The sequence below is a fragment of the Cryobacterium sp. TMS1-13-1 genome, assembly GCF_004403125.1.
Taxonomy (GTDB): Bacteria; Actinomycetota; Actinomycetes; order Actinomycetales; family Microbacteriaceae; genus Cryobacterium; species Cryobacterium levicorallinum.
The window spans coordinates 1-56,448 of record NZ_SOGX01000014.1 but is presented as its reverse complement, the minus strand read 5'-3'; the positions used below and the strand labels follow the sequence as shown (position 1 = coordinate 56,448).

At 65.2% G+C, this 56,448-nt stretch carries 51 protein-coding genes (1 of these 51 only partly in view); 23 read left to right on the top strand and 28 right to left on the bottom strand.

The genetic code is table 11. The annotated features are described in order from the left end of the window. The 4 genes in view from moaC to E3T31_RS14375 are tightly spaced (at most 5 nt apart) and all read left to right on the top strand, a layout consistent with a single transcriptional unit that may run on beyond the window. Window positions 1–486 carry the 3' portion of a cyclic pyranopterin monophosphate synthase MoaC gene (moaC, locus tag E3T31_RS14390; RefSeq protein ID WP_134469635.1) on the top strand. The gene continues 30 nt to the left of window position 1, outside the view, so 486 of the gene's 516 nt are visible here — the last part of the coding sequence; the start codon falls outside the window, past its left edge; the stop codon is at window positions 484–486. A 4-nt stretch (window positions 487–490) separates the two neighbouring features. After that, complete coding sequence (locus E3T31_RS14385; RefSeq protein ID WP_134469633.1) at window positions 491–1,375, top strand: molybdenum cofactor guanylyltransferase; 885 nt, start codon at window positions 491–493, stop codon at window positions 1,373–1,375. Window positions 1,376–1,380: 5 nt separating this feature from the next. After that, a complete protein-coding gene (locus E3T31_RS14380; protein WP_134469632.1) occupies window positions 1,381–1,653 on the top strand; it encodes a DUF6457 domain-containing protein in 273 nt (90 codons plus the stop codon). Further along, on the top strand, window positions 1,653–1,892 hold the full coding sequence (locus tag E3T31_RS14375; RefSeq protein ID WP_134469630.1) for a MoaD/ThiS family protein: 240 nt from the start codon (window positions 1,653–1,655) through the stop codon (window positions 1,890–1,892). The genes E3T31_RS14380 and E3T31_RS14375 overlap by 1 nt, the downstream gene beginning before the upstream one ends. A gap of 117 nt (window positions 1,893–2,009) precedes the next feature. On the opposite strand, the gene E3T31_RS14370 is transcribed toward E3T31_RS14375, so the two are convergent. Together E3T31_RS14370 and E3T31_RS14365 are read right to left on the bottom strand one after the other, a co-directional pair. Then, complete coding sequence (locus tag E3T31_RS14370) at window positions 2,010–2,441, bottom strand: molybdenum cofactor biosynthesis protein MoaE (protein WP_134469628.1); 432 nt, start codon at window positions 2,439–2,441, stop codon at window positions 2,010–2,012. A 50-nt stretch (window positions 2,442–2,491) separates the two neighbouring features. Further along, the gene (locus E3T31_RS14365; protein WP_134469626.1) at window positions 2,492–3,007 is read right to left on the bottom strand and encodes a molybdenum cofactor biosynthesis protein B; all 516 of its coding nucleotides are present in this window, start codon (window positions 3,005–3,007) and stop codon (window positions 2,492–2,494) included. Between the two features lie 246 nt (window positions 3,008–3,253). Here E3T31_RS14365 and E3T31_RS14360 point away from each other — a divergent pair, with 246 nt between their 5' ends. The 3 genes from E3T31_RS14360 to E3T31_RS14355 all read left to right on the top strand — a co-directional run bounded on the left by E3T31_RS14360 (window position 3,254) and on the right by E3T31_RS14355 (window position 6,355). Beyond that, the gene (locus E3T31_RS14360; RefSeq protein WP_134469624.1) at window positions 3,254–4,579 is read left to right on the top strand and encodes an MFS transporter; all 1,326 of its coding nucleotides are present in this window, start codon (window positions 3,254–3,256) and stop codon (window positions 4,577–4,579) included. A gap of 80 nt (window positions 4,580–4,659) precedes the next feature. Then, window positions 4,660–4,833 carry a hypothetical protein gene (locus E3T31_RS17910; protein ID WP_166788515.1) on the top strand — a complete coding sequence of 58 codons (174 nt, stop codon included), beginning with the start codon at window positions 4,660–4,662 and terminating at the stop codon, window positions 4,831–4,833. Window positions 4,834–5,125: 292 nt separating this feature from the next. Continuing rightward, complete coding sequence (locus E3T31_RS14355) at window positions 5,126–6,355, top strand: NAD(P)/FAD-dependent oxidoreductase (protein ID WP_134469622.1); 1,230 nt, start codon at window positions 5,126–5,128, stop codon at window positions 6,353–6,355. A gap of 64 nt (window positions 6,356–6,419) precedes the next feature. Here E3T31_RS14355 and E3T31_RS14350 read toward each other — a convergent pair whose 3' ends face one another. The 7 genes from E3T31_RS14350 to E3T31_RS14320 all read right to left on the bottom strand — a co-directional run bounded on the left by E3T31_RS14350 (window position 6,420) and on the right by E3T31_RS14320 (window position 16,104). Beyond that, window positions 6,420–7,805: a dicarboxylate/amino acid:cation symporter gene (locus E3T31_RS14350; protein WP_370304624.1), complete on the bottom strand. Its 1,386-nt coding sequence runs from the start codon at window positions 7,803–7,805 to the stop codon at window positions 6,420–6,422. Window positions 7,806–7,973: 168 nt separating this feature from the next. Beyond that, on the bottom strand, window positions 7,974–8,324 hold the full coding sequence (locus tag E3T31_RS14345) for a DUF488 domain-containing protein (RefSeq protein ID WP_134469619.1): 351 nt from the start codon (window positions 8,322–8,324) through the stop codon (window positions 7,974–7,976). Window positions 8,325–8,333: 9 nt separating this feature from the next. Further along, window positions 8,334–9,107 carry a respiratory nitrate reductase subunit gamma gene (narI, locus tag E3T31_RS14340; RefSeq protein WP_241978005.1) on the bottom strand — a complete coding sequence of 258 codons (774 nt, stop codon included), beginning with the start codon at window positions 9,105–9,107 and terminating at the stop codon, window positions 8,334–8,336. A 2-nt stretch (window positions 9,108–9,109) separates the two neighbouring features. Continuing rightward, entirely contained in the window at window positions 9,110–9,844 is a 735-nt protein-coding gene (gene narJ, locus E3T31_RS14335) for a nitrate reductase molybdenum cofactor assembly chaperone (RefSeq protein ID WP_241978004.1), read from the bottom strand. Beyond that, window positions 9,841–11,541 carry a nitrate reductase subunit beta gene (narH, locus tag E3T31_RS14330; protein WP_134469615.1) on the bottom strand — a complete coding sequence of 567 codons (1,701 nt, stop codon included), beginning with the start codon at window positions 11,539–11,541 and terminating at the stop codon, window positions 9,841–9,843. The genes narJ and narH overlap by 4 nt, the downstream gene beginning before the upstream one ends. Continuing rightward, complete coding sequence (locus tag E3T31_RS14325) at window positions 11,541–15,290, bottom strand: nitrate reductase subunit alpha (protein ID WP_134469613.1); 3,750 nt, start codon at window positions 15,288–15,290, stop codon at window positions 11,541–11,543. The genes narH and E3T31_RS14325 overlap by 1 nt, the downstream gene beginning before the upstream one ends. 106 nt (window positions 15,291–15,396) lie before the next feature. After that, complete coding sequence (locus E3T31_RS14320; protein ID WP_134469611.1) at window positions 15,397–16,104, bottom strand: metalloregulator ArsR/SmtB family transcription factor; 708 nt, start codon at window positions 16,102–16,104, stop codon at window positions 15,397–15,399. A 167-nt stretch (window positions 16,105–16,271) separates the two neighbouring features. Between E3T31_RS14320 and pdhA the strand changes: the two genes are divergently transcribed. From pdhA to E3T31_RS14305, 3 genes are read left to right on the top strand one after another with little or no spacing between them, the layout of a single operon-like run. After that, window positions 16,272–17,348 (top strand): pyruvate dehydrogenase (acetyl-transferring) E1 component subunit alpha, encoded by a 1,077-nt coding sequence (gene pdhA, locus E3T31_RS14315; protein ID WP_134469609.1) that lies wholly within the window; start codon window positions 16,272–16,274, stop codon window positions 17,346–17,348. Next, window positions 17,348–18,367 (top strand): alpha-ketoacid dehydrogenase subunit beta, encoded by a 1,020-nt coding sequence (locus tag E3T31_RS14310; RefSeq protein ID WP_134469792.1) that lies wholly within the window; start codon window positions 17,348–17,350, stop codon window positions 18,365–18,367. Before pdhA ends, E3T31_RS14310 begins: the two co-directional genes overlap by 1 nt. Before the next feature lie 9 nt (window positions 18,368–18,376). Then, window positions 18,377–19,675: a dihydrolipoamide acetyltransferase family protein gene (locus E3T31_RS14305; protein ID WP_134469607.1), complete on the top strand. Its 1,299-nt coding sequence runs from the start codon at window positions 18,377–18,379 to the stop codon at window positions 19,673–19,675. Here E3T31_RS14305 and E3T31_RS14300 read toward each other — a convergent pair. The 3 genes from E3T31_RS14300 to E3T31_RS14290 are packed head-to-tail and all read right to left on the bottom strand — an operon-like array spanning window position 19,672 to window position 22,134. Then, a complete protein-coding gene (locus tag E3T31_RS14300; RefSeq protein WP_134469605.1) occupies window positions 19,672–19,908 on the bottom strand; it encodes a ferrous iron transport protein A in 237 nt (78 codons plus the stop codon). The two genes, E3T31_RS14305 and E3T31_RS14300, sit on opposite strands and share 4 nt — an antisense overlap. Continuing rightward, a complete protein-coding gene (locus E3T31_RS14295) occupies window positions 19,905–20,603 on the bottom strand; it encodes a TrkA family potassium uptake protein (RefSeq protein ID WP_241978003.1) in 699 nt (232 codons plus the stop codon). Before E3T31_RS14295 ends, E3T31_RS14300 begins: the two co-directional genes overlap by 4 nt. After that, window positions 20,596–22,134, bottom strand: a complete 1,539-nt coding sequence (locus E3T31_RS14290) for a TrkH family potassium uptake protein (RefSeq protein ID WP_134469603.1) — start codon at window positions 22,132–22,134, stop codon at window positions 20,596–20,598. Before E3T31_RS14290 ends, E3T31_RS14295 begins: the two co-directional genes overlap by 8 nt. A 144-nt stretch (window positions 22,135–22,278) precedes the next feature. Here E3T31_RS14290 and E3T31_RS14285 point away from each other — a divergent pair, with 144 nt between their 5' ends. Then, window positions 22,279–22,839, top strand: a complete 561-nt coding sequence (locus E3T31_RS14285; protein ID WP_134469601.1) for a hypothetical protein — start codon at window positions 22,279–22,281, stop codon at window positions 22,837–22,839. A 4-nt stretch (window positions 22,840–22,843) separates the two neighbouring features. On the opposite strand, the gene E3T31_RS14280 is transcribed toward E3T31_RS14285, so the two are convergent. The 5 genes from E3T31_RS14280 to E3T31_RS14260 form a co-directional block, all read right to left on the bottom strand. Then, the gene (locus E3T31_RS14280) at window positions 22,844–24,226 is read right to left on the bottom strand and encodes an NAD(P)/FAD-dependent oxidoreductase (RefSeq protein ID WP_370304627.1); all 1,383 of its coding nucleotides are present in this window, start codon (window positions 24,224–24,226) and stop codon (window positions 22,844–22,846) included. Window positions 24,227–24,231: 5 nt separating this feature from the next. Further along, on the bottom strand, window positions 24,232–24,945 hold the full coding sequence (locus tag E3T31_RS14275; protein ID WP_134469599.1) for a phosphatase PAP2 family protein: 714 nt from the start codon (window positions 24,943–24,945) through the stop codon (window positions 24,232–24,234). Window positions 24,946–25,370: 425 nt separating this feature from the next. Further along, the gene (locus E3T31_RS14270) at window positions 25,371–27,065 is read right to left on the bottom strand and encodes an HNH endonuclease signature motif containing protein (RefSeq protein WP_134469597.1); all 1,695 of its coding nucleotides are present in this window, start codon (window positions 27,063–27,065) and stop codon (window positions 25,371–25,373) included. A gap of 99 nt (window positions 27,066–27,164) precedes the next feature. Then, window positions 27,165–28,442, bottom strand: a complete 1,278-nt coding sequence (locus E3T31_RS14265) for a multidrug effflux MFS transporter (protein ID WP_241978001.1) — start codon at window positions 28,440–28,442, stop codon at window positions 27,165–27,167. 22 nt (window positions 28,443–28,464) lie between these two features. Beyond that, window positions 28,465–29,697: an ROK family transcriptional regulator gene (locus E3T31_RS14260; RefSeq protein WP_134469784.1), complete on the bottom strand. Its 1,233-nt coding sequence runs from the start codon at window positions 29,695–29,697 to the stop codon at window positions 28,465–28,467. A 138-nt stretch (window positions 29,698–29,835) separates the two neighbouring features. Here E3T31_RS14260 and E3T31_RS14255 point away from each other — a divergent pair, with 138 nt between their 5' ends. Together E3T31_RS14255 and E3T31_RS14250 are read left to right on the top strand one after the other, a co-directional pair. After that, window positions 29,836–30,840, top strand: coding sequence for an aldo/keto reductase family protein (locus E3T31_RS14255; RefSeq protein WP_134469595.1), 1,005 nt, complete (start codon window positions 29,836–29,838; stop codon window positions 30,838–30,840). Between the two features lie 40 nt (window positions 30,841–30,880). Then, window positions 30,881–31,735 carry an NAD(P)-dependent oxidoreductase gene (locus E3T31_RS14250; protein WP_134469594.1) on the top strand — a complete coding sequence of 285 codons (855 nt, stop codon included), beginning with the start codon at window positions 30,881–30,883 and terminating at the stop codon, window positions 31,733–31,735. 89 nt (window positions 31,736–31,824) lie between these two features. Here E3T31_RS14250 and E3T31_RS14245 read toward each other — a convergent pair whose 3' ends face one another. The 6 genes from E3T31_RS14245 to E3T31_RS14220 form a co-directional block, all read right to left on the bottom strand. Beyond that, window positions 31,825–32,922 carry a Gfo/Idh/MocA family protein gene (locus tag E3T31_RS14245; protein ID WP_134469592.1) on the bottom strand — a complete coding sequence of 366 codons (1,098 nt, stop codon included), beginning with the start codon at window positions 32,920–32,922 and terminating at the stop codon, window positions 31,825–31,827. Beyond that, the gene (locus E3T31_RS14240; RefSeq protein WP_134469591.1) at window positions 32,907–33,626 is read right to left on the bottom strand and encodes a ThuA domain-containing protein; all 720 of its coding nucleotides are present in this window, start codon (window positions 33,624–33,626) and stop codon (window positions 32,907–32,909) included. Before E3T31_RS14240 ends, E3T31_RS14245 begins: the two co-directional genes overlap by 16 nt. A 61-nt stretch (window positions 33,627–33,687) precedes the next feature. Then, window positions 33,688–34,833 carry a Gfo/Idh/MocA family protein gene (locus tag E3T31_RS14235; protein WP_134469782.1) on the bottom strand — a complete coding sequence of 382 codons (1,146 nt, stop codon included), beginning with the start codon at window positions 34,831–34,833 and terminating at the stop codon, window positions 33,688–33,690. Window positions 34,834–34,965: 132 nt separating this feature from the next. Next, entirely contained in the window at window positions 34,966–35,997 is a 1,032-nt protein-coding gene (locus E3T31_RS14230) for a LacI family DNA-binding transcriptional regulator (protein WP_134469589.1), read from the bottom strand. Window positions 35,998–36,085: 88 nt separating this feature from the next. Next, the gene (locus E3T31_RS14225; protein ID WP_134469587.1) at window positions 36,086–36,880 is read right to left on the bottom strand and encodes a hypothetical protein; all 795 of its coding nucleotides are present in this window, start codon (window positions 36,878–36,880) and stop codon (window positions 36,086–36,088) included. After that, window positions 36,877–37,938: a Gfo/Idh/MocA family protein gene (locus E3T31_RS14220; protein ID WP_134469585.1), complete on the bottom strand. Its 1,062-nt coding sequence runs from the start codon at window positions 37,936–37,938 to the stop codon at window positions 36,877–36,879. Before E3T31_RS14220 ends, E3T31_RS14225 begins: the two co-directional genes overlap by 4 nt. A gap of 353 nt (window positions 37,939–38,291) precedes the next feature. Here E3T31_RS14220 and E3T31_RS14215 point away from each other — a divergent pair, with 353 nt between their 5' ends. Genes E3T31_RS14215 through E3T31_RS14205 form a run of 3 tightly spaced genes read left to right on the top strand, consistent with a single transcriptional unit; the run spans window position 38,292 to window position 41,544 of the window. Beyond that, window positions 38,292–39,671 carry an ABC transporter substrate-binding protein gene (locus E3T31_RS14215; protein WP_241978000.1) on the top strand — a complete coding sequence of 460 codons (1,380 nt, stop codon included), beginning with the start codon at window positions 38,292–38,294 and terminating at the stop codon, window positions 39,669–39,671. 35 nt (window positions 39,672–39,706) lie between these two features. Next, window positions 39,707–40,669, top strand: a complete 963-nt coding sequence (locus E3T31_RS14210) for a carbohydrate ABC transporter permease (protein WP_134469583.1) — start codon at window positions 39,707–39,709, stop codon at window positions 40,667–40,669. Beyond that, window positions 40,666–41,544, top strand: coding sequence for a carbohydrate ABC transporter permease (locus E3T31_RS14205; protein ID WP_241977999.1), 879 nt, complete (start codon window positions 40,666–40,668; stop codon window positions 41,542–41,544). The genes E3T31_RS14210 and E3T31_RS14205 overlap by 4 nt, the downstream gene beginning before the upstream one ends. A gap of 296 nt (window positions 41,545–41,840) precedes the next feature. Here E3T31_RS14205 and E3T31_RS14200 read toward each other — a convergent pair whose 3' ends face one another. Genes E3T31_RS14200 through E3T31_RS14190 form a run of 3 tightly spaced genes read right to left on the bottom strand, consistent with a single transcriptional unit; the run spans window position 41,841 to window position 44,490 of the window. Beyond that, window positions 41,841–42,803, bottom strand: a complete 963-nt coding sequence (locus E3T31_RS14200) for a sugar kinase (RefSeq protein ID WP_134469581.1) — start codon at window positions 42,801–42,803, stop codon at window positions 41,841–41,843. Beyond that, window positions 42,800–43,465: a bifunctional 4-hydroxy-2-oxoglutarate aldolase/2-dehydro-3-deoxy-phosphogluconate aldolase gene (locus E3T31_RS14195; RefSeq protein WP_241977998.1), complete on the bottom strand. Its 666-nt coding sequence runs from the start codon at window positions 43,463–43,465 to the stop codon at window positions 42,800–42,802. Before E3T31_RS14195 ends, E3T31_RS14200 begins: the two co-directional genes overlap by 4 nt. Further along, the gene (locus E3T31_RS14190) at window positions 43,462–44,490 is read right to left on the bottom strand and encodes a LacI family DNA-binding transcriptional regulator (protein ID WP_166788514.1); all 1,029 of its coding nucleotides are present in this window, start codon (window positions 44,488–44,490) and stop codon (window positions 43,462–43,464) included. Before E3T31_RS14190 ends, E3T31_RS14195 begins: the two co-directional genes overlap by 4 nt. 82 nt (window positions 44,491–44,572) lie before the next feature. On the opposite strand from E3T31_RS14190, the gene E3T31_RS14185 reads away from it, so the two are divergent. Further along, the gene (locus tag E3T31_RS14185) at window positions 44,573–46,120 is read left to right on the top strand and encodes a UxaA family hydrolase (protein WP_134469577.1); all 1,548 of its coding nucleotides are present in this window, start codon (window positions 44,573–44,575) and stop codon (window positions 46,118–46,120) included. A 145-nt stretch (window positions 46,121–46,265) separates the two neighbouring features. Here E3T31_RS14185 and manD read toward each other — a convergent pair whose 3' ends face one another. Continuing rightward, window positions 46,266–47,498, bottom strand: coding sequence for a D-mannonate dehydratase ManD (gene manD / locus E3T31_RS14180; RefSeq protein ID WP_134469575.1), 1,233 nt, complete (start codon window positions 47,496–47,498; stop codon window positions 46,266–46,268). Further along, a complete protein-coding gene (uxaC, locus tag E3T31_RS14175; protein WP_134469573.1) occupies window positions 47,495–48,973 on the bottom strand; it encodes a glucuronate isomerase in 1,479 nt (492 codons plus the stop codon). Before uxaC ends, manD begins: the two co-directional genes overlap by 4 nt. A 245-nt stretch (window positions 48,974–49,218) precedes the next feature. On the opposite strand from uxaC, the gene E3T31_RS14170 reads away from it, so the two are divergent. The 6 genes from E3T31_RS14170 to E3T31_RS14145 are packed head-to-tail and all read left to right on the top strand — an operon-like array spanning window position 49,219 to window position 56,020. Next, window positions 49,219–50,292 carry a LacI family DNA-binding transcriptional regulator gene (locus E3T31_RS14170; RefSeq protein ID WP_134469571.1) on the top strand — a complete coding sequence of 358 codons (1,074 nt, stop codon included), beginning with the start codon at window positions 49,219–49,221 and terminating at the stop codon, window positions 50,290–50,292. Then, window positions 50,289–51,515 carry an extracellular solute-binding protein gene (locus E3T31_RS14165; RefSeq protein ID WP_134469569.1) on the top strand — a complete coding sequence of 409 codons (1,227 nt, stop codon included), beginning with the start codon at window positions 50,289–50,291 and terminating at the stop codon, window positions 51,513–51,515. Before E3T31_RS14170 ends, E3T31_RS14165 begins: the two co-directional genes overlap by 4 nt. Window positions 51,516–51,518: 3 nt before the next feature. Continuing rightward, the gene (locus E3T31_RS14160) at window positions 51,519–52,643 is read left to right on the top strand and encodes an ABC transporter ATP-binding protein (RefSeq protein WP_134469567.1); all 1,125 of its coding nucleotides are present in this window, start codon (window positions 51,519–51,521) and stop codon (window positions 52,641–52,643) included. Further along, window positions 52,643–53,575, top strand: a complete 933-nt coding sequence (locus E3T31_RS14155) for an ABC transporter permease (protein WP_241977996.1) — start codon at window positions 52,643–52,645, stop codon at window positions 53,573–53,575. The genes E3T31_RS14160 and E3T31_RS14155 overlap by 1 nt, the downstream gene beginning before the upstream one ends. Further along, a complete protein-coding gene (locus tag E3T31_RS14150; RefSeq protein WP_134469563.1) occupies window positions 53,575–54,498 on the top strand; it encodes an ABC transporter permease in 924 nt (307 codons plus the stop codon). The genes E3T31_RS14155 and E3T31_RS14150 overlap by 1 nt, the downstream gene beginning before the upstream one ends. Beyond that, complete coding sequence (locus E3T31_RS14145) at window positions 54,488–56,020, top strand: mannitol dehydrogenase family protein (protein ID WP_241977994.1); 1,533 nt, start codon at window positions 54,488–54,490, stop codon at window positions 56,018–56,020. The genes E3T31_RS14150 and E3T31_RS14145 overlap by 11 nt, the downstream gene beginning before the upstream one ends. The last annotated feature ends 428 nt before the right edge of the window (window positions 56,021–56,448 follow it).

Sequence of the window (56,448 nt, the reverse complement as noted above, 5' to 3'; positions counted from 1 at the left end):
ACAGTGCCCACCCAGCCGTTCACCCACCTCGACTCGGCCGGACAAGCCCGCATGGTCGACGTCACCAACAAAGTTCCGACCGTTCGCAGTGCCACCGCGGCGGGCTTCGTGCGCTGCGGCGCCACGGTGATCGCGGCACTCCGCGACGGCACTGCTCCCAAGGGCGATGTGCTCGCCGTGGCCCGCATCGCCGGAATCCAGGGCGCCAAGAAGACCGCCGACCTGCTCCCCCTCGCCCACGTCATCGGCGTGCACGGCGCCGTCGTCGACCTGATCGTCGAGGATGACCGGGTGAGCATCACCGCGACCGTGCGCACCGCAGACCGCACCGGCGTCGAGATGGAGGCGTTCACCGCCGTCTCGGTCACGGCTCTCGCCATCGTCGATATGGTCAAGGGCCTCGACAAGTCCGTCACGATCGAGAACGTGCGGCTGCTCTCCAAGAGTGGTGGCAAGTCCGGCGACTGGCTGCGCAGCCAAGGCTAAGCGGATGCTCCCTCCCGTGACCGTGCCCAGGGCACGCCTCATGAGCCCACTTCCGGCACTCACCATTGACCTCATCGTGCTCGCGGGCGGGCGTGGCAGCCGCCTCGGCGGCGTGCTCAAACCCGCAGTCGAGGTGGCCGGGCGCACTCTGCTCTCCAGGGTGCTCGACGCCCGACCGGTCGCCCGGCACACCGTCGTTGTCGGCCCGCCCGCAGCGGTTCCCGCCGCCGACAGGCCTCCGCTCGCCGCGTACCCCGCACCCTCGACAGGTGCACCTGCACCCGATCCCGATCCCGCGTCGCCCACGGCCACGGCCACGGCCCTAACCCCCGCAGCCGCAACGCCCGCCGCCGGTACCGCCACGCCGTCCGCACTGATCTGGGCACTCGAAGACCCACCGTTCGGCGGCCCGGTAGCCGGAATCGCGGCCGGCCTCGCCGCGCTCGAGGCGCACGGCGCAGCACACGTCGAAGTACACTGCGAGGCACACGGCGCGACCAAGGTCGAAGCGAACGTTGACGAGCCCGCCACCTGGCTGCTCGTGCTCGCCTGCGATCTTCCGTGGGGAGCGGATGCTGCGCGCCTGCTGGTCACCGCGGCATCCGCTCTGGAGGAGATCGGTGAACAGACCGACGGTGTGCACCTCACCGATTACACCGGCCACGCCCAGTGGCTCGCCGGAATCTACCGGGCGCCCGCCCTACGCGCGGCCGTGGACCGCCTCGGCGATCGCGTCAACGGCGCCAGCATGCGCAACCTACTGTCGGGGCTGAAGCTCATGGGGCTGATGGACGAATCCGAAACCGGGGTCGACGTCGACACGTGGCAGGATGTTGAGAGCAGCACCGCGCGTTTGACCGGTGCACCCGAAGCACGACCCGAGGAGTGACCAGAATGAGTTCAGCACCGCTGCCTCCCGAAGCGCTCGACGACTGGCTGACCGCCCTCGCCGACCGGCTCCAGCTCGATCCGGCCGACGTGCCGGTCGGCGACCTGCTCGACGTGGCCCGCGACGTGGCCCACAATGTAGCCCGGCCGGCTGCACCACTCAGCACCTTTCTGATCGGCCTCGCAGCCGCGAAGAATGGGGGTACCGGTGCCGCAATTGAGGCCGCCTGCGCGGCCGCGAGCGAACTCGCCCTCGACTGGACTCCCGAAAAACTGTGATGGCGACCCTGCGGTTCTTCGCCGGAGCGGCCGAAGCCGCCCAGACCGAAACGGCCACGCTCGATGCCGGCACGATCGGCGAGCTGCGCGCCGAGCTCGGCGAACGCTACGGCAACGAGTTCGTGCGCGTGCTCGGCCTCTGCTCGCTGCTGGTGAACGGCGCCCGCGCCGCCGATGACACCGTTGCGCTCGCGCCGACGGACACCGTTGACGTCCTCCCGCCCTTCGCCGGCGGCTAAGTACCAGGGGCTCCCCGCATAACTGCGGAGAATTTCGCCCAATGGCCCCGATCAGCCGCCGAAACAGCGATCTCCGCTCTTCTGAACGGCACCCGCGAAGTAGCGCTGTCGGCGAGGCTACAAACCGACCCAGGAGTGCGTTCCGTCGACCTCGTATTGCTTCTTCCAGATCGGGACCTCTGCCTTGACGGCCTCGACGAGGGCTTCGCAGGCCGCAAAGGCGTCGCCGCGGTGGGCGCTCGCGACCGCAGCCACGAGGGCGAGGTCGCCGACCTCGAGGTGTCCGATGCGATGACTGACCGCCAATACGACCAGCGGATGCTGCGCCAACACCCGCTCGGCAATCTCACCGATAATGCGCCCCGCGTCGGGATGCGCGCTGTAGTCCAGGCCCGTGACGCGCCCGAGCGCATCGGGATCGTGGTCCCGCACCTGTCCGATGAACGTCACCACGGCACCGTGGGAAACGCCCGAAACGGCCGAAACGTGCTCGGTGACGTCGAGCAGCGACTCGGTGACACGGGCGAAGCCGAGCGATGCGCGGCCCATACCCGAAGAATCCGCGGCCGAGAAATCCGCGTCCGACGCAGGTGCCCCCATCAGTGGTCGCCGCCGTCGAGCTGGTCGATGATGTGCCGCACGAGCGGCGCGAGTATGGCCACACCGTCCCGCACCGCGCCAACTGAACCCGGCAGGTTCACCACCAGGGCTCCGTTGTTGCCGACCGAATCGGCGATGCCGGCTAGGCCGCGGGACAGCACCGCGGTGGGAATCGTCGCGACGCTGATCGCGCGCATCCGCTCGGAAATGCCCGGAAGAATCGTGTGCAGCACCGTCGCCGTGCCCTCGGGCGTCAGGTCGCGCGCCGATACGCCCGTACCACCGGTCGTCACGACCAGGCGGGAGCCGTCAGCGAGCGCCGCCGAAATAGAGCCAGCCACACTTTCAATTCCGTCGGGGACGACCCGTGGCGGCCCGCACGGAATGCCGACCTCGCCGAGCGCATCGACGACGGCCGGGCCGGACCTGTCTTCGCGTTCGCCGCGCGAACAGCGATCAGACACGGTGATCACGACGGCCCCGAGTTCGGCCCCAAGTTTGAGCTGAGTTTTCACCGTTCTACAGTACCGCGGCCCGCCCGGGGATAACCGGATGCCGGCGACCCCCGACTCAATCACCTTGGTCGACGGCAAGCTCGATCAACAAAAGGGGTGCGACCGCGGACGCGATCGCGCCGGGCCGCCGACATCCGCTTCGCTCCGAATCATTTTTCACGGCGTTTGTGCGATGCGTCGGCACCGGCAAGCGAACAAGCTGGCTACTAAGCGGGCCTGCTGCCCGACCAACCAGCCGAGGAAACCATGTCAACCGTCTCACCACCACGCGTCACGTCCACGCTGAAGCCGGACCTCTCGAACTGGGATCCGGAAAACGAAGAGACCTGGGATTCACACCTCGCCTGGCGTACCCTGTGGATCACCACGTTCAGCATGACCCTCGGCTTCGCGGCCTGGTATCTGGTCAGCGCGATCGCTCCGCGGCTGAACGACATCGGCTTCGACCTGAGCACCAGCCAGCTGTACTGGCTCGTCGCGCTGCCCGGCCTGGCCGGTGGCCTGCTGCGCCTCGTCTTCATGTTCCTGCCGCCGATTCTCGGCACCCGCATTCTCGTCGCCCTCTCCAGTGCGCTCCTTCTGCTGCCCATGATCGGCTGGACCATGGTCGCCCGCGACGTGTCGACGCCGTACTGGGTGCTGCTCGCGCTCTCCTTCGCGGCCGGTATCGGCGGCGGCAGCTTCTCCGGTTTCATGGCTTCGACCAGCTATTTCTTTCCCAAGCGCCTCGCCGGAACGGCCCTCGGCCTGCAGGCGGGGCTCGGCAACTTCGGCATCGGACTGATCCAGCTACTCACCCCCTGGGTCGTCGGCTTCGGCCTGCTCGGCACCGCGGTGCTGACCCCGGAGAGTGACTCGAACGGCGAACTGGTCTGGCTGCACAACGGCGGCCTCGTGCTCATCCCCTGGGTGCTGCTCGCGGTCGTCCTCGCTCTCATTTTTCTACGTAAAGTGCCGATCAAAGCAAACTTTCGGCAGCAGATGGACATCTTCAAGGTCAAGCACACCTGGATCATGACACTCATCTACCTCATGAGTTTCGGCGCGTTCAGCGGCCTGGCGGCCCAAATGGGCCTCATCATCCTCAACGTCTACGGCGACTTCCCCGATGCACCCAACCCCCTCGCCTTCGCCTTCATCGGCCCGGTCGTCGGCGCCCTGGTGCGTGCGGCCTCCGGCCCGCTCTGCGACCGGTTCGGCGGTGCCATCTTCACCTTCATCGGCGGCGCCGGCATGGCCGTCGGCACCCTGGTCACGGTATTCTTCCTCACCCCGACCAGCGTCGACGAGTTCAAGGGCTTTCTCACCGGCATGATCACCATCTTCTTCTTCTCCGGCCTGGCCAACGCCGGAACGTTCAAGCAGATGCCGATGATCTTCCCCAAGCGCCAGGCCGGCGGCGCGATCGGCTGGACCGCCGCGATCGCCGCCTTCGGCCCATTCATCGTGGGAATGGCCCTCACGGCCATGAGCCCGACCACTTTTTTCATCGGCTGCACGGTATTCTGCGTGCTCTGCACGGGCCTGGCCTGGTTCTACTACGCCCGCCCGGGGGCACCCAACCCGAGCTGACGCTCGACTCCCGCCCGGAGCCCCCTCCTCCTCCAGCGGGGGGCTTCGGGTCTTTCCCGGCCCAGGGCCATACTGAAACGATGAGCACACACGACGACGCTGACTCGATCGACGATGCAGCAATCGGCGGCAGCCCGATCGGTGGCGACCCAGCCTGCTGGCTCGAACAGGTCTGCCCCGAGTGTGGCGCCTTCGTTCCGGGCGAGCTGCCCGCCACCTGCTGGCGCTGCGACACCGTGGTCGCGCCGAGCTGAAACCTGGCATCCTCTTTTAAACGGATGCCGTCCCGCCGCCCCGCGGGCAGCCACCGTTGGGCGATGGCGGTCTCGAGCGATCGCGCGGGTGATGCGCCGCTGCGCGGGAGGCGCAACACCCGCGCACTGGCGCAACTCCAGCGCGACGCGTGGCGCTGGAGTTTTGGCCAGTCCCGAACTCCCGCGCACTGGCGCAAGTCCCGCGTAGCGCGCGCAGCCGGCACAGCCGCACCTCGCCCAAACCGCCAAACCCTCGTACAGTCAGAGCACACCCCCGAGGAAGGACCACGACATGGCCGACCAGCAGAATTTTGTGATTGTGGGGGCGTCCCTCGCGGGGGCCAGCGCTGCCCGAGCCCTGCGCGAGGAGGGCTTCGACGGAGAGATTCACCTGATCGGAGCCGAAGAGCACCGTCCTTACATCCGTCCACCGTTGTCGAAGGACTACCTGGCCGGCACGGCCGAACGCGACTCCGTCTTCGTGCAGAGTGCGAGCTGGTACCCCGACCATGAGGTGCAGCTGCATTCCGGCACCCGGGCGGTGAGCCTCGACCTCAGCGCGCACCTCCTCGATACCGACGACGGCGCGCAACTGAGCTACGACCGGCTGCTCCTGACCACGGGCTCCCGGCCGCGACGCCTGACGGTGCCGGGTGCAAACCTCGGCGGAGTGCACTACCTGCGCACCCTCGACCACTCCGACCTGCTGCACTCCGTTCTGGCGGACGGCGGCAAGCGACTCGTAGTCGTGGGATCCGGTTGGATCGGCATGGAGGTCGCCGCAACCGCCCGCACCCTCGGCAACGAAGTCACTATCCTGGAACGCGGCCCGGTGCCGCTTGCTGCGGCGCTTGGCGACGAGCTCGGCGATCTGTTCGCGAGCCTGCACGAGCGCAACGGCGTGGTCATCCGCCGCTCCGTGACCGTCGAAAGCTTGGTCGGAACGGATGGCCGGGTCACCGGAGTGCTCCTGGCCGGCGGCGAAACCGTGCCAGCCGACCTCGTTCTGGTGGGCATCGGTGCGGCTCCGAACGTCGAACTCGCCGAAAAGGCCGGGCTCGCAGTCGACAATGGAATCCTGGTCAGCGCGAGCCTGGAAACCAGCGATCCCCACGTGTTCGCGGCGGGCGATGTGGCCAACGCGGAGCATCCGCTCATCAAAGCGCGACTGCGCAGCGAGCACTGGGCGAATGCCCTGAACGGCGGTACGGCCGCGGCCCGAGCGATGCTCGGTCAGAGCGTTTCGTTCGATGCCATTCCCTACTTCTATACCGACCAGTTCGACCTCGGCATGGAATATTCCGGATTCGGCATATTGACCGACGGCGCCGAGCTGGTCTACCGCGGCAACCGGGATTCCCGCGAGTTCATCGTGTTCTGGCAGCAGACCGGCCGCGTCGTCGCGGGCATGAATGTCAACGTCTGGGACGTCAATGACACCGTTCAGGCTCTGATTCGTCGGGGCGAGCCGGTCGATCCCGCTCGCCTCGCCGACGAATCCATTCCCCTCGAGTCGGTCTAGGCAGCCCCGGCTCACGCCCGCGGCAAGAGGATGCTGCCTCGCCGGTCGAGCCGCGCCAGCGGGGCTAGGCCCGCGTGTCTGCCAGCTCGCTCGGCGCAGACTCCGCGGCGTCGTCGTCCGTGAACGGCTGCTCGGTGCGCGGTGCGTTGTAGAGCGTTTCGTCCAGGATTCCCTGGCGCTTGGCCACAATCGTCGGTACGAGCGCCTGGCCAGCGACGTTGACGGCGGTGCGGCCCATGTCGATGATCGGGTCGATGGCCAGCAGCAGGCCCACCCCGGCCAACGGCAGTCCCAGCGTGGACAGGGTCAGCGTCAGCATGACGACGGCGCCCGTGGTACCGGCGGTCGCTGCGCTCCCCAGCACGGAGACGAGCACGATCAGCAGATACTGGGTGAGGTCCAGCTGAATGCCGAAGAACTGGGCCACGAAAATGGCGGCGACGGCCGGATAGATCGCCGCGCAGCCATCCATTTTGGTCGTGGCTCCGAGCGGAACGGCGAAGGATGCGTAGGCGCGGGGTACACCGAGGCTGCGCTCGGTCACGCGCTGGGTCAACGGCAGGGTGCCGATGGAGGAGCGCGACACGAACCCGAGCTGCACCGCCGGCCACACTCCGGAGAAGTACTGCCTCACGGACAGCCCGTGCGATTTGATCAGCACCGGGTAGACGACGAACAATACGAGTATCAGGCCGATGTAGATGGTGCCCGCGAACTTGCCGAGCGACCCCATGGTGTCCCAGCCGTAGACCGCAACCGCGTTGCCGATCAGGCCGATCGTGCCGAGCGGCGCGATTCGAATGATCCACCACAGCACCTTCTGAATAACCGCCAGAGCGGATGCGTTCAGGTTGAGGAAGGGTTCGGCCGCCTTGCCCACCTTCAACGCCGCGATTCCCACCACGATGGCGATGACCAAAATCTGCAACACGTTGAAGCTGATATTGGTCGTCGCGGTGCCGTCAACGACGCTGGTGCTCGCGCCCAGACCGAGGAAGTTCTTCGGGAACAACCCGGTCAAAAAAGCCCACCAATCGCCGGTTCGACCGGAGTACTGGCCGGCCTCGGCAATGCCGGTTCCGGCACCCGGTTTGATCAGAACGCCCAGGCCGATACCGATCAGAACGGCGATCAGCGCGGTAATGGCGAACCAGAGCAGGGTATTCCAGGCCAGCTTCGCCGCGTTGGATACCTGGCGCAGATTGGCGATGGAGCTGACCACGGCCGTGAAGATGAGTGGCACGACGGCCGCCTGCAGCAGCGAGACGTAGCTCGATCCGATGATCTTCAGCGTGGCGCCGAGACCGGTCGGGCTTTCTTCGATGCTACCGGTGTATTTGGCGAGCAGCCCCAGGCCCAGGCCGATAATGAGTGCGGCGATGATCTGAACGCCGAAGGAGCGTACCCATTTGGGGATTCTGCTGGTGCTGACGCGATCTGCTGAAGTCACTAGTACGACACTTTCTGTTGCCATTCGTGGTACCGCGCACGCTCGACTGCCCCGTTCCCCGGGCCGGCCAGTACTCGTCGAGGCGAGTGTTCGCGTGTGGGCGGCTCTAGCTGCAAGCCCAAATGGCGGCGCACTATTCCGCTTCGGCACATTGTGGCGATACGCCGGTTACTCCGAGAGGTACTCCGCGAGCACTCGAGCATGGTTCACGTGCGGGTCCTTGGCTCCGTAGATCAGGGTTGTGACGCCCTTGGCGATGAGCGCGCGCAACGCCGCTACCGCCACCTGGGTAGCCGCCACAGAGTCGAGTTCGGCGCGATAACGCAGCGCGAACTCGTCCAAGCGCTCCGGGTCGTGCTTCCACCAGGTGCGCAGCTTCGGCGACGGCGCGACATCTTTGAGCCACTCGTCGAGCTCGGCGCGCTCCTTCGAGACACCGCGCGGCCAGAGTCGATCAACCAGCACCCGGTATCCGTCATCAGCGGATGCCGCGTCATAGGCCCTCTTAATGCGCACCATGAAAACAGCCTACTTCCGTGAGCGTTCGAGCGGGCGCTCGCTCTTCTCCCAGCCGCGCCGCGGCGGGCGCGCCCCGGCACCGCGGGGGTCATCGCGCGAGCGGTAAACCACGTAAGGGCGAACGAGGTAGCCGAGCGGCGCCGAGAACACGTGCACCAGCCGGGTGAACGGCCAGAGCAGAAACAGCGTCGTCGCGGTGAGCACGTGCAGTTGAAAGAAGAACGGCACGTCGCTCATGAGCGAGGGATCGGGCTGAAAGCCATACAGCGAGCGGATCCACGGCGAAATCGACCCACGATAGTCGTAGCCGCCGCCGAAGATTTGGTACAGCACCGTCGCCGTGGTGCCACACAAGATCGTGCTGGCCAGGAACACGTACATGACCTTGTCCATGACCGTGGTGACGAGCAGCACCCGTTTGGTCAGGCGTCGCCGGTAGATCAAAATGGCGAGGCCGGCCACCGTCAGTACGGCCGCGAAGGTTCCCAGCCAGGTCGCGCCGAGGTGATAGATATGCTCGGTCACCCCGAAGAACTCGAGCCACGGCTTCGGGATGAACAGGCCGACGACGTGCCCGCCGATCACCATGAGAATGCCGTAGTGGAACATCGGCGAGCCCCAGCGCAGCAGTCGGTTCTCGTAGGTCTGGCTCGATCGCGACGTCCAGCCGAACTGGTCGTAGCGGTAGCGCAGCAGGTGCCCGACCACGAACACGCCGGAGGCGGCGTAGGGAAAGGCGACCCAGAGCAGGTAATCCCAGGCGGTCATACTCTCGGTACCCATTTCTATCTGGCCTCATTCGCGTGCGCGGAAAACGGCTTCAAATTGCCGAGGTAGGTCATGCCGACCGTCTCGGTCGGCGGCCCCTCGTTGACGAGGTCCAGGTAGCGTTCGCGGGTTTCATCATCGATCTCGGGCAACGACAGCGACACGGCGCGCGCCAGGTGGGCGTAGGGGCTGTCGAATTTCTCCAGCGCCGTACGCAGAACCTCGATGCCGTCGCGGTGCGCGGCGAGTAGTTCCTGAGCGATCGGCGAGTCCGACAGCGCCGAGAACTCCAACACCATCGGCAGGTAATCCGGCAGTTCGTCGGCGTCGACCTGCCAGCCGGCCGCCCGATACGCCTCGACAAAACGCACCAGCGCCATGCCGCGGCGACGAGTATCGCCGGCCGCGTAGTAGGTGAGGTACGGGCAGCACTTGCGCTTCAGATCGAAGATCGCGGTGAAATGGGTGGCGAGCTCCTGCTCGCTCCAGCCGTCGATCGCCGTGAAGAACGCGTCGAACGCCTCCCGCAGCGGGTCGGGCAGTTGAATAACGCCTGAACGCACCAGCGAAAACTGCCGCTGCCGCTGGGGCGTGGGGTAATCCAGCAGAATCGACGCCGCCATGTGCGCGATAACGCCGTGCGCGGGCGTGAGCGGCACGGCGGCCATGAACCGCGGGGCCACCTTCGGCGCCCGAAAGCCGAAATTCACCCGCGCAGCGAGTGCCGCAGGAAGGCGGGTGGCGGCGCTCATGCCGCGCTCCCGGCATCCGCTTTGGGCGGGAACATGCCCTTCGGCACCCCGCCACCATTCCAGTTGAGCAGGTTGACCCGGCCAGGGGTCACCGGGCGGGTCTTGATGAGCGGCGAGTCGCCGACCATCTGGTTGTAGTTGTCAACGGTCGCATTCAGCGGCATGCCGGGGGTGTTACCGTACGGGCCCGCGGGGCCGGCGTCGCCGCCGTTGTGGGGGCCGGCGTGCTCGCGCGGGCCGCCCATTCCGGGGCCGCCGTCATTGGAGAGTGAGCAGCCGAGCTCGTCGAGCTCCCGCGCGGTCTCAACGTGCGCCTTCGGAATGACGTAACGGTCCTCGTACTTGGCGATCGCGAGCAGCCGGTACATGCCCGTGATGGTCTCACCGGTCATGCCGACCGCGTTCGGAATGCGCTCGTCGGCCTCGTTGCCGAGATTGATGTCACGCATGTAGGCGCGCATCGCGGCGAGCTTGCGCAGTGACAGCTCGACCGGAACGACGTCGCCGGCCGAGAACAGCCCGGCGAGGTATTCCACCGGGATGCGCAGCTTGTCGATCGCGGCGAACAGGGTGCGCGCGTCTTCGCCGTCGCTGCCGGAGTTGCTCACGACGTCGACCACCGGGGACAGCGGCGGGATGTACCAGACCATGGGCATGGTGCGGTATTCCGGGTGCAGCGGCAGCGCCACCTCGAACTCGGAGATCAGCTTGTAGATGGGGCTGTTCTGGGCGGCTTCGATCCAGTCGTCGGCCATGCCCTCGGCCTTGGCGGCGGCGATGACCTCGGGATCGAACGGGTCGAGAAAACAGGCACGCTGGGCGCCCTGCAGGTCGTGATCGTTTTCGATCGAGGCCGCTTCGAGCACCGCATCAGCGTCGTACAGCATGAGGCCAAGATAACGCAGACGTCCGACACAGGTTTCGGAGCAGATGGTGGGCTTGCCCTGCTCGATCAACGGATAGCAGAGCGTGCACTTTTCGGCCTTGCCCGTTTTGTGGTTGAAGTACACCTTCTTATAGGGGCAGGCGGAGACGCACATGCGCCAGCCACGACAGGCGTCCTCATCGACGAGCACGATGCCGTCTTCTTCGCGCTTGTACATGGCGCCGGAGGGGCAGGCGGCAACACAGGCGGGGTTCAGGCAGTGCTCGCAGATGCGCGGTAGATAGAACATGAAGGTCTCTTCAAACTCCATCTTCACCTTCTCGCTCATCGTGGCGAGGATCGGGTCCGAGCTCGCGGTCTCCTGCGAGCCGCCGAGGTCGTCGTCCCAGTTGCCCGACCACTTGATGTCGATGTCCTGGCCGGTCAGCAGCGATTTCGGCCGGGCGACCGGGCTCTGCGTGCCGGCCGGAGCGGTGGTGAGCATGTCGTAGTCGTAGGTCCACGGCTCGTAGTAGTCGTCGATCTGCGGCAGGTTGGGGTTGTTGAAGATCTGCGAGAGCTTCTTCAGCCGTCCGCCGGCCTTGAGCCGCAGCCGGCCGCGCCTATTGCGCACCCAGCCGCCCTTCCACTTGTCCTGGTTTTCGTACTCACGCGGGTAGCCGATGCCGGGCCGGGTCTCCACGTTGTTGAACCAGGCGTACTCGACGCCGGTGCGGTTGGTCCACACCTGCTTGCAGGTGACCGAGCAGGTGTGACACCCGATGCACTTGTCGAGGTTCATGATCATCGACATCTGGGCCATGACACGCATTAGTAGTCCACTTTCTGGCTGCGACGACGAATCACGGTGACCTCGTCGCGTTGGTTCCCGGTCGGGCCGAGGTAGTTGAAGGCGAAGGACAGCTGGGCGTAGCCGCCGATCAGATGGCTGGGCTTTAAGAGGATGCGGGTGAGCGAGTTGTTGGTACCGCCGCGCATACCGCTGGTTTCGGCGACCGGCACGTTGATGGTGCGATCCTTCGCGTGGTACATGTACACCGTGCCCTCCGGCATGCGGTGCGACACGATCGCCCGCGCCACGACGACGCCGTTGCGGTTGTACGACTCGATCCACTCGTTGTCACGCACGCCGATTTTGTCGGCGTCCTGCGGGCTCATCCAGATGGTCGGGCCGCCGCGGGAGAGCGAGAGCATGAGCAGGTTGTCCTGGTATTCGGAGTGGATCGACCACTTCGAGTGCGGGGTCAGGTAGCGCACGGCGACCTCGGCGTGTCCGGTCGGGGCTTTACTGGTCGCGCCGACGATCGAGTCGTCGAACAGGCGGTGCATGTCGAGCGGCGGCCGAAAGATCGGCAGTTGCTCACCCAGTTCGATCATCCAGTCGTGATCGAGGTAGAAATGCTGGCGACCGGTGAGGGTGTGCCAGGGCTTCAGATGTTCGACGTTGATGGTGAAGGCGCTGTAGCGGCGACCACCGTGCTCTGAGCCGGACCATTCCGGGGAGGTGAGCACCGGGACCGGCGCGCCCTGGACATCCGGATAGGAAAACCGTCGGCCCTCGTTGTCGCTGGCGAGCTGGGCCAGCTTCACGCCGGTGCGTTCCTCCAGCTGCCGAAAACCCTGCGTGCCGAGACGGCCGTTGGTGGTCCCCGACAGCGCGAGCACCATTTCACAGGCGTGGATCGCGGTCGACAGTCGCGGACGGCCGGCGGCCGGGCCATCAACCACGAGGCCGTTCTTCTTGCCGAGGTAGGCGACCTCGACATCGGGGTTGAATTTCACACCCTTGGTGACCATGCCGAGCTTTTCGGTGAGCGGCCCGAGCGCGCCGAGCTGCGCGGCGAACGCCGGGTAGTCACGTTCCACCACGACGAGCCCCGGCATGGTGACCCCGGGAATGAGCGGCTGGTCGTTCAACACGGTGCCGTGCGGGGTGGCCATGCCATCGGGGGTGTCGTGTTGCAGGGGCGCCGCGACCAGGTCTTTGCGCACGCCGAGGTGCTTCACGGACATTTCCGAAATCTTCGCGGCGAGCACGTGAAAGATGTCGAAGTCGGTCTTGGCCTGCCACGGCGGCGCGATCGCGGGGTTGAACGAGTGAATAAACGGATGCATGTCCGTCGTCGAGAGATCGTTTTTCTCATACCAGGTGGCTGGCGGCAAGACCACGTCACTGTAAATGGTCGTCGAGGTCATGCGAAAGTCGCTCGTGACCAGCAGGTCGAGCTTGCCTTCCGGCGCACTCTCGTGCCATTTCATGGTCTTCGGGCGGCGCGCCGGCATCGATTCCACGGCGCGCACGGCGGACGGCGCCCCGAGCAGGTGCTTGAGGAAATACTCGTTGCCCTTGCCGGAGGAGCCGAGCACGTTGGCCCGCCAGACCACGAGCACCCGCGGAAAGTTCTCGGGTGCGTCCGGGTCTTCGCAGGAGAACTCGAGCGAGCCGTCCCCCAGCGAATCGACCACGTACTCGGCCGGTTCCTGCCCAGCGGCGACCGCGTCGTCGACCAGGTCGAGCGAGTTGCGGTTGAAGGTGGGGTAGCTGGGCATCCAGCCGCGCTTGGCCGATTCGACCATGGTGTCCGCGGTGGTGCGTCCCTTGAATATCCCGGCGCCGAGCGGGCTCGCGAGAGTGTCTGCGCTCAGGCCGTCGTAGCGCCACTGGTCGGTGGCGAGGTAGAAGAAGCCGGTGCCGATCATCTGGCGCGGCGGGCGCACCCAGTCCAGTCCGAAGGCGTACTGGCCGTACCCGGTGAGCGGACGCACCTTTTCCTGGCCGACATAGTGGGCCCAGCCGCCGCCATTCACGCCCTGGCAGCCGGTCATGGTGGTGAGCGCGAGAAAGGCACGGTAGATGGTGTCGGAGTGGAACCAGTGGTTGGTGCCTGCGCCCATCAGAATCATCGAGCGACCCTGCGAGTCTTCGGCGTTTTGCGCGAATTCCCGGCCGATGCGCGCGGCGGCCTGCCACGGCACCGAGGTGATCTCCTCCTGCCAGGCTGGAGTGCCGGGGGTGGAGGCGTCGTCGTAGCCGGTGGGCCAAACGCCTGGCAGGCCGTCGCGGCCGACGCCGTACTGAGCGAGCAGCAGGTCGAACACGGTCGTCACGAGCACACCGGCGACCTCGCGCACGGGTACGCCGCGGCGCACGATGCCAGCGGCGCCGGCGTGCTGTTCGCCGACGCTGTCAACATCGGGCGTTCCGTCGAAGCGGGGCAGGTCGATCGCGACAGAGCGACCGTCGTAATCGGGGGCATCCGCTACAGAAAGGAGTGGGTCTCGACCCTCGAGGTCAAGGTTCCATTTACCCTTGTCGGCCTCGCTGAACCGGTGCCCGATCGACCCGTTCGGCACGAAGGCCTCACCGTTCTCGTCGAGCATGACCGTCTTGAAAGCTGCACTTGAAACGGATGCGTCGGTTCCAGGCAGCGCGTCGGCCGTCAGGAACTTGCCGGGAACCCAGGCGTCCTGGCGCGGAACGAGCGCGATCAGGTAGGACGAGTCGCTGAACTTCTTCATATAGTCGACGAAGCGCGGGGTGCGGCGGTCGACCAGGAATTCCTTGAGCACGACGTGGCCCATGGCGAGGGCGAGGGCGCCGTCGGTTCCGGGGTGCACGGCGAGCCACTCGTCGGCGAACTTGGAGTTGTCGGCGTAGTCGGGCGAGACGGTGATGACCTTCTGGCCGCGGTAGCGTGCCTCGACCATGAAGTGCGCGTCGGGGGTGCGGGTGACGGGAACGTTGGAGCCCCACATGATGAGGTAGCTGGAGTTCCACCAGTCGGCCGATTCGGGTACGTCGGTCTGGTCGCCGAACACCTGCGGGCTGGCGACGGGGAGGTCGGCGTACCAGTCGTAGAACGAGAGCATGGTGCCGCCGAGCAGCGAGATGAAGCGGTTGCCGACGCCCTGTGACACGATCGACATGGCCGGAATCGGACTGAAGCCGACGACCCGGTCTGGGCCATAGGTTTTGATGGTGTGCACGTGGGCGGCGGCGACGATCTCGGCGGCTTCGTCCCAGCTAGCGCGAACCAAGCCGCCCTGGCCGCGGGCGCTCTTGTACTGGCGGGCAGTTTCGGGGTTGCCGGTGATCTCAGCCCAGGCCAGCACGGGGTCACCAAGGCGAGCCTTCGCTTCGCGGAAGAGGTTCAGCAGCACATCGCGCACGTAGGGGTACCGCACCCGGGTGGGCGAGTAGGTGTACCAGCTGAACGCGGCGCCGCGGGGGCAGCCGCGGGGCTCGTATTCGGGTGAATCGGGGCCGACACTCGGATAGTCGGTCTGCTGGGTTTCCCAGGTGATAATGCCGTCCTTGACGTACACCTTCCAGGAACAGCTGCCGGTGCAGTTCACGCCGTGGGTACTGCGCACCTCTTTGTCGTGGGTCCAGCGGTCACGGTAGAACGCGTCGGCGGCGCGGCCGCCGGTCTTGAACACGCTGCGCAGGTCCTCGCTGGTTTCGCCGCGGCGCAGAAAGCGGCCGAGCTTGAGCAGCGAATCGGCGACCGGACCGTCGGTACCGGGCTTGCTGGTGGTGCTGGTTGTGCGTGTTTTCACGGCTGCCCCTTGCCTGCCGGGGAATGCCGAAGCGCTATTCCCCCTCAGAACGAGCTAAGCCGCTGCCCCCCGCGGCCGACAACCGCAAAGTGCCGGTAATAATGTTTCACCCCGGTTCGCGAGAGCGCAAAAAGTGCCCGTTTGGGGTGTCCAATCGGGCACTTTTTGCGCTCTCGCGTTCAGCGGGAAGGGGAGCCACGTCGATCACGCAGAGGTGCGGGGCGTCGATGAGGTTCAGGCCGACCGCGCGAAGGGGGCCGTCGGCCTGCTCCAGCACTCCTTGAATCAACCGGTAGTGCACGCCGCAGACCTCGGGGTGATCCTTGACCATCTCCGAGTACGGGCAGTCGTGCAGGTTGACCTGTTCACCGTTGGCGGCGACGCTCGCGTCGAAGCCGGCCTGATCCAGGTGGTCGTCGAGGGCATCGAGCTGACGCCGGGCTGCGGGGCCGGTGCAGCCGGCCAAGGCGGGCTGGCCTGCAGGAAGAAGCAGCAGCATCCGTCTCAACTGCTCGGCACGCTCCTGCGCGGCCTCGATCTTGCGGGCGCGAATCGAACCGAGTTCGGTACTGACCCCGCCGGCGGCGCTGTAGAGCATCTTCGGGCGACCCTTGCTGTCGCGCGGCTCGGGCGCACAGGTGACGAAACCGTCGTTGATCAGGCGATCGAGGTGTTCGCGGGCGGTGTTGGGGTGCAGGCCAGCGGCTTCGGCGAGGTCGTTGACCGTCATCGTTCCGCGACTTTGCAGCTGAAAAAGCAGGTTCATGCGGCTCAGACTGGCGAGCGTTTTATAACTCGGAGGTTGGGCGGCCATGACTCTATTATGACCTCCCAGGCGTGAATCAACTGCAGCGGGTAGCAGCAGAAACTATCACTTTCTCCCCCTCCCGCCGCAGATTCTCCGGCTGAGCGGCTGGGAAGCAAATCATTCAACGCAAAGTAATAGTCTTAACAAACGAAATACGCAGGAAGTGGGACCACATGGCGGCAAAAGCCCGCACGCGACCAAAGGCAGTAGTCGAGTCCACTGGTGGTGAACCCGCAGACACCCTGCGTGACTATTACGAACGGATGTCGCTGGTGCGGGCCTTCGAGCTGCGCTCCAGCGAGATGTATGCTCGCGCCCAAATCGGCGGCTACTGCCACCTGAACCTTGGCGAAGAGGCCACCGTGGTTGGCCTGATGGCCGCCATCGAGACCCGCGACTACCTGTTCACCGGCTACCGCGACCACGGCTACGCGCTGATGCGCGGCCTCTCCCCCGAGCGCGTGATGGCCGAGCTGTTCGGCAAGGTCACCGGCGTCTCCGGCGGACGCGGCGGCTCGATGCACCTGTTCGACTCCGAGGCGCGCCTGCTCGGCGGCTACGGCATCGTCGGCGGGCAGATTCCCCCGGCCACCGGCGCCGCGCTCGCCCTGAAATATCAGGAAACGGCCAGCCCCGACGCTGCGGCCGTGATGTGCCTGCTCGGCGACGGCACCACCAACATCGGTGCGTTCCACGAATCGCTCAATCTGGCCGGCCTGTGGAAGCTTCCGATCGTCTACGTGATCGTCAACAACGGCCTCGGCATGGGAACGACGGTGGAGAAGGCATCCGCTGAACCCGATCTGTACAAGCGTGCCGCGTCCTATCGCATGCCCGGTATCCGGGTCGACGGCGACGACGTTCTCGCCGTGCGCGACGCCGCCCGCGACGCCCTGAAGCAGGCTCGCGAATCCCGCCAGCCGGTGCTGCTCGAGGTCATGTGCTATCGGTTGCGCGGCCACTCCGTGGTCGACCCGGCCCGCTACCGCTCGCCCGAAGACACCACGATCGCCCAGCAGTCCGACCCGGTGCCGAGCTTTCGTGCCGAGCTGATCGCCTCCGGCGTGCTCAGTGAAGCGGATGCCGCCGCCATCGACGAGGCCGCCGACGTGCGCGTTTCCGAGGCGGTCGTGTTCGCCGACGAGAGCCCCGAGCCCGAGGTCGCCGACCTGTTCAAGTATGTATACGCAACCCCGGTGGCGAATGCGCCATCCGCTTTGCCCGGAGAACCCGTTATGGACGCACTGTGATGACTACCGAAGTAGCAACAACCCGCACGATCACCTACCGCCAAGCACTCAATGAGACCCTGCGCGCCGAGCTCGAACGCGACGAGAAGGTCTTTCTGGTCGGCGAAGAGATTGGGGTGTTCGCGGGGTCATACAAGATCACCGCCGGACTGCTCGAAGACTTCGGCCCCGACCGGGTGCTCGACGCCCCGATCGCCGAGGAGGGTTTCGTGGGCGCAGCCCTCGGCGCCGCGATGCTCGGCATGCGGCCCGTGGTCGAGATCATGACCATCAACTTCAGCCTCATCGCGATCGACCAGATCGTGAACCACGCCGCCAAAATGCGCTCGATGTTCGCCGGCCAGGTCTCCATTCCGCTGGTCATTCGCATGCCCGGCGGCGGCGGCCAGCAGCTCGCCGCGACCCATTCGCAGAACCTCGAGGTCTGGTACGCGCACATTCCCGGGCTCAAGGTTGTCGCCCCGTCGACCCCGGCCGACGCGAAAGCGCTGCTGACCGCGGCGATTCGCGATGACGACCCGGTGATTTTTCTGGAAAACCTCTCGCTGTACAGCGCCAAGGGCGAGGTTCCCGACGGCGAACAGGTCGCCGAAATCGGCAAGGCTGCGGTCGTTAAGACCGGCACGGACCTCACCATCGTGAGCTATTCGCGCGGCACCACGACCGCCCTCGAGGTGGCCCATCAGCTCGAAGCCGAGGGCCTGTCAATCGAGGTCGTCGACCTGCGCAGCCTGCGTCCGCTGGACCGCGACACCATCTGCGCCTCGGTGAAGAAGACCGGCCATGCAGTCGTCTTCGAAGACGACTGGCTCAGCTACGGCATCGGCGCTGAGATCTCGGCGACCATCGGCGAGGGCGTATTCGACTTTCTCGACGCCCCTGTGCGCCGCGTCGCCGCCGCCGAGGTTCCGTTGCCCTACGCCAAGGCCCTCGAGAAGGCCGCGCTGCCCAGCGCCGCCGACCTCGCCAAGGTCGTGCGCGAAGTACTCAACATCTCAACTACCGCGAACGACAAGTAGGAGCCGGCCATGCCCGACGTCATCATGCCCCGCCTCTCCGACACAATGGAGGAGGGCGAACTCAGCCGCTGGATGAAGCAGGTCGGCGACGAGATCCACAAGGGCGACGTGCTCGCCGAGATCGAAACCGACAAGGCCACGATGGACCTTGAGGCCTTCGACAACGGTGTCCTCGAGCAGCTGCTCGTGGTCGCCGGTAGCCTCGTGCCGATCGGCGAGGCAGTCGCCCGCATCGGCGACGGCAGCAACATCGTCAAGGATGGCGCGACACCCGCTGCGCCGGTTGCGACGGCTGCGACGGCTGCGACGGCTGCTCCAGTTGCGACCACTGCCCCGGTTGCGACCGCTGCTTCGGTAGCGGATACCGCGGCTCCGGCCGCGCCCGCCGCCGTGGCACCCGTTGTCGTGGCACCCGCCCCGGTGTCCACCGGCGAGCTCCGTACCTCGCCGCTGGCCCGCAAGATCGGACGCGAGCATGGAATCGACCTGCACACGATCGCGGGCACCGGGCCGCAGGGCCGTATCACCCGCACCGACGTTGACACGGCGATCCTGGCTCAGGCATCCGCCGCATCCGCTCCGGTGCCGGTAGCCGCTGCGGCAGCCCCGACCGCCGTTTCGACCGACTCGGTCTCCGTGCCGGTCAGCCGCATTCGCGCCGTCACGGCACGCCGGCTCACCGAGAGCCAGGCCGTGCCGCACTTCTTCCTCACCAGCGTCGTCAACGTGGAGCGGCTCGTCGCGTTCCGCGCCGACGTGAACGCTTCGCTCGAGACGGTCGGCAGCAAGGTCAGCCTGAACGACCTGTTCGTGCGCGCCTGCGCGGTCGTGCTGCGCGCGCACCCCGAGGTGAACGCCTCCTGGGGTGACGGCGTCATTCTGCGCCACAACCACGTGAACGTTGGCGTCGCCGTGGCGACCGACGACGGGCTGCTCGTTCCGGTGGTGGCCGACGCCGACCAGAAGTCGCTCGCCACCATCGCCACCGAGACGCGCGCTCTGGCCGGGCTCGCCCGTACGGGCAGCCTGTCCCTGGCGCAGATGTCTGGTGGAACCTTCACCATCAGCAACCTCGGCATGTTCGGCATCGACTCGTTCACCGCCGTACTCAACCCGCCGGAGGCCGGAATTCTGGCGATCGGCGCGGCCACCGAGGTCCCCCAGGTGCAGGGCGGCCAACTCGTCAGCGTGCCCATGGTCAAGATCACCCTGACCGTCGACCACCGAGTGCTCGACGGGGCCGTCGCGGCCGCGTTCCTGCGCGACCTGACCCAGCTGCTCGAGGAGCCGTTGCGCATCGTCCTCTAAGCCGGGATCCCCCGCCGCCGGCGCTGCTCGGGCGCCGGCGGTACCTCTTTCGCGGCGACGACGTCGGCCATCGCGAGAGTCACCAGTCCGCGCTTGGTTTCCACCGAAACGGATGCCGCGCTGCGGCTGCGCAAAAACCCCAGCGCGTCCGTATACCCACCGGGGATTCGCGTGCGCACGACGACCCGGGTGCCGAGCGGCGCATCCGCTAGAAAAGCGAACGGATCGCTCATCGCATCAGGCTGTACTCTTCGACCCGCGCCGACTCCCCGGCGATCAGAATGATGTCGCCGTCTTCGATCACCGTGTCGAGCGACGTGTAGCTCCAGCCGGCGCCGGGGCGGTGAAAGGCCGTGACGGTGATGCCGTAGCGGGCGCGCACTTTGGCCTGGCCGAGCGGTACGCCGATGAGCGCGCGCGGCGGGGCCGTCTTGACCAGCGCGAAGTTCTCGCCGATCTCGATGTAGTCCTGCATGGCGCCACGCACGAGGTGGGCGACGCGCTGCCCCATGTCTTTCTCGGGGTAGATAACGTGGTTGACGCCGAGTTGGGTGAGAATTTCCCCGTGCGGGTCGCTGACGGCCTTGGCCCAGATATTCGGAATGCCGAGCTTGAGCAGCAGGGACGCGGTCAGAATGTTCGCCTGAATGTCACCGCCGATAGCCACCACCACGCTCGAGAAGTCGGGCACCGAGAGCTCGCGCAGCGTCGCCTCCTTGGTCGAGTCGGCGCGCACCACGTGCGTGAGCAGCCGGTTGTGCGCCTGCACGATCTCTTCGTCACCGTCGATGCCGAGTACCTCGGTGCCGCTCTTCATGAGTTCGAGGGCCAGGGAGCTGCCGAACCGGCCGAGGCCGATGACGACGACCGATTCGGCTTCGGCCAGGCGGGCCGGGTCACGATGCCCGAACAGCGAATATTTAGCCAATGATCGGCCTTTCCTTGGGGAGTTCATAGGTGGTGTGCCGTTCCCGCAGGGCGATAGCAGAGCCGATGGTGATCGGACCGAGACGGCCGACGAACATGAGCAGGATAAGAATGATCTGCCCCTCCCAAGGCAGCCCAGCGGTGATTCCGGTGGACAATCCCACGGTCGCGAAGGCGCTGATCGCCTCGAACAACAACGCGTCCATTGAGATTTCCGTCATGAGCATGAGGGCCGCGGTCGCGGCGATGATCACGCCGACCGCGAGCAGGGCGATCGTGATCGCCTCCCGGTGCACCGCCCGGGAGAGCCGCTTACCAAAAACGTTGACGGCAACCTCGCCGCGCAGCTCCGTCCAGAGGATGAAGAACAAGACGGCGAAGGTCGTGATCTTGATGCCACCGGCGGTTCCGGCCGGGCCACCACCGATCAGCATGAGCGCGTCCATTCCGAGCAGGCTCGCCGAATCCATCTGGCCGATGTCGATGCTGTTGAAACCCGCGGTGCGGGTCTGCACGGACTGAAAGAATCCGGTCAGCAACTTGCCGGGCCAGTCCAGCGGCCCGAGCGTATTCGGATTCGACCATTCAACGGCGGTGATATATACCGTTCCGAGACTGAGCAATGCGATCGTGCCGGCCACGACGATGCGGGTGTTCATGGTCCAGGTGCGAATCGACCAGGCACTCTTTGACCGAGGATGACGCAGTTGCCGCCGCAACTGCACGATCACCGGGAAGCCCAACCCACCGAGGATGACGGCGGCGCTGATTGGCAGGCAGATCCAGGCATCCGTTGAAAAACCCATCAGGTTGTCGCTGAACAGGGCAAAGCCGGCGTTATTGAAGCTCGACACGGAGTGGAACACCCCGAGCCAGACGGCCCGGCCGACCGGTTCGCCGTAGCCGATCATGAAACGTACGGCCAGCATGATCGCGACGGTCAGCTCGATGGCGAGGGAGATGCGCACGACACCGAGCACGAGTCCCTTAACGTCTTCGAGACCGACACTCTTGGTTTCGGCGGCGGCCGTGATGCGCGAGCGCAGCGAGAGTTTGCGGGCGATCGCCAAACCGACCACCGAGGCGAACGACATAATACCGAAGCCGCCGATCTGGATCAGCCCCAGAATCACGATCTGGCCGAACGGCGTCCAGTAGACCGCCGTGTCGACGACGGTCAGACCGGTCACGCAGACGGCGCTCGTGGCGGTGAACAGCGCCTCCATGAAGGACGCCCCGCCCGGCCCGACCCGCGCGTTCGGCAGCATGAGCAGCGCGGTGCCAACCAGGATGGTCAGGGCAAAACCGGTGACGACGACTTGCGCCGGGTGCAGGCGATACCGCTTCGATGTGTTGCCGCGTTCGCGGACGGCCCGTGAGTGCACAGAGCCAACTCTACGCTGGGAGTGCGCGCTGGCTCGGACGTGCAGGAATGTGGGGGCTTCAGGCTCCCCGGGCCTGAAGCGTGGGCGGACCCGGCTCCGCGGGCCCACCTTGTGGACCCGGGCCCAGTTTCTAAACTGGGCCCGCATTCCGGGCCCGGGCCCGTGCAGAAACGTGCCGGCCGCGATTGTGCGGCTGATATTTGTAGTCGGTTGGACGGGCTTCGTCTAGCCCCCAACTTCGGTCGGCGACTCCGACAACAAGTGCGCAATACTCAATCTGGGGGATCGACGATGACGATAAGTGATGAGGTGGAACCGGCGCAAATACGTGTGCTGCGACCGCGGGAGCGCATCGTTTCGCACGCGGTCATCGCGGCGCTCGCCCTGTTCATCCCGCTCTTTCTCGTGTTGTACTGGCTGTCCATTCCGCGCCAGACCTGGCCGTTTGTGCTCGAAATCCAATGCGGGTTGACCGCCCTTGGCATGATCTTCGGGCTCGGAGTCAGCAAAATGGCCCTGCGCGTCACCCCCGACCGACTATCGGTTCGGAGTCTGCTCGGTCACGAAACGCCCGTCGCCACCGCCGATATCGGCAGCGTGGTGCTGGTCGAGCTCTATCAGAGCGGGACGGTCGATTGCCTGCCGCACCTGTATTTGCTTGATGCTGCCGGCGATGTGCTCGTGCACCTGAGTGGCCAAATCTGGTCGCGGTCCACGATTGAGAGTGTGATCGACCAGCTCGGTGTCGCTGTGCTGCGCCCACCCGACCCGCTGACCGTGGCCGAACTCGGCCAGCTGCGGCCTCAGCTGGTGCGCCGCCTGGCGCGACACGCAGCCCGGCTGAACGGCTGAACGGCTAGTGCCCGCGCCCCGACACCACATCGGCCACCCGCGCGAGCGGTGACGTCGTGCGGCGGCCGGTCAGCTCGGTGCGGTCGGCGAGCGAGTAGGCCCGATAGAGCGCCGTGACCGCGAGCCAGCGCAGCGGTTCCGGCTCCCACGGGCGCACCCGATGGTTCACCCAGGGCAGTTCGGTGAGCGAACTGCTCCGGCCGAGAATGAGGTCGGTCAGGGTACGGCCGGCCAGGTTCGTGGTCGCCACCCCGGTGCCCACATAGCCGCCGGCCCAGGCCAGTCCGGTCTGCGGGTCGAGACCGACGGTCGCGGCCCAATCCCTGGGTACACCGAGCACGCCCGACCACGCATGATCGATGCTCGCATCCTTCGTCGCCGGGAAGAAGCGCACCAGAATCGCGCGGAGGGCGTCGATGGTGGCTTGCGGGGTCTGGCCGTCGGCATCCGTTTTCGAACCGAATCGGTAGGGAACCCCGCGCCCGCCGATGGCGATGCGGTCGTCGCTCGTGCGCTGCGCATACATGTAGGCGTGCGCCATATCACCCAGGGTTTCCCGGCCCGACCAGCCAATCTTTTCCCAAACGGATGCGTCGAGCGGCTCGGTCGCGATTAGCGACGAATTCAGGGGAAGCCAGGTGCGATGCAGCCCCTTGAGCGTGGCCGTGAAGCCCTCGGTCGCACGCACAACGAACGCGGCGTCGACGGTACCGTGTTCGGTCACCGCCTGGTTGGCCGCGATCTCGCTCACCGGGGTGTTTTCGTAGAGCTCAACGCCGAGCGAAACGACCGTGCGGGCCAGCCCGGCCACGAGCTCCGCCGGATTGATGCGGGCGCAGTGCGGATGCCACATACCCCCGGTCATTCCCGCCACGTTGATGCGGTTTTGCGCCTGGGCCCGCGAGAGCACCTCGACGTCGGTGTGCGCCCAGGTCTGCTCGGCCCGGACGGCAGCTTCGAGGCGGTGCTGCTGCGGGGCATCGTAGGCGACGGTGAATTCGCCGCCCTTGACGATGCCGGCGTCGATGCTCTCCGCTGCGGCCACGCGGATGACCTCGTCGACCGTGTCGTTCATCGCGGCCTGAAAGTTTTCAACCGCCGGGCGGCCGTGGTGCTTCAGGTACTGGTCGCGGCCACCGGTGATCGAGTTGGTGAGCCAGCCGCCGTTTCGTCCGGAGGCGCCGAACCCGGCGAAGCGGGCTTCGAGCACCACAATGCGTAGCTGCGGCGCCGCCTTCTTAAGGTAGTACGCGGTCCACAGTCCGGTATAGCCGGCGCCGACAATGACGACGTCGGCGCCGGTCGACCCGGGCAGGGTCGGCCGGGGCGCTGGCTGGCCGAGCTGGTTCCACCAGAACGAGACGTCGCCATTGCGCACCGGGGTCACTCGAGTCACGATTGCGCTGCCTTCTTTCGGTCTCGTTCAAGCCGCAGCCGGGCGGCGAGTGCGCGCTCGCCATCGAGCTTCGCGGCGACCGGAGCCCACAGCACAATTGCAACTCCGGCACCGATCAGTAGCCCGCCGATGGTGTCGGTCAGCCAGTGCACACCGAGGTAGGTACGGCTGAGCAGCATGACGATCGTGTACGCGGCACCGGCCAGGGCCACCCACAACCGCGGAAAGATGATGGCGAGGCACACCGCCATGGTCGCCGCATTGGCGACGTGGCCAGACGGAAAGGAGCCAAAATCGGACGTGACCAGCATGTCCTCCGGTCGGGCACGGCCAAAGACCTGCTTCAGGACTTGCACAGCGCCGGCACTGACCACGGTCGCCACGAGATAGTAGCCGGCCGCCCACGGACGTTTGATGAACACGATGACCAAGGTGATGACGATCGGCACGATCAGCACGCCGAACAGACCGCCACCGAGGGCGTTCATGAACAGCGACGGAACCTCCCAGATCGGAGAGCGGTGTTCGATCACCTCGCCCATCCACTCGGTGTCGACCTCGAGGGCGAGTCCGTTGGCACGCACGACGACGACCAGGCCAAGCAGTGCGGCCAATGCGACGGCAGCTATCCCGCTGATCACGGGCCAGCGGCGGGAGATGCGGCGCGCTGCGGGGTCGGCGGCACGCTCCGGAGACTTCGGGTTCGTCATCCCGCCATCGTAGAACAGCCGCTCCGGATTGGGCCGTCGGCGGGCCGGACCCGCGCCATCCGCTCCCCTGAATGTGTACCCGGATGTGCACCCCCGCACCTGCACCGGGCCCGGGCCCGGGCCCGGAACGTGGGCCCAGGTTAGATCATGGGCCCGCGACCGTAAGGTGGGCCCCGCCCGCGTGCTCCCGCAAATCTTGGGCGCGTTCCCCGACGGGCCGAACCCGCACCATCCGCTCTCCCCGAATGTGTACCCCCGATGCATGCCCCCGCACTTGCACCGGGCCCGGAACGTGGGCCCAGGTTAGATCATGGACCCACGACCGTAAGGTGCGCCCGCAGAGCCTGGTCACGTCAACCTGGTCCGCACCCGCTCAGACTCAACAATTCGCACCGCGGCGCGGTCCCTGATCCGCGTTGCTGGGTTCAGTTGGCTTCGGCGTCCTGCTGCCGCTTGAGTGCGAGCATGAGCGGGCTCTTACTGGGCAGCGGAATCAGCGTCTGCGTCGGGTCGATGCTCGCGGGTGGTTGCAGCCAGAACTCCCCCGGCTCGCCAATCACCCGCCAGCCTTCCTGATGAAGTCGGCGGTGGCAGGGGCCGCAGAGCAACAGCCCCAGGTCGATGTCGGTCGCGCCGGTGTCGCGCACCCACTGGTCGGCGTGGTGCGCCTCCGTTCGGGAGGGTGGCATGTCGCAGCCCGGAAACATGCAGCCGCCGTCACGTACGCCCATGGCCACGCGCTGCGCCTCACTGAAAGTTCGCATGGTGCGGCCCAATTTCAGCGGATGCCCCGCCTCGTCTACCAACAGCCGCAGCTGGCCGGTGTTGCAGAGAAACCGTTGCACCGTTTCGAGGGAGATCGGGGCGGGGTTGCCCTCAAGGAATCCATGCCCCACCCGCCCGCGCTGCCCGGTCTGCTCGCTCAGGCCGCTCCGCCCGGCCTGCTCACTCTGCCCGCTCTGCCCGGCCCGCTCGCTCTGCCCGCTTTGCCCGCTTTGCCCGGCCTGCCCGGTCTGCCCGGTCTGCCCGGTCTGCTCGGTCTGCTCGGTCTGCTCGCTCAGGCCGCTCTTCTCGCTCTGACCGGATTGCCCGGTGATCTCGTTCCGGGCTTCAGCGACGTCGGCCGGCACGAATCCGGCTCGCTGAAGGTCGGCCTGGGTGACGATGATCCGCACCGCCGGCTGGCGTCCGCCATACATTTTGGTGGGGTCTGCGTCGGTGCCGGTCTTGAGCAGCGTGGTGAAGGAGTCCGCGGCGATCTGGTCCACGGTACGCGGGTCGTTCCGTACCCGGTCCGCCCAGGCCTCCTGCTCCGGATCTACGAAGCGCACGCCTCCGCGCTGGCGCGGGCTGGTGACACAGTCGTAGGCGCTGAGCCAGTACTCGCCCTGTTCGGGGGCGAACAGCCCGCTGAGCACGACCATGCCGTCCTGGCGGCGGAACAGCTTGAACTTGGTATCGTCGCGGGCCTGCTTCTCCCGAGCCCGAATGCCAGCCTCGTCGAGCTGGTCCCGCAACCGGCGAGCCCGGCGGAATACCAGCTCAACGTTGAGCCCGATCACCTCCGGCACCAGCGCCGTGAGCGCGGCGCGCAAAATATCAGCGGACACGGCCAGGTCGATCTCGCCCAGACCTCGGCGCAGCGCGTCGGCCTGGTCCACCGTGAGGGTGCCGGCGGCAACGGCATGCACGATCGGCGCCTGCCACGGCACTACCGGCCGGCCCGCCAGTCCACCGGCATCGATGCCACCCGCACCGTCGTCATCGCCTTCCGCCGCCAACTTTTCGGCAGCATCCGTTTCACCCATCAAAATGCCCGAGGCGACCAGCTTCTCTGCCTCCCCACGGCTGGAGCCGTTGACGTGTTGCACCATTGCCACCGGCGTCGCGAACCCCTGCCGCGCAGCCAAACCCTCAAGGCCCAGCTCGGGCCGGGACCGGCGCGCGACCGTACCGGCCATCCACGCCGCAAACACGTCGAGCAATCGCCGGGCCTCAGCCAGTGACCGCTGCCCGGCCAGCACATCGGCCTCACCCAAAGCATCAAACGCCGCGCTGCAATCGCCGAGAGCGGCGACCCGATCGGCCGCCCGGCGAAGCTCATCAGCGAGGTTGTGCATACCCCAATTCTCCCACCGATCCCCAGAAACCCCGAGAAAAGCTCATTATCAGTGGATGACGGATCGAAACTATCTCCTGTGGAGAAGCTCCGGAGAAAATCAGCGCTCGAGCGCCGGAACGCTGCGCGGGCGCACGATTAGCCAGAGGGCGAGCAGCGACACCACCGCGGCGACTCCCATAACGGATGCCATCGGTATCGACGTTCCCACTCCCAGCAGTCCCACAATCGGCGAGATCAGGCCGGCCACACCGAAGTTCGCCGCGCCAAGCAGCGACGCCGCGGTTCCGGCCTCATGCCCGTGCGCGTTGAGGGCAATGACCTGAACGCTCGGCAAAGTGAATCCGCAGGCGGCGATGAAGAACCACAGCGGAACCAGAGTGCCCCACAGTCCCATGCCAGCAAAGTCCAGGAGCACGATCGCCCCGGCGGTGAGCAGCAGCACAACGGTAGAGACCGACAAAATCCACTGCGGCCCAATGTTGAATCGGTGCATCAGCCGCGAGCTCAACTGCACACCGGTGACGACACCGAGCGAGTTCACGGCAAAGAGCAGGCCGTATTCCTGCGGACTGAACCGGTAGACATCCTGAAAGAGAAACGGCGAGGCCGAGAGATAGGAGAACAGCCCGGTGAAGGTCATCGCCCCGATGATCGCGACGCCGACGAAGGTGCGGTCGCTCAGCACCGCTTTGTAGCGCTGCGCCAGGGTGTTGTGCCCCTTCACGTTGCGCTCGCTCTCGGGCAGCGTCTCCACGATCCAGAACGCGACGGCCAGAATCACAATGACGCCGTAGGCGGCGAGCACCCAAAAGATGCCGCGCCAGTTCATCACGAGCAGAAGCTGCGAACCGATGACCGGCGCAAGCACCGGCGCGAGGCCGCTGACCAGGGCCAGCCGGGAGAGCATACGCACGAGCGGCTTGCCGCCGAACAGGTCGCGCACCATGGCCATCGCCACGACCGCACCGGCCGCAGCGCCAAAGCCCTGCAGCACGCGGAACCCCGCGAGCACAATAATGTCGTTCGACATCGCAGCACCGACACAGGCGAGGATGTGCACGCCGGTCGCCAGCATGAGCGGCAGCCGGCGGCCCACCTTGTCGCTCCACGGACCCACGACGAGCTGCCCGAACCCGAAACCGATCATGGTTCCGGTCAGGGTGAGCTGAATGACCGACGGCAAGACACCGAATTCGCTCTCGAGTGTCGGGAAGGCCGGCAGGTAGAGGTCGATCGTGAACGGGCCCAGGGCAGTGAGGGCTCCCAGAATGAGAATGTAGACGATGCGCTGTCGCCGGCTCAGCTTGTCCCCGGGGTGCACGGCAGTCGAGGAAAGTTGCGCGGCACTGATGACGGGGATGCTGGCGGTAATCACGTAGCGGATGTCCTTGGTTGGTTTAGTGAGGATGGCTGGCGGGCGACACGGCCACCCTTGCGCTAAGCGCGGGGAGTGCGAAAGTATTCCCTCGATCCAGCTGCGGGTCGAGCAGCAGCGCCTCGAAGGCCAGCTCGGCCGCCCCGATCAACAGCAGATTCGAGCCGAGCAGCGCGGGCGCGATCTGCACCCCGTCGAACGCTGTCCCGAGTGACAGAGCGGCGACCGCGCGGCTGAGCCGGTCGGGGTCGGCGGCGTGCAGCGCGGCGAGAAAGCCGCCGAGCACGATCACCTGCGGGTTGAGCACGTTCACCGCGCCAGCCAGGGCTACGGCCAGAAAGTCGAGCTGCCGGGCGACCTCGGCGTGCACCGCCGCGGAATCGGAGGCGAGCAGCGCGCGTTCGAGGGTGTCGGCATCCGTTTCGCTCGCGCGCAGGCCCAGCACCTCGAGCAGGGCGTCGCGGGTCACCTCCGCTTCGAGGGTGCCTTCGATGCCCGCCGAGTCTTTCTGCCCGCTCGCACTGACCCGGATGTGCCCGAATTCTCCGGCGTAGCCCGCTCGACCGCCGGCCGCGACGCCCCCGACGACGAGGCCGCCACCGATTCCGCTCGATCCGCCGTTGAGGTAGATCAAGTCGGTCATACCCTGCCCGGCACCAAAGTAGCGTTCGGCGGTGACGCCGAGGCTCGCGTCGTTGGCCGCGACGACGGGCAGGCCCGTTGCCGCCGCGAGGAGGTCGCCGAGCGGCTCGTCGACCCAGCCGAGGTGTGGGGCGTGGCGCACCAGCCCGTCGGACGCACGCACCAGGCCGGGCACAGCAACGCCTATTCCGATTATGGAATATTCGCTCAGGTCGTTTCGCAGATCGTCGATGATGCCGGCGGTGATCGCGACGGCTTCGGCGGCCGTCGGCGACGACGACGTTGCGAAGCGGATGCGGCGGTGCACGACGCCGCTCAGAGCGACCACTCCCACGGTAATCGCGTCGATCTCGGGGTTCACCGCGAGGGCCACCACGCGGTCGCTCGCCGCGACGATCGGACTCGGCCGACCGGCCAGTTTGGTCGGGTCGGGCGCGCGTTCCTCAACCAACCCGCGCTCGACGAGTTCGGCAACCAGGGCGCCGATGGTCGACCGGTTCAGGCCGGTCAGTCGGGTGAGCTGGGCGCGCGATGCTGCCCCGCTCCGGTGCACCAGGCGCAGAATAATCGACAGGTTACGGCGACGCAGATCGTCATGGTTGGTGCCCTGCATGGCGTCCACTGCTCTCGACTCTCATTTTTCGGTCAGAATTCAGGTTACCGCTCCGGATGGACATCGTGGGGTGATACGTTGCCAGAGTCAACAAATCATCGACGGCGCTGACGGACACGGGTGCCAGACAGGGACGTCATGGACTTTCGTTATCTCGGCAACAGCGGATTCAAAGTTTCAGAAATCACCTACGGCAATTGGCTGACCCACGGTTCGCAGATCGAAAACGACACCGCGACGGCCTGTGTGCGCGCGGCCCTCGACGCGGGAATCAGCTCCTTCGACACCGCAGACGTGTACGCCAACACCGTGGCAGAGCAGGTACTCGGGGACGCGCTCAAGGGCGAACGTCGCCAGTCCCTCGAGATTTTCACCAAGGTTTTCGGCCCGACCGGCCCCAAGGGTCACAACGACGTCGGCCTCTCCCGTAAGCACATCCTCGAATCGATCGACGGCTCACTAACCCGGCTGCAGACCGACTACGTCGACCTCTACCAGGCGCATCGCTACGACGTGGAGACCCCGCTCGAAGAGACCATGCAGGCCTTCGCCGACGTCGTGCGCCAGGGCAAGGCCCTCTATATCGGGGTGAGCGAGTGGAACGCCGAGCAGCTACGCGCCGGCCACAAGCTTGCTACCGACCTGAATATTCAGCTCATCTCCAACCAGCCGCAGTATTCGATGCTCTGGCGCGTGATCGAGTCCGAGGTGGTTCCGGCCGCCGAGGAACTCGGCGTCTCCCAGATCGTCTGGTCCCCGGTTGCGCAGGGCGTGCTTACCGGCAAGTATCTGCCGGGGCAGGCGCTCCTCGAAGGCAGCCGGGCAACGGATGCCAAGGGTGGCGCCAATATGATCCAGCGCTGGATGAGCACCGAGGTTCTCACGGCCGTGCAGAAGCTGCGCCCGATCGCCGACGACCTCGGGCTCACCATGGCTCAGCTCGCGCTCGCCTGGGTGCTCGCGAATAAGAACGTCGCCTCCGCCATCATGGGCGCTTCCCGCCCCGAGCAGGTCGCCGACAATGTGAAGGCCGCCGGAGTGCAGCTCGGCTCTGAGGTGCTCACACAAATTGACGCCGCCGTACGCGACCTGGCCGAGTTCGACCCGCGCAAGACCGTCTCGCCGGAGCAGCGCGAAGCGTAAGCCAGCGGCATCCGTTATTAAAAGAAAGAAGGAGTATTTAATGAGAATCGCCGTTACCGGTGGCAGTGGCAAGCTCGGGCGCAGCGTCGTCGCGCGCCTGACCAGCGAGGGCCACGAGGTCACCAACCTCGACCAGTCGGGAGTGCGCGGCGCCGGATTCACCCAGATCGACCTGACCGACTACGGCCAGGTGAGTGACGTGATGTTCGGCATCAACGACCGCACCGACGGTTTCGACGCCGTCGTGCACCTCGGCGCCATACCGGCCCCGGGCATTTTGCCCGACGTGGCCACCTTTCACAACAATATGCTCGCGACCTACAACGTGTTCCAGGCCGCGCGGCGGGCGGGCATCAAGCGCATCGTGTACGCCTCGAGCGAGACCACCCTGGGTCTACCGTTCGATATCGACCCGCCGTACATTCCCGTTGACGAGGAGTACCCGGCCCGCCCGGAGAGCACGTATTCACTGGTCAAGCACCTCGAAGAGCAGATGGCCATTCAGCTGGTGCGTTGGGATCCGCTGCTCAGCATCACGGCGCTGCGCTTCTCCAATGTGATGGACCCGGAAGACTACGCGGCCTTCCCCGGCTACGACGCCGACGCGACCCTGCGCAAGTGGAACCTCTGGGGCTACATCGACGGGCGCGACGGCGCCCAGGCCGTGCTGCGGGCGCTCGAGCAGGCCCAGCCGGGCTTCGAGACGTTCATCATCGCGGCCGCCGACACCGTGATGAGCCGTTCGAGCGCGAGCCTGGCGGCCGAGGTCTTTCCAAACGTTTCCGTCACGAAAGAGGTGGGCGAACACGAGACCTTGCTGTCGATCGACAAGGCGAAGCGGATGCTCGACTTCGCCCCCGAGCGCAGCTGGCGCGATCACGTGGCGGGTCAGTAGCACCGTCCCAGGACAATCCGTGTAACGAACGCCGACAGATCCACTCTGTCGGCGTTCGATTGCTGCGCGTCGAACGACAGCAACGCGACCTACCAGTTGCTTGGCACTGCCCCTTCGGGAACAAGATCCGGGCGCTCCACCGTGCTGGTCAACTCGACGACAGAATGGTCGTGGGCGGCCCGCAAGATGGCGTCCATGATCTCCAGCACGTGAAAAGCCAGCTCGGCCGACGCTCGGTGTGGTCGATCGGTCGCGATCGCCCTGGCCATGTCGGCGAGGCCATATCCGCGCCCGGCGTCCGCATACCCGGCCTCCGGCGACACCTCGCGCCACTCGCGATCGTCGCTCGTGAACAGCTCGGTCACGTCGCTGAAACGGTTCGGGTCTGGCACCGCGATCGTGCCAAGGGTGCCGTAGATCTCGATGCGCGGCAGCCGGGCCGCCCAGACGTCGAAGCTCATCATGATGGTGGCGGTGACGCCGGAGGCGTGCTCCAGCAGCGCCGACACGTGCGTGTCGACATCCACTGTGATGCTCGTGCCCTCGAGCGGGCCGGTCGCGACGGTGCGCTCGCGGCCGGAGCGACCAACGCTTCCCGACACACGAACGACCGGTCCGAGCAACGAAACAAGGGCGCTCAGATAGTACGGACCCATGTCGAAGAGCGGCCCGCCGCCTTCCGAATAATAGAACTGCGGGGCCGGATGCCACAGCTCGTGCCCCGGCGCTGTCCAGAAAGCGGATGCCGCCACCGCAGTGCCGATGCGGCCAGCGTCGAGCAGTGCACGGGCGGTCTGCACGCCAGTGCCCAGAACGGTGTCCGGAGCCGATCCAACTCTGAGCCCCCGTTCGCTGGCCAACTTGAGAACGGGCGCCGCCTCGGCGGGATTCAACGCGAGGGGCTTCTCCCCGTACACGTGCTTCCCCGCTGCCAGCGCGCGCAGGGCCACCTCGGCGTGCGCCGCCGGAATGGTGAGATTCAGCACCGCGTCTACGCCGGGCGAGGCAATGAGCTCGTCAACGGTCAGTGCCAGCACGCCCTGCTCTGCGGCCACGGTCGCTGCGCGAGAAGCATCCAGATCTGCAACCGCCACAAGCTTAAGTCCGGGGAGCTTGGGAAACTCGGCGAAGTACTGCTCGCTGATCTTTCCGACGCCGATTATTCCTATTTTCAACGGGCCGCCCATAGCAGTCCCCTCTCGATCATGGTGCGCACGCTGTCGTGCTGCAGAATATCGACCCGGTGCCCTGGCGTGGAGACGAAGATCCGCCCCTGACCCCACTGTCTCGTCCAGATCGCGGGGGACGTCACCGGTCGACGCCACGGATCCCACGGGCGCACGGCCTGCGTCGTCGTGGCCAACACGTCGTTATAGTCGTCGTGCAGCACCCAGTACTGCTCGCTGACGAGGTCGAAATCCTCGATGCCTGCGGTGATCGGGTGATCGGCAGCGGCGGGCAGCATGTTGACGCGGTAGGGCACGTAGTTGTCGGACTGTTCCCCCGTTCGCTCGGCGGGTGCCTTGCCGGGGTGGGCCGCGAATTGACCGCCGATGAGCTGAAGGTAGTCAACATTGTTGCGGTACGAATCGGCGATGCCGCCGTGCCAGCCCCCGAGCCCCGTTCCGTTTTCGATCGCCGCCCGGAGTCCGGCAAATTCGTTCTTTTCAATCGTGGTCATGGTGTTCGTCTGCACGATCAGGTCGACCGTAGCCATGTACTCGGCATCAGCGTACGTCGCGGGTGATTCCTCGACCCGCACAGTGAAATTGTTCGTCTCGAGAAACGGAATGAAGAGGTCCGTCGTTTCGATGGGTTGGTGGCCGTCCCATCCGCCGCGCACGACGAGCGCATGACGGGGAGCGGATGCTGTGGGGATTGCGGGGGTCATAAAGTCCTTCGTTGAGTGCGATAGAGCGCCATTGCTTTTCCTCATGCTGTGGGTTGGATGACTATTGAAAGGTAGGGATCCAGACGCTGCCCTCGGTGGCGCTGCGCTCGGCCGCGTCGAGCACACGCTGCACCTGAAGACCGTCGGCGAACGACGGTTCGGGGGCGCGATGCTCCGCAATGTCGAACACGAGATCGCGAACCTGGTGCGAGAATGGGTGCTCGTAGCCGATGGTGTGGCCGGTCGGCCACCACGCTGACACGTACGGATGCTCCGGCTCCGTCACCAGGATCCGGCGGAAACCGCGCAGACCGGCCGGGTCGGTTTCGTCGTAGAAATCGAGCTCGTTCATGCGCTCGAGATCGAAGGCCAGCGCACCCTGAGATCCGCTGATTTCGATGCGGAAGGCGTTCTTGCGGCCGGTGGCGAAGCGGGTGGCCTCGAAGGTGCCGATCCCACCGCCGCTCAGGCGCGCTGTGAACAGGGCAACGTCGTCGACCGTGACCGCGCCGCGCTCTGTCGACGCGACGCCGCCGAGGCCCACCGCTTCGCCGAGCAGCGGCCGTTCGGTGACGAAGGTGTGCAGGGCGCCGCTGACGGCATCGAGGGTTTGGCCGGTGATGAATTGCACAGCGTCGATAGCGTGCGCACCAATATCGCCGAGCGAGCCGGAGCCGGCCAGCGTTTTATCCAGGCGCCACGTCATCGGCCCCTCGGCATCGACCAGCCAGTCCTGCAGGTACTGGGCGCGCACCTGGCGAATCTCACCGAGCCGGCCCTCCGCCACGATTTGGCGGGCAAAGGTGATCGCCGGAACGCGGCGGTAGCTGAAACCCACCATTGAGCGGATGCTACGCGCGTTCGCCGCGTGGGCGGCATCCGCCATGCGCGCAGCGTCAGCGATGTTGTTGGCCAATGGTTTCTCGCACAAGACGTGCTTGCCGGCCGCCAGCGCCGCGATCGCGATTTCCGTGTGGGTGTCGCCCGGTGAGCAGATGTCCACCAGGTCGATGCCGGGGTCGTCAACAACGCTCCGCCAGTCCGTCTCCGCGTGTGCCCAACCAAATTTCTGCGCGGCGGCAGCTGTACGGGCGGCGTCCCTGCCCACGATGGTGTGCATTATCGGTTCGAGGGGAAGGTCAAAGAAGTGTGGAGCTACTCGCCACGCCTGCGAGTGGGCGGCCCCCATGAAGCCGTAGCCGATCATCGCAACGTTGAGCTGTGGCATCCGCGTGACTCCTTCGTCCGGTGGCAGCAGCCAGATGACCGCCAAGACCAAGATATACATGTCGCAAAGCATTACGCAACATGTAGTCCATGGATAGGAAACCTTTCGTTCTTAGCCATTAAGCTGCGCCGTGCTTCCGCGGTGCACGAGGTTGACCGCGAGATCGAGCCTGATATTCTCGGCGTGACCGTTGGTTCGCAGCTTGAGCACGAGCCTGGTGGCTTCCTCGGCCATCTCCACAAGCGGCTGACGCACGGTGGTCAGGGCAGGGTCAACCCACGAGGCCACGGGCAGGTCGTCGTACCCGACGATCGATAGGTCGCGCGGGACCTGCAGCCCGAGCGCTCGAGTCGCGGCATAGAGCCCGATCGCCTGCAGGTCACTACTGGCGAAGATGGCGGTCGGTCGGTCGGCCTGCGCGAGAAGCTCGTGCCCCCTGGCCACGCCGGACTCTCGGCCAAAGTCACCGATTGCCACGAGGGCGGGGTCGAACTGGATCCCGGCCGCCTCCAGGGCAGACCGGTAGCCGGAGAGGCGAGCAAGTGAACACAGCATGTCCTCCGGACCGGTGATGATGCCAATTCGTCGATGCCCGAGTTCGATCAGGTGACGCGTGGCCAACAGCCCACCCGACCAGTTAGCCGACCCGATCGACGGGACGTCCGGGGCGGGGTCTCCGGCCGGGTCGACCACGACAAACGGTATGTTGCGAGTGTTCAGCTGACGCTTGTGGTCGTCGGAGAGGTCAGAGAAGACCAAAATCACCCCGAGTGGTTGGCGCTGCAACACACCCTTGATCCAGTCCGGCGACGGAGAGTGGCGGTCCCCACTCTCAGTGAGAATGACACTCAGGCCGTTCTGCCGAGCCACCCGTTCGACACCGCGAATGAGTTCGAGCGACCAGATGCTGTCAATGTTGTTAAAAACCAGCTCGATCAGGGTGCTGTTTGACTGCTCGGATCCACGCCGGTTGTAACCGTGCGATACCAACAGATCTTCTACCCGCACTCGAGTCGCTGTCGACACCCCGGTTCGGGCATTCAATACCTTGGAGACCGTGGACATCGACACGGATGCATCGTGGGCAATTTGAGCCAGTGTCGCGCGGCCATCTCCTTGGTTGAGAAATGTTTCCTGAGTCATAGAGCTAACTCTAATCAGTGTGATGAGCGCGCTGGTCAGTTCAATCTCGGTCAGATCCAAGCTTGCGTTCTCCCGGACGCGGATGCCGTTACTTCGCCGTTCGGATTGCCGCGACATCCCGGGCAAACCCGGCCAGGTCGCGTGAAAGCTCGCCGGCATCGACCAGGCCGTGAAGGCGGCGCCATGCAGCCCTGTGCGCAGTCTCCCACTGCGTCGGGAGCAAGGTTGCGCCCTCGGGTCCGGAAACAATGACAGAACCGGGCGCCGCCGATACCGGGCTCGGAAGCTCTACCTCGACCGAGGTCTCCGACTGGAGAATGCGGAGCGTGGCCGATACCGGACCCGAACTCGAGAGGATGGCCGAGAGGCTAGCGGATGCACCGCCGACCAGATCCGCGAGCGCGTCGTATCCGCGTGAATTCTTTCGCGCGAACCGGAGCCGACTGATCGGACTGACAACCGTTCGAACAAGGGACAGTTGATTAAGCAGCACGCGCTCGATGTCGGACCCGAGGGGCACGTTTACCCGTGCTTCGATAAAGCCGTCAGCATCACAATGCTCGACGAACGCATCCGCACTAGCGGCCACAGCCGGGTTGTGTGTCCAGGTCGCGTCGATAACCACGGGTACACCGGCGGCATCCGCTTGTTTGATCAACGCCACGACGTCGAAGGCCACAGGGTCGACTATGAGCACTCCACGAGCGCCCGATTCGATGGCGTGCTTCGCAGCATCCACCCACCCGTCCCCACCGGCGATGCCGACCAAGTCTGCTGCAGCGAATGCTTGGTGCAGCGACACCGGAAGGGACGCTATCACCTGGGCGATATCTCCCGCCTTGTCTGCGGCGGATGAAGCAGTCACAGCGAACTGGGTTGTCATGCTGCTGCACCTACTGCAGTCATCGCGTTTCGCACGAATTCCGATGCCCGGTCAGCGACTTCGACGGCAAAAGTCAGGTCGTCGATGAGTATCGTGACATCGAGTGGATCAGCCGTACCGCGAGCCACGGCGGCCAGATATCGCCATTCTCCCTCGTACCCGTTGTAGGAGTAAGGACCGTACACCTCGGACCGGTTGCCACGACGAAGGACCGCCGTCGCCGACCCCGCCTGCACATACGACGGGGAGAAGTCGATCCGCAGGGATACCTGGTCACCGATGGCTTCGAAGATCCACTCCGGCCGCCAGGAGTTGGTGTTCACGCCGCGCACCTGCACATTTTGGTCGCCGATGCGGAGATTGACGAGATAGCCAGACGGGGAAAGTACTTGCGCAGACAAGACCTCCATGTCGGTGAAATCCGGACAAAATGAGCGAACGAGCGGAAGGTCATGGATGGCCAGTCCCATGATGCCCCCGCGCATCATTCCCGCTGCGACTTCCGGGTCGGTACGGTCGCGCTGCTGCGCCACCGGTCGCGTAATGATCTCGGTCGCGAAATCTTCGAAGCGGGAATTCGGAGGCAGCACGATCGAGTATCGGATGGTATGTGCAATGTCTACGAGATCGCCCCAATTGTCTTTGGCGGCGAGCCATCCCGGGTCGAAGGTATGCATGGCCCCGACAATGATCGGAACACCCGTCTCGATGGAAACTTTCGCGATCTCCTCCGCCTCACTTTGATTCATCGCGAAGGGCTTCTCGCACAGCACTGCCTTCTTGCCCGCACGGCAGGCAGCGATAACCTGCGCGGCATGAAACTGATGCGGACTGCACACGACGACGATCTGCACACGGTCATCGGCAAGTAGCTCGTCGACATCTGTTGTCCAGTCGGCCCCAACTCGGCCCGCGACGGACTGCGCTATGTTCGCGTCGACATCCATGATGTGAGCGATATGAAGAACGTCTCGAAGCCGCGCCAAGGTCGGTATATGGATGGCCTGCGTAACCGGGCCAGCGCCCAGAATACCTACGCCGAGGGTGGATTCGGTCATGTTTACTCCGTTGTGGTGTGGTGGTGCCATCAACCGATCGGGATTGGCAAAGCGCCAAGCGCACAACAAAGCCGCAGGGCTGGGACAGGCGATCCTCTGTCGATGAGTGACCCGCTAAAAGTATTCCGTCATTCACCTTTTGCGCAATGAACCTCAGAGAGATAAAGATATTTTCGTATTTTTTTTGGCAATATTCCCCTAGGCTCTGGTCAACCCCGGAGATTGCTGCCGGTGCTTTCAATCAGGTCGATGATTGTTTTCGCCCGTGCCGGAAGGACCTCGTAGTTAAGTACGCTCCGAACCAGTTGCGTTTTTTCGACGTGACGCCTTCAAAAGTTTTTGTTCAATGACGAATGAACGATGTGCAGGCTCTGCCTCGGCCATCGGAAGGGAAACAACTCATGGCATCACAATTTAGCGGCGTCGCATTCACCAGGCGCGGATTCATCGGCGTCGCCGGCGGCCTTGCCGCTGCGGGGCTTCTCGCTGCGTGCACTTCCAGCGAGGGTGGTTCAGGCGGGGTTGCGTCAGGCGACGGCGAGATCAAGTTTTGGAATATGCCCTGGGGTAACACCGAATTCAACAAACTCGACGAACAAATTACCGGCGACTACGTTCCAACGGCCGGAATGGGCGCGGCGAGCTACCAGATCATCCAATGGGCGAACTTCACCCAGACTTTCTCGGCGGCAGTCGCGTCCAACACCGGCCCGGCAGTGAGCTCGGGCGGCGGTACCCAGGCGTTCCAGTTCGAGTCGCAGGACAAGATCGCCTATGCGGACAATCTGATTGAGAGCTGGAAGGCGAACGGGCTCTACGACGATTTCCTCCCAGGCCTCATCGACACCATGAAGGTGGAGAAGGGCTACGCCGCCGTTCCGTACAACCTGGACATGCGTGTCATGTGGTACAACAAATCGTTGATGGAGAAGGCTGGAGCTAAGCCACCAACCGATTGGCAAGGCTATATCGATGCCGCTGCAGCGTTGAAGAAAATTGACGTCTACGGGTATGGCACGGCCGCCGGGGCGGGCTCCTTCACCGGCAGTCACGTCCTCACCGGCTGGATGGTTAACAACGGTGGCGGCCTGTTCGATGAAGAGCAGCAGCCGAATTGCGTAACACCGGCGAACATTGAGGCCATGGAATTCGTGCTCGAGATGGTAAAGAAGGGCTACGTTGACCCGGCCAGCGTCACCTACACAAGCGCGAACGCGGACAGCCAGTGGGCGGCAGGTGCATTCGGCCTCGGCTTCGACGGCGGCGGTCTTGCCGCGAATGTCGGTGGCGACGTTGGTCCTCAACTCGTCGTTGGCAGTCCATTGACCAGCCCAGCGGGCACGAAGGGGTCACTGTATTTTCCGAACAACATCATGATGTACAAGAACAGCCCGAGCCAGGAGGCTTCCGAGGCCTTCCTCACGTACTACTACCAGAACATGAAATCGCTCTGGACCGAAGGAACCGGCATCGGCCTGCCCCCGCTCAAGTCGATCACCGAGACACCCGAGTTCAAGACCAACGCGAACAACGTGACAATCATCAATGAGTGGCAGCCCATCGCCCGCACCTGGGCGGCGCCCGGGGGTGACGCGTTGTTCCTCGGCGTCACCGCGGTCGATGGAACTCCCGCGATGGAGACGTTCACACAATCAATCCTTGGTGGCAGGACGGACGCCAAATCGGCTCTCACCGCCCTGCAGACCGCTATCGAGGCCAGCCTGGCTTCTTGACACGATTCGCTCGGCAGCAATAGAGAGGAACGCAAATGTCGACGAACACGCTAACGGATCGGCTTCAACGCGCTCGTAGCGGCGTCGGTGTATCTGGTCCGGGGATGGTCCCCTCCCGTCTGGGCAAGAAACGCATCAACGCCAGAAACTGGACCCTCTTGGCTTTTGCCGCGCCGGCGCTATTCCTGCTCGTGCTGCTCAACCTGTATCCAGTCATCTACGCCGGCATCCAGTCCGTGCGCAACGGCGATCTGATTGATGCAGGCAATTTCGTGGGGATCACGAACTACCTGAATGTGCTCACGGATCCAAGTTTCTGGACTGCGACACGGTTCACCGTGATTTTCACCCTGACCGGCGTCTTCGGGAGCTGGCTGATCGGGCTCGGGCTCGCGCTGCTACTACGCACCAAGGTCCCAGCAGGAGGAATATTCAAAGTACTGCTCCTGCTGCCCTGGGTCGTCCCCGTCGTCGTGTCGGCGACATCCTGGAATTGGCTCGTTGCCACCCCGCAAAGTCCTCTGCCGATGCTGGCGGACGCACTCGGGCTCGGCAACGTGCTGTTTCTTGCCAATCCCGTACTCGCGCAGGTTACCGTCTGCGTCTTCAAGGTGTGGGTAAGTTTTCCGTTCATGATGATGATGATGTCCTCGGCGCTCGCTTCCGTGGATGTAAATGTGTACGAGGCAGCCAAGGTCGACGGTGCGACCAGCTGGCAGGCATTCAGACACATCACCATGCCGTTGATCTCCCGATCGACCTACATCAGCTGGATCCTGATGACGATCTTCTGCGTCAACGACTTCCCCACCATCTTCCTCCTGACCGGTGGCGGTCCAGTCAACGCAACAACCTCGCTCGTCGTGATGGCCTACAAGACCGTATTCCTCAACTTCCAAACCGGCCCCGGTGTTGCAATCGCCTTCGTGATGACTCTGGTACTGGTCGTAATCTCCGTTCTGTTATACCGCCAGATTCGAAAGGTGGACGTCGAGTGAGTACCGAAACAGTGAGCCATCGGCTGGTGACAGTCACCGCCACAACGACGGCAAAGAGACCGGACCAGAGCCTGCGCGGGCAGTGGTGGCGTTTCCTTCTGGTGCTGACCATCACGTTGGTCGTGCTGGTGCCCATAGCGGCGGTGGTCATGCTTTCCCTGCAGCCAGCGCTGGGAAGTACATCCACAGCGTCGTTCACCCTCGAGAACTTCGCCACCGTATTCGCGGAGACGAACGTTAGCGCTTGGATGATGAACAGCCTGTCGGTAACGCTCGTTACCGTGCTGATCTCGGTGCTCGTGGCGGCGCCGGCTGGCTATGTACTCTCCCGCGGGCGCAATCGGTTGGTATCCGGATTTTCGCTCGTGCTCTTCGTCGTGCAGTCACTCCCCGTCGTGACCGCGGTCATCCCATTGTTCATCCTCTTCGCCAAGATCCAACTCGTCGATAGCCTGGCCGGGATCACGATCATCTATGTCGGCTCAACGATGTCGGTGGCGATCTGGATGATGGCTGCCTACTTCGACTCCATCCCGATCACTCTCGAAGAAGCCGCCTGGATGGATGGCTGTTCGGTGTTCGGAAGCTTCACCCGCATTGTCCTGCGCAACTCGCTGCCCGGCGTTTTGTCAACAGCGATCTTCTCCTTCTTGCTCGCCTGGAATGACTACCTGATCGCTGTCGTGTTTCTGCGCTCGAACGAAAGCTTCACCCTGCAAATTGGCCTGCAAACGTTCTTTCAGCAGAACGCGACGAACTGGGGTCTGGTCATGGCCGTTGCCGTCATCATGATGCTGCCCCCCGTTCTCCTGTTCGCCTTCCTGAACAAGTACTTCAGTGTTGGAGGTATCGGAGGCTCGCTCGCCGGTCGGTGAGCCATCCGCCCGCGGCCATAACGGATGCTGCAGTGTCGTGAAAAGCGGGTGGTGACTTGCGCCCACGACCGTGTTTACCGACGCGGCGGGTCGGGTGTCAACGGATTCGCCGGTGACTACCAGCTCAGTGTTGGGGCCGACTTCGACGCAAAAGACACAGCCCCCCCCCCCCGATTGGTGATCAGTCCTCCGGAAAACAAAATTCGCGTCACCCACCCTGCGAGAAGCTGTCCTCGCCGTAGCGAGTCAGCAGGGCACGACACTCAAGATCAGTGCGTTATTTGACAACCGCGCGCCTAACGACTAACTGGCTCGCTCGCCCCGAGGGCGGCGAGCTCGCTGCGGCGCGGCATGCCCTCCCAGTCGCCGGGAACCAGGCAGGCGTAGGCGCCCACGGTCACTGCGGTGGTCAGCCGGGTGGGCACGTCGCGGCCGAGCAGGTAGTCGGCGAGGTAACCGGCAACGAAACCGTCCCCGGCACCCACCGTGTCGACCACCGTCGTGGGAATGGCCGCCCGCTCATATTCTCGGCCCTGCACCACCGCGACGGCGCCGCGCTCGCCCAGTTTCACTACGGCTTCCCCCGCCCCGGCCTCGATCAGCCGATGCGCGAGAAGCAGCGGTGTCGCCGCCTCGCCCACCGCGATGGCCGCCTCGTCGTCGCCCGCGAAAACCAGGTCAACCAGCGGCAGGATGAGCCGGTAGACGGCGCCCGCCTGCTCGGGCGACCACAGTTTGCCCCGAAAATTGAGGTCGAATGACACGGTGACTCCGGCGTCCCCGGCCACCCGGATTGCCTCGAATACGGCGTCAGCAGCGGTGTCAGAGAGCGCGGGCGTGATGCCGGTCAGGTGCAGCAGGGACGCCGAGCGAATGAGTTCCGGGTCGATGTCGTCTGGCCCAAGCCGCGACCCGGCATTGCCGCGACGGTAGTACCAGACGCGGGTATCCCGGCTCGTGCGGCGCTCCTTGACCATGAGCCCCGTCGGTGCCTCCGAATCGCGGATTCCCACCACCCGCACGCCCTCTGCGCTGATTTCGCGCAGCACGAGGTCACCGAGGGAGTCCTCGCCCACCCGACCGATCCAGGTGACCGGCGTGCCAAGGCGTCGCAGCGCGATGGCTACGTTGCTCTCTGAACCGCCAATGCCCACGGTCATGGCCCGGGTATGCTGCAGCGGCCCAAAGGTGTCTGCGCTCATCAGGGCCATCGTTTCGCCCAGGGTCACAACCGAGGGAGCGACGGATGCGGCGCTCATCGCTGCGCCAGGGCATCCGCTGCGAGGCTGGTCACTCGCTGCGCCCGTTCGGCGAGCGCCACGAGCGACCCACCTTTCAGCGCGTCGCCCACGAGCGGGCCGCCGAGACTCACGGCGAGGGCACCGGCGTTCAGCCAGCGCGGAATGTCTTCGAGGCCGATCCCGCCGGAGGGAACGAACTCCAGGTCGGGAAACGGCCCGCGCAGGTGCGAACCGTACTGCGGCCCCACGGTTTCGGCCGGGAAAATCTTCACGGCGGTGGCACCGGCGGCCCAGGCGCCGTAGAGCTCGGTGGGCGTCAGCCCGCCCGGGAACACGGGAATGCCCTCGCGCACGGCGAGCGCGATCACGTCGAGGTTTACGATCGGGGTCACGAGATAGTGCGCCCCGGCCGCGATGGCGAATTCGGCCTGCCGCACGGTCACGATGGTTCCAATCCCCACTTCGACGTCGTCGCCCACCCGCGTGAGCAGGGCGGGCAAATGCTCGAAGGTGCCGGGTGTGCTGAGTGTGAGTTCGATCGAGCGCACGCCATTCACGGCGAGCGTGTCGACCACGGGGTCGTAGTCGGTCGCGGCGCTCGCGCGCAACACGGCGATGATCGGATGCTGGCGCAGTCGGGCGGATGCCGGCACGCGGGCCGGCGACGGGGCGAGGGTCACGATGACTCCTGGGTTTGTTCTTCACGGGGGTTGAAACTTGGGACGGCACTGGCCGTCGACCGACGAACGATGAGTCGGGTGGGGACGCTGCCGGTCTGGTGCGTTTCGGGGTTGAGCACAGCGGCCGCAGCAAGGGCGCCAAGGGCTCGGCTGGAGCTGTCGACGGTGGTCAGCGCCGGCCAGGCGAGCCCGTCTGGGAGGGAATCGTCACAGCCGATCACGCTGATTCGGCCCGGAACATCGATGCCGCAAGCGCGGAGCGCCGCGAGCACTCCGAGCGCGACCTGGTCGTTGAAGGCGAGCACGGCAGTGGCCCGGTCGGTGTCGAGGCCGGTGCCCGCCGCGAGCCCGGCCGCGAAGTCGGGCCGCTCGATCCCCACGATGGTTAGGTTCAACCCGAGTTCGCCGCAGACCCGGATAAGTGCGGCTCGTTTCTGGCGCGCCGACCAGGAACGGACGGGTCCGTCGAGATAGGTGAGCCTGCGGTGGCCGAGCGCGTGCAGATGGGTGACGGCCGACGTGAAGCCGGCGTCCACGTCAATGACCACCTGGCTCAGCCGAGGCGGCACGACCACGCCGACATCGAGCCGTCGGTTGGCGAGCACGACCGGCAGCCGGCCGGCCGCGGCCACGATCTGTTCGTCGGTCAGCCGGCTGGAGGTGAGCACGAGGCGATCCACCTGGGTGGACATCTGGCGCACCAGGGCGTACTCGCGGTCGGGATTCTCATGGGAATCGCCGATCACAATGCCCATATCGTACGCGCCAACGAGCGATTCGAGTTCGGCCAAGAAAGAGGTATAGAAGGGGTTGGTGATGTCGGGAAAGATCACACCGATGTTGCCGGTCGTACCGGTCACAAGGCCGCGCGCCAGTCGGCTCGGGGTGTAGTCCAGTGCAGCGGCTACTCGCACGACGCGGTCTTTGGTCGCGGCTACAACGGCATCGGATCCGCTCAGCGCTCGAGACGCGGTGGCGATCGACACCCCGGCGGCCTCTGCTACCTGTCGAATCGTCGTAGCCACTTGACCCGTCCGTCGGAAAGAATGAGAATAGGGAATGAAATCGTTTACATTCACCCTATAGCAACCACAAGGATCCCGCCAGATGCCCACCAGAGTCCTGCTCCGCGACGTTGCCCTGCACCTGAACGACCGGGACGAGGTGGCTGTCGCACTTCGAACACTTGCCGCTGGCACGCTCATCGACCTCGGTCCCGGAAGAGCGGAACTTACGATTCCCGCCGAAATTCCGCGCAGCCACAAGTTCGCTCTGGCCGCCATCGCCGCTGGCGCACAGGTCCATAAGTACGGGCAATCCATTGGCCGTGCGACCGCGGCGATCGCGGCTGGCGAGCACGTGCACAGCCAGAACCTCGGCATGGACAACACCGGGCGCACCCACGAGTTCGGCACCAGCCGCACCGCCCTGGCTGTGCCGAACGAGCCGATGCCCACGTTCCTCGGCTACCCGCGCGCCGACGGCCGGGTGGGCACTCGCAACTACGTGGGCATTCTCACCTCGGTGAACTGCTCCGCCACCGCGGCAAACCTCATCGCGGAGGCCTTTCGTGGTTTCGCGCTCGACGAGTTCGAGAACGTCGACGGCGTGATGGCCCTCACACACCAAAGCGGATGCGGCCTGGTCCCGACCAGCGAGGGCGCCCAGGTTTTACTGCGCACCCTGCACGGCTATGCCGCCCACCCCAATTTCGGTGGCCTGCTGGTGGTGGGACTCGGCTGCGAAATGGTTCCGGTGGAGTCACTCGTGACGGGCTACGACCTGCCGAGCGACACTCTCGTGTCCACCATGAATATCCAGGGCGAGGGCGGCGTGCGGGCCACGGTCAAGGAGGGCATTGCCCGCATCCGCGCCATGCTTCCCGAGCTCAATAAGCGAGGCCGGGTTCCGGTTCCGGTCTCCGAACTTGTACTGGGTCTGAACTGCGGCGGTTCAGACGGCTTCTCGGGCATCACCGCGAACCCGGCCCTCGGAGTGGCGTCTGACCTTCTCGTGGCCTATGGGGCAACATCCGTTCTGGCCGAGACTCCAGAGGTGTTCGGCGCGGAGCACCTGCTCACGAGCCGCGCGGTCTCGCCCGTGGTGGGGCAGCGGCTGCTCGACCGCATCGAGTGGTGGCAGGGCTACGCAAAGCAGGGTGGGGGCAGCCTCGACAACAACCCCTCCCCCGGAAACAAGACTGGCGGGCTGACCACCATTTTGGAGAAGTCCCTCGGCGCCGTCGCCAAGGCCGGGCAGGCCGACCTGTCCGCCGTGTATGAGTACGCCGAGCGCATCACCGAACGCGGCCTCGTCTTCATGGACACCCCCGGATACGATCCAGTTTCGGTGACCGGCATCATCGCCGGTGGCGCCACGGTCGTGTGCTTCACAACCGGCCGCGGCTCAGTGTTCGGCTCCAAGCCCACACCCTCGATCAAGCTCGCCACCAACTCGGAGACGTTCAACCGGATGCCCGATGACATGGACCTCAACGCGGGCCGCATCGTCGACGGCACGGCCACCCTCGCCGAAGTCGGGGCCGAGATCTTCGACCTGATCATCCGAGTTGCGTCGGGCGAACAGACCGTGAGCGAAGAACTCGGCGTTGGCCAGGAGGAGTTCATCCCCTGGCAGTTCGGCACCGTCACCTGAGGCGCGGACCACGGTTCCCTGCATCCCCCGCGAGGTGCCACCTTTTGCCCCATCACCAGCTCTCATGGGGCCAAAGATGGCACCTCACCTGAGGGGCGACGCCCCCAAGGGGCCGAAGGTAGCACCTCGCGAACGACGCCTCTCGCTACCAGTCGTGCATGGTCCCATCGCGCTGCAGGCGGTTCACCGGCAGGTACGCGGGCGTGTAGTCGAAGGTCGCGGCGAGCGCCTCGTCATACTCGACCCCGAGGCCGGGGTTGTTGCCCGGGTGCAGCAGCCCGTTCTCGAAGGTGTAGCTGGTCTGGAACACCGAGAGGGTGTCCTCTGAGTGCTTCATGTACTCCTGGATGCCGAAGTTGTGAATTGCCAGGTCGAGGTGCAGGGCAGCGGCCTGGCCGACCGGCGAGATGTCGGTGGGTCCGTGGAATCCAGACTTGATCTGGTAGATCGCCGCGAAGTCGATGATCTTTTTGAGTGCGCTGATGCCGCCGGTGTGGGTGACGGCGCTGCGCACGTAGTCGATGAGCTGCTCGGTGATCAGGGTCTGATAGTCGAAGACTGTGTTGAAGATCTCGCCGATGGCGAGCGGCGTTGTGGTCTGGGCGCGCACCCGGCGTAACGCTTCCTGGTTCTCCCCCGGGGTGCAGTCCTCGAGCCAGAACAAGTCGTAGGGCTCGAGTGATTTACCGAGGATGGCCGCCTCGTTCGGCGTGAGCCGGTGATGGCCATCGTGGAGCAGCGGCAGGTCGTAGCCGAACTCCTCTCGCACGGCCGCGAAAATCGTCGGGATGTGGTGGAGGTAGGCGCGACTGTCCCACTCCTCCTCGGTGGGAACCGAGCTGCGCTTGGCGGGTTCGTAGTCGTAGCGCTCGCCGGGCTTCTGGTTCGTGGCCACACCGTAGACCTGGCCGAGACCGGGCACGCCCGTTTGCACGCGGATGGCCTTGAACCCCTGGTCGAGGTGGTTCTGAATGGAGTTGAACAGCGACGGCAGATCCGAGCCGGACGCGTGCCCGTAGGCGAGGGCGCCCGTGCGGGAGGCCCCACCGAGCAGTTGATACACCGGCTGGCCGGTCACCTTGCCCTTGATATCCCAGAGGGCAACGTCCACCGCGGCGATCGCCGCCATCGTGACGGGCCCGCGACGCCAATATGCCCCGCGGTACAGGTACTGCCAGGTGTCTTCGATCGCCTGCGGGTCGCGGCCGATCAGCAACGGCACGATGTGCTCCTGCAGGTAGGCCACCACCGAAAGCTCACGCCCGTTCAGGGTGGCATCGCCAAGTCCCGTCACGCCGTCCGACGTGGTGATCTTCAGGGTGACGAAGTTGCGGCCGGGACTCGTGACGAAGACTTCTGCGTTTTCGATGACGCTCATAATGCGACTCCTTCTGGTAATACAGCTACTGGTGTGATGCCATCGGATACGTCGTCGCGGCGCGCGTACGCCGCCAGCGGCAGGGTGTAGGCGAGGTCGATGGCAGTCTCCGTCGCCTCGTCGAGGGTGAGTCGGTGTTCGGCCACGAGCCCCGCGAGGTAGCCGGCGTCGATGCGCCGGGCGAGGTCGTGCCTGGCCGGGATCGACGCGAACGCCCGGGTGTCGTCGACGAAACCGCTCGTGTTGTAAAAGCCGGCTGTCTCGGTGACGAGCTCACGGAACCTCGCCATGCCTCCCGGCGAATCGAGGAACCACCAGGGGGCGCCGAGTCGCACGGACGGATAAGCACCCGCAATCGGGGCGAGCTCCCGCGAATACACGGTTTCGTCGATCGTGAATAAAATGATGCGAAAACGTGGGTTGAGGCCGAAGGCGTTGAGCAGCGGCTGCAGCCCGCGAGTGTAATCCACCGGGCGGGGAATGTCGAATCCGTTGTCCGGTCCAAAAGCGGCGGAGATCTCGTCGGAATGGTCGCGCTGCACTCCGGGGTGCAACTGCATCACGAGGCCGTCTTCGACCGACATGCGAGCGCTCTCGAACAGCATGTTGGCTGCGAAGGCCGCGCCGGTGGCCGCATCGACCGGCCCGGTCAGTGCTTTGGCGAAGATGCGCTGGGCATCCGCTGCCGACAGCGGGGTGGTGTCGGCGGTGAGGTGGCCGTGGTCAGTGGCCCGGGCGCCGGCCGCCACGAATGCGAGGCGGCGCTCCTGCACGGCCACGAGGAAACTCGCGTAATCCGTGATCTCGGTACCATTGCGGGCGGCGAGCGAGCGCACGGAGGCGCGCCAGGCTGCGCGATCGGGGTAGAAGATCCCGTCGGGCCGGAAGGTGGGAACGACGCGCTCGCCCCAACCGTCTGCGGCGAGCGCCGCGTGTTCGGCCAGGTCGGAATCCGGCGCATCCGTTGTGCTAAGAATCTCAATGTTGAAACGGTCAAAGAGTGAGCGGATGCGAAATGCCGGCGTTGCCAGGGTGGCCGACAGCTGGTCGTAAATCGCGTCAGCCGTGGCGGCAGAGGGCTCCTCCGTAATGCCGAAGACCTCCACCAGCTCGTGTTCCATCCAGTACCGGGTGGGGGTTCCCCGAAACAGCTTCCAGTTCGCGCAGAAGCGCCGCCAGACGAGGCGGTGGTCGGTCTCGTACGGGTCGCCGTTCAGGGGCCGAACGCCGAGATCTTGTTGACGGTAGCCCTGGGACACGAGCATGCGTACGAGGTAGTGGTCTGGAATGATGAACAGTTCGGCCGGGTCGCCGAAGGCATCGTTGCGCCGGATGGCCCCGGCATCGATGTGCCCGTGCATCGAGACGATCGGCAGTGCGGCGACGCTCTGGTAGAGCTCACGGGCGATCGAGCGCTGGGTCGGTTCGGCCGGGAGCGCCCGGTCAGGGTGAAGTTTCCATGGCGTTTTGGCCATTTTCTGCCTCCTCGTTGAAACAAAATGAATGTTGTTGCAGTCGGTCGAGCCTGATGAACACGTCGTTGCCGGGTCCGCTGAGACCACTATATGCACGTAAATAGAGCTAGCGGAACGGTCGCGGGCGCCATCAGTGCAAACTTTCTCCCGTTATAAAACTGAGACTTGACGAAACACTGAAAAGGTTTGCAGAATGTAGCCACGGTCCGCAAACGCTCGGACCATTACACAGGGTGGTGGTGAGCATGGTCGTGACTATTCGCGATGTGGCCCGCGCCACCGGCGTATCGATCTCAACGGTCTCGCGGGCGCTGGCTAACCCGGATCAGGTCGCCGAGGCTACGCGCCTCCACGTGCAGGAGACGGCACGAACCATGGGCTACCGACCGAACCGCGCTGCCAGGGGACTCGTCACCGGCCGCACCGGAAGCATCGGCCTCGTCGTGCCCGACCTCGAAAACCCGTTCTTCGGCTCGATCTGCAAGGGAGTACAGGCCCGCGCCCGCGCCGCCGGCTACGCCGTATTCATCGCCGACACCGACGAAGACCCTCTTCTCGAAGACGAAGTCGTGCGCAGCCTCACCAAACAGGTCGACGGCGTCATCCTCTGCTCGCCCCGCGGAACCGACGAGGCGGTCGGCCGCGTCGCCGAGGAGAGCTCGCTCGTTCTCGTGAACCGCACCCTGCCCGGAGTACCCTCGATCACCTTCGACAACGGCGGCGGAGCCCGCGCCGTCATGCGGCACCTGGTGGCGCTCGGTCACCGCACGATCGCGTATGCGGCCGGCCCGATCACGTCATGGTCCAACCGGGAACGCGATGTGGCCCTGCGCGAATTCGCCGAACAGTCCGACGAGGTCACGCTCATCGAACTGGGCAACTTTTCGCCGGTGTTCTCCGGCGGAACCCAGGCGGCGGACCTCGCGCTCGCGAGCGGAGCAACGGCCATCGTGGCCTTCAACGACCTGGTCGCCGCCGGGCTCGTCGATCGACTGCGACACCGCGGTATCAACGTACCCGCCGACATCAGTGTCACCGGATTCGATAACGTTCCCATGTCCACCCTGGTCTGGCCCAACCTCACGACCGTTGATTTTCCCCGGATCCAGATGGGGCGCGCAAGCGTCGACGCACTGCTCGACGCCGTTCTGGGCCGTTCAACGGTGCCACGCCCCAATCTCGAGATTCCGGTCGAACTCGTCGTGCGACAGTCCACCGGCGTCGTGCCTGCCAGCCCGGCGGCATCCACTCAATCGGCAGTGACCCCAGCTTCCAAACGCAGCCGTTTGGTCCGAACAGAAGGAATGAAATCGAAATGAGAGCTTTCACCCGCACCTATGTCACAGCGGCAGTCGCCGTGGCTGCCCTCGTTCTCACGGGGTGCACCGCACCGAATTCCGGTGCGGCGCCGGCAACTCCGGCCGCCAACGCCTCCGATGTGCCCGACAAACCATCCGCCCCCGTGACGTTGAACATTCTGGACGTGGCCGGCAACCAGAAGCTCACCGGCCCCATGGTCGACGCCTTCGTGGCAGCGAACCCCGACGTGATCTCCGCGGTCACCTGGGAGAGCGCCGGCGCGCCAGACCTCGTGGGTTCCATCAAACCTCAGGTCGACAGTGGCAGCCTGTCCATCGACATGGTCATGACCGGAACCGACGGACTGTCTGCCGGTATCGGCCAGAACCTCTGGGTTCCGCTCGTCACCGACTACGGCGACCGTTTGTCGAACCAGGAAGATTACATTGAGCCCGCCGCAAACATGCAGAAGCTCGCCGAGGGCTTCGGCGTCGTCACGACCTACTACCCGTCCGGCCCGCTGCTGCAGTACGACCCCGCCGTGGTGACCGACGTTCCAACCACCCCGGAAGAGGTTCTCGCCTGGGCGCAGGCCAACCCCGGCAAGTTCGGCTACGCCCGTCCGGCCAACTCCGGCCCCGGCCGCACCTTCCTGCAGGGCCTGCCGTACATCCTCGGCGACTCCGACCCGACCGATCCCGTGGACGGCTGGGACAAGACCTGGGCGTACCTGAAGGAACTCGGCCTCACCATCAACAACTACCCCACCGGCACCGGCCAGGTCATTACCAACATGGCCGACGGAACCTGGTCCATGATCCCCACCACGACCGGCTGGGATATCGAACCCCGCGCCACGGCCAAGATGCCCGCCAGCATTGAAGCTGCCCCGTTCGACGACTTCACCTGGGTAACGGATGCCCACTACGCGGTCGTCCCCCAGGGCCAGACCGCTGACAAAATGTCCGCCATTCTGCTGTTGCTGCAGGACATTCTCACCCCGGAGACCAACGCCATGGCCTATGACACCGGCTATTTCTACCCGGGCCCGGCCATCGAAGGCGCCACTCTCGACAAGGCGCCCCAAGCCAGCCAGGACGTCATCGCCGAGTTCGGCCGCGACTGGTACGACGACCTGATCGAGGAGATGCCCAAGGCAGCTCCGCTCGTGCCTGCCGCTCTCGTGCAGGCATTTGACATCTGGGACCGCGAAGTCGGCTCGGGAAAATTTGAGGCGAAGTAACTCATGACACGGTCGACCAATACATTTGATACCCTCGAACTGAAGAACGTCGGTCGCAGTTTTGGCGGCCAGAATGCGTTGGTCGACCTCAATCTCACGGTTCGGGCGGGCGAGTTCATCGCCCTGCTCGGACCGTCGGGATGCGGCAAGTCCACCGCACTCAACTGCCTTGCCGGCCTCCTCCCCCTCACCCACGGTGAAATCCTGATCGACGGCAAGCGCATCGACGTGCTGCCCTCCGAGAAGCGCGACTTCGGCATGGTCTTCCAGAACTACGCGCTGTTCCCCCACTTGTCTGTGGAGAAGAACATCGCGTTCGGGCTGCAGATGCGCAACCTGCCCAAGCCTGAGATCGCCCGGCGCGTGGCTGAGGGCCTGGCCCTGGTGAAGCTGCAGGAACAGGCGAAGAAATTGCCGGGCCAGCTGTCCGGCGGCCAGCAGCAGCGCGTTGCCATCGCCCGCGCCGTCGTGCTCGAACCGCGCCTCGTTCTCATGGACGAGCCACTCTCCAACCTCGACGCCAAGCTGCGCCTGGAGATGCGCACCGAGATCCGTCGCCTGCACCAGTCCCTCGGACTCACCACCATCTACGTCACCCACGACCAGGAAGAGGCCCTTTCCCTCGCCGACCGGCTCGTGGTTCTGCGGGAGGGCCGGGTGCAGCAGGTCGGCACGCCGGAGCAGCTGCACGACAACCCCGCCAATTGGCACGTCGCCGATTTCATGGGTTACCGCAACATCGTCGACCTTGACGTCGAATCGGTCGTGGGCGACCTCGCCAGAGTCTCCGGCCGGGGCATCTCGATCATGGCAACCCTGGCCCAGCAGGCGGCCATCGGTGACACGGTTCGCGTAGCCATCCGTCCCTCCGACCTGGTAGTTGCCGGGCCGGATACACCGCCCGGTCGCGATACCGTGCAGGCCACCGTGAACGTGGTGGAATACCAGGGGCGCGAGTTCGCGGTCGAGGTCACGACCACCCAGGGCCAGAATCTGTTCGTGCACGCCTACACCGCGCTCGTTCCCGGTTCGACCGTACAGCTCACCGTCGATCCGTCCCGAGCGCTCATCTACCGCACGAGCCTCGACGGAGTCGACGCGCCCCGGGAACTCTCGGCGGTGCGATGATGACATCCGCGACCAATACGGGCTCGCGGGCCCGGGGCTCGGCCAGCCTCAAACACCGGCTGGCCGAACGCGGAGTCGACACGAAACTATTGTTGCTCGTGCCGGCCATCGTGTTCGCGCTGCTGCTGTTCGTGTACCCCTTCGCCTACGGCATCGGGCTCACCTTCCAGCCGCTCGCGGCCACCCAAGAGCAGTGGGGCGGCGGATTCTTCGCCAACTACGTGGCGTTCTTCAAGGACGCGTTCATCTTTGACTCCGTCTGGATCACGCTGCGGCTCGCCCTCCCCGCCGCTTTGTTCAACGTGCTCGTCTCGATCCCGATCGCGTTCAAGCTCCGCAGCAAATTCCGTGGCAAGCGGATGCTGCAGACCTTGCTCGTGCTGCCCATCACGCTGGGTACCGTGCTCACAGCGCAGGGCCTGTTGATCTTTGCCGGGCGTCAGGGCTGGCTCAACCGGTTCCTTCTGGAAAACGGCATCATCGACCAGCCGCTCCAGCTCGTCAACAACTACCTCGGCGTGATGCTGTCCCTGATCATCTCCGGCTTCCCGTTCGCGTACCTGCTGATCTCGTCGTATCTTTCCGGAATCGATCCCTCGCTCGAAGCGGCGGCAAAGACCCTCGGTGCCAACTGGAAGCAGCGCTTCCGCCGGATCACGCTGCCGCTGCTCGCGCCCGGACTGGCCACGACGTTCATCCTCACGTTCGTGCTCGCGTTCAGTGTGTTTCCGTCGGCCCGGCTAGTCGGTGACGCCTCGGGTGAAACCCGGGTGCTCGCTCTGATGGCCTACCGGGCGTTCTCGGAGCAGCTGGATTACAGCATGGCTTCCACGATCGCAATCATGATGGGGGTGGTGGAGCTCATTGTGATCGCGTTCGTGTTCCTGGGCCGCTCCTTCCTCTACAAGGGTTCAACGGGAGGGAAGGGCTGATGTCCAACTCACGACTTAAAGCTGCTCCGCCCACCGAGGTGGTCAACATCGTCAAGAACCGCAACCGCGGCAAGCTGGCACCCGGTGAGAAGTCCCTCGTGGCCTCACCCGGAACCTGGTTCGTCTGGTTCGGCATCGCCGCGTTCTTCATCTTTCTGTTCGGCATCGTGCTCAGTGTGCTCGTCGACTCGCTCGGCAAGCCCTGGTTCAACACCTGGCTGCCGGAGAACTTCACCCTGGGCTGGTACCAGGAATCCTGGGCCCGATTCGACCTGACGCACATCATCGGGGTCACGCTTCTGGTGGCCGTCTCCGTGATCGTCATCTCGGTCATCATCGGGGTGCCGGCCTCCTACGTGCTCGCCCGCAGTAACTTTCCGGGCAAGAAGCTCGTGATGCTGCTGTTCCTGCTGCCCATCCTGATTCCGCCGATCACCTTCGGTATTCCGCTGGCCACCGTGATGTACAACTTCGGCCTCGGCCGCACCGTGCTGGCCGTCATCCTGGTGAACCTCGTGCCCTCCGTGCCGTTCGTGATTATCACGATGACGCCGTTTATCGAGCAGATCAACCCGTCAATTGAGAACGCTGCCCGCATGTGCGGCGCGAGCATGTATCGGGTCTTCACCAAGATCCTGGCTCCCCTGCTGATCCCGGGAATCCTGGCCGCAAGCATCCTCGTTCTGGTTCGAACGGTCGGCATGTTCGACCTCACCTTCCTGGTGTCCGGGCCGAGCTCTGACACCCTGGTGGTCGCCATCTACCGGGCGATGACGAGCGCCGGCGGCGGCGAGGCCCGACAGCTCATCTCCTCGATGGGCGTGATCTACACGGCGATGATGCTGCTGATTCTGATCATCGCCCTCCGTTTCATCAATCCCACCCAGCTGGTGGCCCAGGTCAAGGACTCCCGTGAAGACTGACTCAACCAGCACACTGGAGCGACTCTCGCTCGAAACATTGCGCGGCGGGCATCCGGTGGGAACTACCGGCCCACGCGTCGCCCCTGGCGCGCTCACCATCGGGATCGTGCACTTCGGAATCGGGGCCTTCCACCGGGCGCACCAGGCCGTCTTCACCGAAGACGCCGCCGCGGCCAGTGGCGACACCCGCTGGGGAATCCTTGGTGTCACCGGGCGAGCCGATTCCGTGGTCCGGCAGCTGCAACCGCAGGACTGCCTCTACGGCGTGCTGCAGAAGGGCGCTGAGGCCACCTCGCTGCGCATCGTGGGTACGGTTCGCGACGTGGCCTGGCCGGCTCGGGACTCCGAGAAAGTCGTCGCGACCCTCGCCCGTGCGACGACCCACATCGCGACGCTGACGATCACGGAAAAGGGCTACCTGCGCGCGGGCGACGGCATCGACCTGGGCCTTGCCGTCGTGCAACAGGATCTCGCCCTGATCGAGCGGGAGCTGCTCGGCGAATGCGACCTGCCGGCATCGAAAAGTCCGATCGGGCTGCTCGTTCGCGGCCTCGCCCGGCGCTTCCGCGGGGGCGCCGAGCCGTTTACGGTGCTCTCCTGCGACAACCTCGTCAACAATGGCGCCTTGACCCGTGCGTTGGTGTTCTCGCTCGTGGAAGCGCTGGCGCCGGGCGCGGGGCGCGACGAGCTGCAGGCGTGGCTCGCGGCATCCGTTTCTTTTCCCTCGAGCATGGTCGACCGCATCGCCCCGGCGACGACAGCGGCCGACCGGGCCGAGGCGCTCGGGCTACTGGGCCTTCGCGACGAAGCTCTCGTGGTGGCCGAGCCCTTCACGCAGTGGGTCATCGAAGACGACTTCGCCGGGCCGCGGCCCGCTTGGGAAGAGGCCGGCGCGATCCTGACCACTGACGTGACTCCATACGAGCGCGCCAAACTGCGTATTCTCAATGCGACGCACACCCAGCTCGCCTACCTCGGCGCCCTCAAGGGGCATGCGACCATCGCGCAGGCGATTGCGGACCCGGCTCTTCGTGCGGTAGCGCGCAGCACGATTGACGCAGATATCCTGCCGACCCTCGACGTGCCGTTCGGGCTCAACCTTGAGGAGTATCGGGACAGTGTGCTCGAGCGCTTCACCAACCCGAACCTGCCGCACACCACGCTGCAGGTGGGCATGGACGGTTCCCAGAAGTTGCCCACCCGCATTCTCGGCACGGCGTGGGACCGCTTGAATGCCGGCCACAGGCCCGCGGGGCTCGCGCTGACCGTGGCCGCCTGGATCACCTTCGTTGCATCGACTCTTCAAACGGATGGCCCAACCCTCGACGACCCGCTCGCCACCCGGCTGCAGCAGGCCGTCGCGTCCGTCGATGCCGCGGTGACGGAGCCGGCCGCCCTCGTGGACCGGTTCTTCGCCCTGGCCGAGGTCTTTCCGCCGGAGGTCAGCGCGTCGACTGAGTTTCGGGCTGCCGTCGTGGACCAGCTCGGTGAGGTGCAGCGGCTGGTGCGCACCTCGGCCTGAGCCGCGGCGCATGATCTGGGCCAGGCGCAGGCGTATCCGGCCACCGCCGAGTTCGCCATGCACCACGACGCACCCGATTCCTTCGGCCACTTCGTGACTGCAGTCCGGGTGCTTGGCGCGCATAACTCCTGCAATTTGGAATCGGCGCGCGATGTCAAGCTGTGTGGAGTCACTTGGCTTAGTTTTTGACGTTTTTGTCGGGACGATGATTGATCCCGACGATGCCGGCTGGGGCTGGGGTCGTGCGCGGAACCGTTCTGGATGCTTGCGGTGGTATCTCTGCAGAGCGAGGTCGCGCGTGAAATGGGTCCGTCGCCACGAGCCATCGTGGACTTCCTGCGGCGAGAACAACGCGATGCCGGAGTGTTTGTGGCTGGTGTTATACCAAGGCACGTAGTCGTTCAAGTGGTCGCGAGCGGACTCAAGGC

Bases quoted from the DNA above. Each gene is read 5' to 3' on its own strand.
- E3T31_RS14385 (WP_134469633.1), top strand. From the start codon at position 491: ATGCTCCCTCCCGTGACCGTGCCCAGGGCACGCCTCATGAGCCCACTT.
- E3T31_RS14380 (WP_134469632.1), top strand. From the start codon at position 1,381: ATGAGTTCAGCACCGCTGCCTCCCGAAGCGCTCGACGACTGGCTGACC.
- E3T31_RS14375 (WP_134469630.1), top strand. From the start codon at position 1,653: ATGGCGACCCTGCGGTTCTTCGCCGGAGCGGCCGAAGCCGCCCAGACC.
- E3T31_RS14370 (WP_134469628.1), bottom strand. From the start codon at position 2,441: ATGGGCCGCGCATCGCTCGGCTTCGCCCGTGTCACCGAGTCGCTGCTC.
- E3T31_RS14360 (WP_134469624.1), top strand. From the start codon at position 3,254: ATGTCAACCGTCTCACCACCACGCGTCACGTCCACGCTGAAGCCGGAC.
- E3T31_RS17910 (WP_166788515.1), top strand. From the start codon at position 4,660: ATGAGCACACACGACGACGCTGACTCGATCGACGATGCAGCAATCGGC.
- E3T31_RS14355 (WP_134469622.1), top strand. From the start codon at position 5,126: ATGGCCGACCAGCAGAATTTTGTGATTGTGGGGGCGTCCCTCGCGGGG.
- E3T31_RS14345 (WP_134469619.1), bottom strand. From the start codon at position 8,324: ATGGTGCGCATTAAGAGGGCCTATGACGCGGCATCCGCTGATGACGGA.
- narI (WP_241978005.1), bottom strand. From the start codon at position 9,107: ATGGGTACCGAGAGTATGACCGCCTGGGATTACCTGCTCTGGGTCGCC.
- narJ (WP_241978004.1), bottom strand. From the start codon at position 9,844: ATGAGCGCCGCCACCCGCCTTCCTGCGGCACTCGCTGCGCGGGTGAAT.
- narH (WP_134469615.1), bottom strand. From the start codon at position 11,541: ATGCGTGTCATGGCCCAGATGTCGATGATCATGAACCTCGACAAGTGC.
- E3T31_RS14320 (WP_134469611.1), bottom strand. From the start codon at position 16,104: ATGGCCGCCCAACCTCCGAGTTATAAAACGCTCGCCAGTCTGAGCCGC.
- pdhA (WP_134469609.1), top strand. From the start codon at position 16,272: ATGGCGGCAAAAGCCCGCACGCGACCAAAGGCAGTAGTCGAGTCCACT.
- E3T31_RS14310 (WP_134469792.1), top strand. From the start codon at position 17,348: ATGACTACCGAAGTAGCAACAACCCGCACGATCACCTACCGCCAAGCA.
- E3T31_RS14305 (WP_134469607.1), top strand. From the start codon at position 18,377: ATGCCCGACGTCATCATGCCCCGCCTCTCCGACACAATGGAGGAGGGC.
- E3T31_RS14300 (WP_134469605.1), bottom strand. From the start codon at position 19,908: ATGAGCGATCCGTTCGCTTTTCTAGCGGATGCGCCGCTCGGCACCCGG.
- E3T31_RS14290 (WP_134469603.1), bottom strand. From the start codon at position 22,134: ATGCGGGCCCAGTTTAGAAACTGGGCCCGGGTCCACAAGGTGGGCCCG.
- E3T31_RS14285 (WP_134469601.1), top strand. From the start codon at position 22,279: ATGACGATAAGTGATGAGGTGGAACCGGCGCAAATACGTGTGCTGCGA.
- E3T31_RS14275 (WP_134469599.1), bottom strand. From the start codon at position 24,945: ATGACGAACCCGAAGTCTCCGGAGCGTGCCGCCGACCCCGCAGCGCGC.
- E3T31_RS14270 (WP_134469597.1), bottom strand. From the start codon at position 27,065: ATGCACAACCTCGCTGATGAGCTTCGCCGGGCGGCCGATCGGGTCGCC.
- E3T31_RS14260 (WP_134469784.1), bottom strand. From the start codon at position 29,697: ATGCAGGGCACCAACCATGACGATCTGCGTCGCCGTAACCTGTCGATT.
- E3T31_RS14255 (WP_134469595.1), top strand. From the start codon at position 29,836: ATGGACTTTCGTTATCTCGGCAACAGCGGATTCAAAGTTTCAGAAATC.
- E3T31_RS14250 (WP_134469594.1), top strand. From the start codon at position 30,881: ATGAGAATCGCCGTTACCGGTGGCAGTGGCAAGCTCGGGCGCAGCGTC.
- E3T31_RS14245 (WP_134469592.1), bottom strand. From the start codon at position 32,922: ATGGGCGGCCCGTTGAAAATAGGAATAATCGGCGTCGGAAAGATCAGC.
- E3T31_RS14240 (WP_134469591.1), bottom strand. From the start codon at position 33,626: ATGACCCCCGCAATCCCCACAGCATCCGCTCCCCGTCATGCGCTCGTC.
- E3T31_RS14235 (WP_134469782.1), bottom strand. From the start codon at position 34,833: ATGATCGGCTACGGCTTCATGGGGGCCGCCCACTCGCAGGCGTGGCGA.
- E3T31_RS14230 (WP_134469589.1), bottom strand. From the start codon at position 35,997: ATGACTCAGGAAACATTTCTCAACCAAGGAGATGGCCGCGCGACACTG.
- E3T31_RS14225 (WP_134469587.1), bottom strand. From the start codon at position 36,880: ATGACAACCCAGTTCGCTGTGACTGCTTCATCCGCCGCAGACAAGGCG.
- E3T31_RS14220 (WP_134469585.1), bottom strand. From the start codon at position 37,938: ATGACCGAATCCACCCTCGGCGTAGGTATTCTGGGCGCTGGCCCGGTT.
- E3T31_RS14215 (WP_241978000.1), top strand. From the start codon at position 38,292: ATGAACGATGTGCAGGCTCTGCCTCGGCCATCGGAAGGGAAACAACTC.
- E3T31_RS14210 (WP_134469583.1), top strand. From the start codon at position 39,707: ATGTCGACGAACACGCTAACGGATCGGCTTCAACGCGCTCGTAGCGGC.
- E3T31_RS14200 (WP_134469581.1), bottom strand. From the start codon at position 42,803: ATGAGCGCCGCATCCGTCGCTCCCTCGGTTGTGACCCTGGGCGAAACG.
- E3T31_RS14185 (WP_134469577.1), top strand. From the start codon at position 44,573: ATGCCCACCAGAGTCCTGCTCCGCGACGTTGCCCTGCACCTGAACGAC.
- manD (WP_134469575.1), bottom strand. From the start codon at position 47,498: ATGAGCGTCATCGAAAACGCAGAAGTCTTCGTCACGAGTCCCGGCCGC.
- uxaC (WP_134469573.1), bottom strand. From the start codon at position 48,973: ATGGCCAAAACGCCATGGAAACTTCACCCTGACCGGGCGCTCCCGGCC.
- E3T31_RS14170 (WP_134469571.1), top strand. From the start codon at position 49,219: ATGGTCGTGACTATTCGCGATGTGGCCCGCGCCACCGGCGTATCGATC.
- E3T31_RS14165 (WP_134469569.1), top strand. From the start codon at position 50,289: ATGAGAGCTTTCACCCGCACCTATGTCACAGCGGCAGTCGCCGTGGCT.
- E3T31_RS14160 (WP_134469567.1), top strand. From the start codon at position 51,519: ATGACACGGTCGACCAATACATTTGATACCCTCGAACTGAAGAACGTC.
- E3T31_RS14155 (WP_241977996.1), top strand. From the start codon at position 52,643: ATGACATCCGCGACCAATACGGGCTCGCGGGCCCGGGGCTCGGCCAGC.
- E3T31_RS14150 (WP_134469563.1), top strand. From the start codon at position 53,575: ATGTCCAACTCACGACTTAAAGCTGCTCCGCCCACCGAGGTGGTCAAC.